Origin of the sequence: Adhaeribacter rhizoryzae (assembly GCF_008629685.1) — a bacterium.
In the GTDB taxonomy this organism is placed as follows: domain Bacteria; phylum Bacteroidota; class Bacteroidia; order Cytophagales; family Hymenobacteraceae; genus Adhaeribacter; species Adhaeribacter rhizoryzae.
The window spans coordinates 173,014-230,684 of the sequence record NZ_VWSF01000005.1 but is presented as its reverse complement, the minus strand read 5'-3'; the positions used below and the strand labels follow the sequence as shown (position 1 = coordinate 230,684).

Here is a 57,671-nt window from a genome sequence, read left to right as displayed (position 1 = left end):
TGGCCTACTCGCCGGGCGTAGCCGAACCCTGTAAAGAAATAGCCTTAAATGCTGAAAATGCCTATAAATATACCTCTAAAGGCAATTTAGTTGGGGTAATTTCGAACGGCACCGCAGTACTGGGCCTGGGTAATATTGGGCCGGATGCTTCTAAGCCCGTAATGGAAGGCAAAGGCGTTTTGTTTAAGAAATTTGCCGGCATCGATGTTTTTGATATTGAAATTAACTGCACCGACCCCGATGAATTTATCCGGATTGTAAAATCGCTGGAACCCACCTTTGGCGGCATTAACCTGGAAGATATTAAGGCGCCGGAGTGTTTTAAGATAGAAAATGCCCTGCGCCAGCAAATGAATATTCCGCTGATGCACGACGATCAGCACGGCACCGCTATTATTTCCAGTGCGGCCCTGCTGAATGCGCTGGAAATAGTAAACAAAGATATTAGCCAGATAAAAATGGTGGTAAACGGCGCGGGCGCGGCAGCTATATCGTGTATAAAATTATATTTATGCCTGGGTCTGAGTCTGGATAATTTAGTAGTTTTTGACAAAGACGGCATTATTAATGCGCACCGGAACGATCTGGATATTTATCGTTCGCAATTAATTACCCTCCGCAATATTAATACCCTGGAAGAAGCCATGACCAATGCCGATGTATTTATCGGGCTTTCGGCCGGTAATGTATTATCGCCTGAGTACGTAAAATTAATGGCTCCCGATCCGATAATATTTGCGCTGGCTAACCCCGACCCGGAAATTAGTTATGATTTGGCTATGTCGGTGCGCGAAGATTTAATTATGGCCACCGGCCGTTCCGACCATCCGAACCAGGTAAACAATGTACTGGGCTTTCCTTATATTTTTAGAGGCGCTTTGGATGTGCGGGCCACCGAAATAAACGAAGCCATGAAACTAGCCGCCGTTAAAGCCCTGGCCGAACTGGCGAAAGAACCGGTACCGGAGATTGTAAATAAAGCTTACGGCGATAACACCATTGCTTTTGGCCGGGAATATTTAATTCCTAAACCTTTAGATCCGCGCCTGATTACCAGCATTAGCCCGGCGGTAGCCAAAGCGGCTATGGAATCGGGTATTGCCCGAAACCCGATTACGAACTGGGAAAAATACGACCAGGAACTACAGGAACGGATTGGTATTGACCAGAAATTGATGAGCCGCATTATTGCCCAAGCCAAAACCAATCCCAAAACTGTCGTTTTTGCTGAAGCCGATCATTTCAAAATTCTGAAGGCTGCTCAATTAGTAATCGACCAGAATATTGCCAAGCCTATTTTGCTAGGTAACCAGGAACGCATTTTGGCCATTTCGGCCGAACACAACCTGGACCTAGACGATGCCGAAATAATTGACCCGACCAAGGATTTAACTTACCGGGAGGAGTTTGCCCAAATTTTGTATAACAAGCGGAAACGCAAAGGCATGACTTTATTTGATGCCCGGCAGCTCATGCTATCGCGGAATTATTTTGGCAGTATGCTCGTAGAAACCAACCGGGCCGATGCCTTGATTTCGGGCTTAACCAAAGATTATTCCAAAACTATTTTGCCGGCGCTGCACGTAATTGGGGTAGAAGAAGGCGTAAATAAGGTAGCCGGCATGTATATTATTCAGAACCGCAAAGAACCTTATTTCTTGGCCGATACCACTGTAAACGTAGACCCTACCGCCGAGGAACTGGCCGATATTATTGGTTTAACGGCCCGGGCAGTACGCTTTTTTAACCACGAACCACGCATGGCCGTTCTCTCCTACTCTAACTTTGGTTCTAACCGCGGACCTATTCCGGCTAAAGCGCTTAAAGCGGTAGAACTAGCTAAAAAACGTAATCCTAACCTGATAATAGACGGTGAAATGCAGGCCAATACGGCCGTTAATAAAAACCTGCTGCAAGAGCATTATCCGTTTAGCGAATTAGCCGACAAAGGCGCCAATACCTTAATATTTCCGGACCTGAACTCCGGTAATATTGCCTACAAACTGCTGCAGGAAATTGGCGGGGCCGAAACCATAGGTCCGTTGCTGATGGGCATGCGCAAACCGGTGCATATTTTACAATTAGGTTCATCTACCCGCGAAATTGTAAACATGGTGGCTATTGCCGTAGTAGATGCCCAGAACTACCGCCAGGAGTTTTAATATTCTTAAATCAGACAAAGGTCAGGCATTTTCATGTCTGGCCTTTGTTTTTTAATTAATAATTTTAATCTTATACAGGCTTCCGGCTAAAGCGCCTGTACCGCTAATATTTTTAACGGGCAGAAAATCTCTTTTATCGGGCAAATAATCTGCTTTACCGGATTATTACTATTTTGAAGATAAGTTTGCAGCAGGCTTGTATTTCGTAAATAAAAATTGTATTTTTACAACCCAATACCTCCAAACTAAGGTTTCTAATATAATTATTATAACATATTTATGATAGCCTATATTGATGGCAAACTAACCCATAAAGACCCGACCTATGTCATTATTGATGTAAACGGAGTGGGGTATCAAATAAAAATTTCGCTGAATACTTACGCTAAACTAACCGAAGGGGAACGTTGCAAATTGCACACGTACCTGCATATAAAAGAAGATGCGCATACGCTTTATGGCTTTAGTGAGCCATCTGAAAAAAATGTATTCCTGCACCTGATTTCTATTTCGGGGGTTGGGCCGGGCACGGGGCTCATGATTGTTTCTTCTTTAACCGTTTCGGAAATTGCCCAGGCTATTGCCCGCGAAGACGTACGTACCATTCAGAATGTGAAAGGCATTGGGGCCAAAACCGCCCAGCGCATTATACTGGAACTGAAAGATAAATTTAAAAAAGAAGCCATTACCGACATTACTAATAATACGCCGGCTGCTCACAATACCAACCGCGACGAAGCGTTATCTGCATTAATAACCCTTGGGTTTGCCCGCAACGTGGCCGAAAAAACCCTGGACTCCATAATCAAGCGAGATGGCAGCCATCTCACCGTGGAAGCCCTCATCAAATTAGCTTTGAAAACATCGTAAGATAAAAAATTGGTACGCTTAAGCAAACGCAATTATAGTTTTGTCCTTTCTTCAGTTGCTATTGTATCTTTTCTGGTTTGGGCCACTAACTCCGGCACAGCGGGTAATACCAGACGTAAGAACTTATACAACTGGGGTAAATTTTTACTGGAAGATACGACAATAACCGATACGGCTTACGTAAAATCCAGAAGGCCTACCTATAAGCCAAAAGACCGGCGGAGCGATCCTTTTTCGAACCGGAACGATGAATCGCCGTTGTTGCTGGGCCCACCGGCAAATATTAAAGTAGATGTAACCCTGGACGATAGCCTGAAGCGGTTCAACATCCAGGAGCGGATTGGCGATATAGATTACCGCAATCCTACTACCATGACTTTCGAAGAATATTCGCGGTACCAGCAGCAGCAATCTATTCGCAACTATTGGCGGGCTAAGTCGGAAGGTGGTATTGCCGGCGAAGCCGGTGGTGCGGCCAGTAAGCGTTTAATTCCTAAAATTAGTGTGGTTAGCCCCTTGTTTGATCGGATATTTGGCGGCAGCACCGTTGATATTCAAACAAATGGCAACGTGGGCCTGAAATTTGGAGCCCGCTTTAACCGGAACTTCAACCAATCGTTACCGTTGCGGCAACAGCGCATCGGCGATTTCGATTTCGACCAAAACCTGGCCTTGAACGTAGTGGGTAAAATTGGCGACAAGATGAAGATAAACTTCAACTGGGATACCAAAGCCAATTTTGAGTTCGAGAACAACATGAAGCTGGATTATACCGGCTACGAAGAAGAAATAATCCGGAAGGTAGAAGCGGGTAACGTTAGTTTGCCTTTAAACAACAGCTTAATTACCGGCGGCCAGAATTTATTCGGGATTAAAGCGCAATTGCAGTTTGGCCGGCTGGCAGTTACGGCTATTGCCTCTAACGTACGCGGCCGTACCGATGAAGTAAATATTCAAAATGGCTCCCAAAATCGTAATTTTGAAATACGGGCGAGCCAATACGAACGCGACCGGCACTTTTTCCTTTCGCATTTTTTCCGCGATCGCTATAACCGGGCCTTGCAAAACTTGCCGCTCGTAAACTCGGGTATTACCATCCGCCGCCTCGAAGTATATATTACCAACGATAACCGGGCTACCGAGAACCTCCGCAATATAGTAGCTACCATAGATTTGGGCGAGGCCAACCCAACCAATATTCACCGGCCCGATCGGTTAAACAATGGCTCGGCTCCTACCCGACCCACCGATAATAAATCTAACCGGATGTACAGTATTTTAACCGGCGCTTCCCGCGATAACGACCGGATAGATGAAACACTGGACCAGGATGTTTTTGAAAAGACCATTGATTACGAACACGTACGCGCCCGTCGCCTCGATCCGCGCGAATACACGTTTAACCCCCAGTTAGGCTATCTTTCTTTAAATACCCAGTTGCTGCCCGAACAAGTACTGGGTGTAGCTTACGAATATACCTTTAACGGCCAAACTTACCAGGTAGGCGAGTTGCAGGAAGATTACCAGAACGTGCGCGAAAACGAGGTAATTTTCATGAAAATGCTGCGCTCTACCAACCCGGCGCCGGTGCAATTGCCTGTCTGGGATTTAATGATGAAGAATATTTACCCGCTGAATGCCAACCAGGTTACGCGGGAAAATTTCCAGTTGCGCCTGATTTACAAAGACGACGAAACCGGGGTAGATATTCCGACTTTAAAAGAAGGCGAACGCGTAAAGGATTTGCCACTGGTAGAAGTTTTTAACCTCGATAACGTAAATACCAACAACGACCGGCCGCGCGACGGCAACTTCGACTTTTTGCCCGGCATAACCATCGATCCGGAAAACGGCCGCATTATTTTTCCGGTAGTAGAGCCTTTTGGGTCTTTCCTGAACGAGAAATTTACCGATCAGGAACAAGCGCTGCGTGAGAAATACGTGTACCAGGAACTTTACGAACTTACCCAAACCGATGCCCAGCAGTTTACCAACAAAGACAAGTTTTTCCTGAAAGGCCGTTACCAAGCCAGCTCTTCCGACGAAATAGCTTTACCCGGCATTCAAATTGCCGAAGGTTCGGTAACCGTATATTCGGGCGGTACTCGCCTGACTGAAGGCGTAGATTACCAGGTTGATTATAACCTGGCCCGCGTAAAAATATTAAACCCCAGCTACCTGAGTTCGGCCAGCAACTTAAAAGTAAACTTTGAACGCGCCGAACTAATAAATCCGCAACCCCGAGCTATGGTGGGTGTGCGCCTGGATTATCGCGTAAACAACGATATTAGCTTTGGTGGTACCATGCTCCACCTCGGCGAAACACCTTATAACAACAACCGCGTGAGTTTGGGCGATGAACCCAGCAACAATACCATTTACGGCGTAGATATTAACTTGCGGCGCAATTCCCGGTTCCTGACCAAACTAACCGATATGTTACCGCTGGTGCAAACCAAGGAGCTATCTACCATTACCTTTAACGCTGAATTTGCCCAGCTTTTACCCGCCAAAGCCAAGTTACAAGGCGAAGACGGCGTTTCGTATATCGATGATTTTGAAAGTTCGGAAGCGGCTTTCTCGCTGGCCAGCTCTTACAACAGCAATAACTGGCGCCTGGCATCTACCCCGGCCCCACTTACCAACGGCACCGGCCTGGCTTATGCCTTTAACCGGGCTAAACTGGCCTGGTACACCATCGATCAGGGCGTTTATTACCGCAACGGTCCGCGCCGGCCCAATAATATTACCGAAAGCGTACTCCGAAACCATTATACCCGGCCCGTAGATCGCAAAGAAGTATTCCGGAACCGCGACCTGGATGCTATAAATAATTCTGAGTACACGTTCGATTTGGCTTATTTCCCGAACGAACGCGGCCAGTATAACTATAACCCCAACATTAGCGCTGATGGGCGGTTTTTGAACCCGAATAATCAGGCTTTAAATATTAACAACTACGGTGGTATTAGCCGCGAAATCACCTTCGATAACGACTTTGACAACGCCAATATTGAGTACCTGGAGTTCTGGCTCATGGACCCGTTTATCCGCAGCAACAGCGGCCTGGCCAATATTACCGACGACGAAGGCAATGACAAACCCAATACTACCGGCGGTGAATTAATTTTGAACCTGGGTAATATTTCGGAAGATTTATTGAAGAACCAGAACCGTTACGAGTTTGAAAACGGCTTGCCCACAGCGGCCACAACCATAGATGTAGCTACCGGCCGCAAACCCGATACCGAGCGCACGGCCTGGGGTTTTGTTTCCAAATTACCGTTCCTGACCGATGCTTTCGATAATAATTCGGGAACCCGGCAGCACCAGGATATTGGTTTGGAAGGCTTAAACGACAGCGAAGAACGGCAATTTTTCCAGGGCATTTACCAGAACTTACCCGACCCTTCGGGCGATAACTTTAAACACCACCTGAATGGCGATTACGACAGCCGGAATGTAAGAATATTAGGCCGTTACAAAAACTACAACGGCATGGAAGGCAACTCCACCGAAAACAGCGAAGAATCGGCTTATCCGTACCCCGATAAAGAAGACCTGAATAAAGATAACGTGGTGAGTGATGTGGAACGTTACCACGAGTACCGCATGGTGTTAAAACCCGGTCAGTTAAATGTAGGCGAGAATTACATTGTAGATAAGGTTGTTACGCCAAAACATGGCGATGATGTTACCTGGTACCAGTTTCGGATTCCGGTGCGCCAGCCTACCGGCAACGTGGGTAATATTAACGGGTTTAAATCTATCCGGTTTATGCGGATGTACATGACCCAGTTTCAGGAGCCGGTTGTCATGCGGATGTTAGGGTTGCAGTTTGTATCGAACCAGTGGCGCCGCTACCTGGGTTCTATTTCGGATACCGGCGCGCCCTGTGTAGGCGATTGCGATTTTGATGCGCAAAATTTTTCGGTATCAACGGTAAATATTGAAGAAAACGGCGCGCAGGAAACAAGTGTAATTCCGTATGTGGTACCACCCGGCGTGGTGCGGTTACGCGATAATTCCTCTACGTTGCAGAACCGCCGCCAGAACGAGCAATCGCTGCAGCTTTGTGTAGACGGCCTGAAAGATTCTTTTGGTAAGGCGGTTTACAAAAACGTAACCATGGACATGCTCATTTACAAACGGCTGAAGTTGTTCCTGCACGCGCAAAGCCCTAACAACAACACCCGCAACGACGAAGTAAGAGCTTTTATCCGGATTGGTACTGACTACACCCAAAACTATTACGAATATTCTATCCCGTTAAAAATTACGCCTAATTCTGCTACCACTGCTTCGGAAATCTGGATTCCGGAAAACTTTGTAGATCTGGCTTTCCAGGATTTAATTGATACCAAAGCCGACCGGAACCGCAACAGCGGCAGCAATATTTTTCAGCCCTGGACCCGGACTTTACCTAATAATGCTACTATTACCGTAGTGGGTAACCCCGATTTAAGTGCAATCCAAGGCATTATGCTGGGAGTTCTGAACCCGCGCAGCCCCGACCGCTCCGATAAATCGGTTTGTATCTGGGCCGACGAATTACGGGTAGCTGACTTTGACAAAACCGCCGGCTGGGCCGCCAACGCCCGCATGAACGCCAAATTAGCAGATTTTGCCACCATTTCGGCCAGCGGTAGTTATACCACCGTGGGCTTTGGTTCGCTGCAGCAAAAAGTAGCCCAGCGGGCCCGCGAAAATACCATGCAGTTCGACCTGAACTCCAATATTGCCGCCGATAAGTTCTTCCCCGAAAAATTAGGGGTACGCATTCCGGTATCGGTGCAATACGGTACGGCTATGCAAGAACCGCGTTACGACCCGTTGGACCCAGATACCGAGTTGCGCCAATCGCTGCAAAAGTTTGATGATCCGGCTATGCGGGCGGCTTACCGCAAAGAGGTAGTGAGCCAGGTAACCACCAAGAGCATTAACCTGTTAAACGTCCGGAAAGAGAAAACCAATCCGGAGGCTAAATCCAAACCTTACGACCTGGAGAATTTATCTTTATCGTATGCTTACACCGAACAACTGCGCACCGATATTGTAACCGACCGGGATTTTACCAAAAGCTATACGGGTGGTTTGGCTTATACTTACAACAATACGCCTAAAAACTATACCCCACTGGCGAAGGCCAAAGTTTTTCAATCGCCGTACCTCAAGTTATTGCAGGAGTTAAATATTACGCCTTTACCGAGCCGGATTGCGTTCCGCGCCGATTTAGACCGCCGGTACAACGAAATATTTTTGCAGCGCCGGTTAAGCTTTAACGATATGCCTACCACCAGCGGCATTGTACCAACGTTCCAGAAATATTTTTTCTTTAACCGGATTTACGACTTAAAGTGGGATTTAACCAAGAGTATTTCTTTTGACTACACGGCTACCAACCGGGCTGTAGTAGACGAACCTGACGGGCAGATAGATAAGGAAAACCCGGATTTACGCTATAAAAACGAAGTAATCTGGAAGAACCTGCGCAATTGGGGCCGTACCACCAACTTCGACCAATTAGCCGCCCTTACCTACCGGCTGCCGCTGGATAAGTTTCCGCTCACCGACTGGATTAGCGCCGATGCCCGCTATGCCGCCGGCTACACCTGGACTTCGGGCTCTACGGCCTTAATCAGCGACACCTTGCAGTTAGGTAATACTATTCAGAATAATTCCGAAATAAGTGTTACGGGTAAGGTAGATTTAACCCGCCTCTACAACAAGGTTAAATTTTTAAAAGCCATAAACGAACAGGCGCCTAAAACCGCCGGTGGTGCTGCTGCGCCGCCCACCCGTAACCCGAACGCACCGGTTCCGGCCGATACCGCTAAAAAAGCACCCGAGCTAAAAGCCCTGAAAGCCGTGCTCCGGTCGCTGATGACGGCCCGCTCGCTTAACTTTACGGCCGCGCAAAACCAGGGTACGCTGTTACCGGGTTACTTGCCGCGCACCCGGGTGTTTGGCTTAGACGAAGGCTTTGATGCGCCGGGGGTACCGTTTATTTTGGGTAAGCAGTACGAGCTGGAAAGTTTATTCCGGCTGGCCCAAGCGAGTGGTTGGTACACCGATAGCAGCCAATATTTAAATACGCCGCTGAGTAACTTAAAAACGCAAAACTTTAATCTCCGGACGGTGTTAGAGCCTTTCCGCAACTTTAATATTCAGTTAGATGCCAAACAAGATCGCTCCGAAATAAACGAGGTATTTTACCGGTTGCCAATAGACGAAACTACCGGTAATATTGGTCCTGATCCGGTGCGGCAGAATCCGCTGAATACCGGCTCGTTCTCGTCTTCGTTTATTGCGCTGCAAACCTTATTCGAATCTAACCAGGATAACGCCTCGGCGGCGTTCGATAACTTTGTCCGGAACCGGTCGGTAGTGTTGGAGCGGCTGCGGGCAGCTAACCAGGGCGGCGGCGAATTTGCCATCAACTCCCAGGATGTACTCATGCCATCGTTCTTGGCCGCTTACCAGGGCAAAAGCATCGATAGTTACAAGGCGCGTCCTTCGCGGCCGTTTGGCGTATTTCCGTTGCCTAACTGGCGCGTTGATTACAATGGCTTGGCCGAATTGCCGTTTGTGCAGCAATATTTCAGCAGCATAACCTTATCGCACGTGTATAATGCCAGCTACAATATTTCAAACTTTACTACTTCGCTGGAGTACCAGAACCAGCCCGGTAAAAACGAATTACCCACCCAAGTAAACGAGCAGGGCGAATACGTGCCGTATTACGTTATCAGCCAGGTATTAATTTCCGAAAGATTGGCGCCTTTCCTTGGTGTAAATTTCCGTACCAAAAACAATATTTCGGGCCGACTGGAGTATCGCCGCGAACGTAACCTGGCCCTGAATATGACTAATGCCCAGATTACACAGAATGGCATTAAGGATATTGTGTTGGGAATTGGCTATACCACAAATAAATTTAGGGTGCCGTTTAAAATTAACGGCGAGTACAAAACCCTGAAAAATGATTTAAATGCCCGTTTGGATTTAACTTTCCGCGACAACGAAACCATTCAGCGGACCATTGTGGTAGAAGATGCCCTGGAAAAAACCCGGAGTGTAGTTACCAACGGTACCTTACAAGTGCAGATAAAACCAACCATTGATTATACTTTAAATCAGCGGCTGAATTTACAGTTTTATTTTACCCGGGTTATTTCGGACCCGAAAGTGGCCAATGCGTTTAAAAATACGGTTTCGGAAGGCGGAATTCAGCTGAGATATAGTTTATCGGAATAAGTTTTAAACTATTTCTGAAAAAAGGATGTAAATTTAAACCGCCAAAACTCACAAACAACTTATTTAATTAAGAAATGAATTTACCGAAGGACCTGAAATACACCAAAGACCACGAATGGGTACGCATTGAAGGCGATGTGGCTTACATTGGTATAACCGATTTTGCCCAAAGTGAATTGGGTGACATTGTTTACGTTGATATTGACACCCTGGACAAAAAAGTAAACCGCGAAGAAGTTTTTGGTACGGTAGAAGCCGTAAAAACCGTTTCGGATTTATTTAGCCCGGTTACCGGCACCGTATTGGAGCTGAACCCCAAATTAGATGCTAACCCCGAGAATGTAAACTCCGATCCTTACGGCGACGGCTGGATGATTAAAATGTCGATTGATGATACAGCCGAGCTGGAAGCGTTACTCAGCGCCGAGGATTACGCCCAACTAGTGGGTGCTTAATTTTCGGCCGCCGAAACATTTTCATGTTTTTGAAATATCATATACCTACCCTGGCGTGGGCAACAGTAATTTTGTTTTTAACGCTGTTGCCCACCGCCAATATGCCCCCGGTACCACAATGGGAGCTTATTTCCTTCATGACCGCTTCGCACGCGGTGGTATTTTTTATTCTCACCTTTTTAATGCGCCGGGGCTTTTACCTGCAAAAAGCCAATAATAGCTTACGCCGGCACAGCGGGTTGTATGCCGTTATTCTTTCCATAATATTTGGGTCTATTATTGAATATTTGCAAAGTACCTTGGGTTGGGGCCGGCAAGGCGATATCATGGATATTGTGAGCAACAGCATTGGTACCCTGCTGGCTATTCCGGCCTTTAACCTGGTGTTGCGCCACCGCCTATTGGGCAACTTTTTGTAATTTTTCTTTGCTGGCAATGGGAGCGCTTTCCTTTTGCCAATTGAATATTTGAAGCAAAGAAAAAACGTGCATAGCCAAAGCTACTGGTACTAAAAACCCCGGCAACCAGATAAAAGGCGCTACAGTTACAAAAGTATTAGCCGGTTCGTTCAAAAACACTCTAAACGGGGTTGGGGTAGATAATATGGCAACGGTAACAATATTTAGAAGCAACGCCAAGCCAAAAATATTCCAGAGCAAGCCCCACCGAAAATTTAATTTTTCCTGGAAGAAGAAATAACCCGCCAAAGGCGCGGTTAAGCCTACCAGAATATCAAAGTTACGGCCTTCAAAGGTCATTTGCACCGGGCATACGCCTGCCACTAAGGCCATCCAAAGGCCAATTTCTACTACAACCCGAAAGCTCTGCAAATATACCGGCCAGGCGGGCGGCACCAGGCTTAATAAATAACGAAAAGATTTTCTGCTGGCTAACCAGGCTATAACTATCCAGGGAGGGGCAATGGCCAGCACAAACCGGGGTGGCATTGTGCTGAAATCAGAAAAGAAATTTTGGTTGGCCAGCAAGGCCAATAATGCTAACCAGGCCACCAACCCGGCGGTCGAGGTCCAGAATGCATTTTTCTTTTTTCTCTCGGGCCAGTCAGTTTTGGCTAAAGCGTAATGCAAAGCCAAAATAATTAAAGCTGCAACTATAACGGTTAAAAAAGTAAACAGGATGGCGGCGCTTTGGTAAATAGGGGTTTCCATAGTACAAGAGGTTTTAGGTTAGTTAACTGTACCAAAGTTATAGGCACCCACAAATATTTAGTTAACCAAAATTGCTAATTTGAGAGCACCTGCTGCAAACGGTAATTGCCCGCACTGGTGGCAGCTTTTTGGGCAAATAACCGGCTTAAAGAACTTACGTGCTGCAAACCCACTTCCAGGGCAATATCGGTAACCTGCATATCGGAATATTTGAGTAAGGCTTTGGCTTTGGCCAGACGAACGGCCATTAAATATTGGTGCGGCGTTTGCCCGAAGCAAGCCCGAAAGGAACGGAGATAATGAAACTTAGACAAACAAGCTATTTGGGCCAGTTCTTCCAGGGTAATTTCGCAATTATAATGAGCTTGCAAATAATCTATAGAATAACAAAGCCGCTTGTATATTTCTAACTGGGTGGCGCGTTTGGTGGCGGGTAATTTAGCGGTTTCGGTTAAAGCAGCACGGTGCACCTGTAGCAGGTAAATTAATAAATTTATTAGGCCTTCTTCCAGGAGCAGGTTACTCGCAACCCCGGTTTGGGCTTGCGCATAAAGCTGGTTTAATAATTTATTTAAAGTAGCATCTTTGGGGTAAAGCCGGTTAAAGAAATATATGGGGCTGCTTTGCACGGTAAAAGGATCGGCGAGCAACTTATCTTCCGGCAGCACCAACCCATCGTAAACCTGCTCTAAAAACTGCTCCCCCACATGTATGTTAAAAGTTTCGGTAATGCTTTTTTCCGGAATTTGTAAAGTATATGCTTCGCTGGGGTTGGTAATAAAATAATGGGTTTCGGGAATATTAACACTGTGCTGCGCTACCCCACAGTGGCTCTGCCCTTTTATATTCATAAACAGCGACAAAGGCCCGGCTATATTGGGTCGGTAGCAACCCGTAGATTTTACATTTAATACCACATTGGGCCAGCCCTGTTTTTTATCGAAGCGCAGGGCTACCTGGTTCTGCAGCCAGGTTAAATCCGGAAATTCGTGGCGTATCATAGGTGCGCGGCTGATTAACTAAATATACAAAATCTATTTAGCCTTATCAATAGCCACCGTTGCACCTGCCTGTTTATAAAATATTGTTTAGCTGTTCTTTAATTTTCTCCAGTTCTTCTTTCATTTCTACTACCAGGTGCTGAATGGTGGCATCGTTGGCTTTAGAACCAATGGTATTAATTTCGCGGCCAATTTCCTGCGAGATAAAGGCCAGTTTTTTACCGGTAGGTTCGGGCAAATAAACGGTTTCGGTAAAATAATGCAGGTGATTAATTAAACGCACTTTTTCTTCGGCAATATCCAGCTTCTCAATAAAATAAATCATTTCCTGTTCAAAGCGGTTTTGGTTAAACTGCTCCGAATTACTTATTTCGGCCAGGTGCGTGCGGATACGCTCGCGGATATATTCCAGCCGAACCGGGTCGTATTTATCAACTTCGGCCAGTAAAATCCGAATCCGGTCAACATAAGCCATTATTTCGGAGGTCAGGGCTTTGCCTTCGTCGCTCCGGAAACGGTTTAGGTTAGCAATAGCTTCCTGCAACAACTCGGTTATAATTTCCCAGGGCACTGGCATTTGGGCATCTTCTTCCTCGGTGCGCGGCGCTTGCTGAATTACCTCCGGCATTTGCAAAGCCAACCGAAACAAATCGTTTTTACTAGCCCCTACTAAATCGGCGGCGTTTTCGAGTTCGGTATAATAATGCTGCAACAGCTCCTGGTTAATAGAATTGGCTGTTCTGGCCGCCTTAGTGGTGCCCGAATAATCTACGCTAAGCGAAACTTTACCCCGAACCAGGCTTTTACCCAAAATAGTACGGATTTCGTGCTCTTTATCGGCCAGAAACCGCGGCAGCCGCAAGCTTAAATCCAAGCCTTTAGAATTGAGCGAGCGAATATCAATGGTAATGCTGTACTGGTCGCCATCCTGGCGGGCCGTGCCAAAGCCGGTCATGGATTGTAACATAGTTCTGGTTGGTTAAGGTTAAGTTCTGTATAAAGGTACTGGTATTACGGCTTTCGCGTTATAAAAAATAATATAGTTACGGCCTTTTATAGCCAAAATAAGTAAGTATAGCCTATTAAAATTAGAAGAAGTGCCTATTCAGGATAAGTATTTATTCTTTATGCCCGAATCCATTAGCATTAATTTTATTATTTATTCCTTTCTCTTACCCTAAAGTATTATCTTTACCCCATGAAATTTGGCGTTGTTATTTTCCCAGGGTCTAATTGCGACCAGGATGTTATTCAGGTTTTAGAGCGGGTTTCGAATAAGCCGGTAGCCCGGCTGTGGCACAAAGACCACGACCTGCAAAGTTGTGATTTTATTGTTTTGCCCGGCGGATTCTCTTACGGCGATTATTTGCGTTCCGGCGCCATTGCTCGCTTTTCGCCGATTATGCAAGAAGTAATTGGCCACGCCAACAAAGGCGGTTATGTAATGGGTATTTGCAATGGTTTCCAGATTTTAACCGAAGCCGGCTTATTGCCCGGCGCGCTGCTGCGTAATACCGAACAGAAATTTATTTGCCGCAACGTACATATTCGTCCTGAAACCACCGATTTATTGCCTACTCGCCGTTTAGAAAAAGGCAAAGCTTACCAGGTGCCCATTGCCCATGGCGAGGGCCGTTTCTACGCCGATGCCGATACCTTGCAGCGCATAAAAGACCAGGATCAGGTAATGTTCCGGTACTGCAACTCGCACGCCGCTATTGCCCCCGATACTAACTGCAACGGTAGCATCGAGAGTATTGCGGGTATCAGCAACGAAGGCCGCAACGTTTTTGGCATGATGCCCCACCCCGAACGCGCCGCCGACCCGGATTTAGGCAACATGGATGGCCTTTTAATATTTGAATCGCTGCTGGAAGCTGTTCCGGCTTAACATTCAGGATAAAGTTTGTAATTAATATTTTTCGAAAAATATTAAAAGCTCTGGTTGGGTAATCCGGCCAGAGCTTTTGTTTTATCAGGAATGCTATTATAAACTTAATATTTTCCAATCAGTTTTGCGGCACGCTTGCTTTCTTACTTTGTTCCCCTACTAATAAAAATTTAATTACCGGTAATATTAAGGATGGCTTGGTTTGGAAAGAATATTCAGCTACTACCCTGATTATTTACCACGGCTTGTACTGATTATTTTAACCGCTTCCTTTATTTCTCTTGCATAATATTCATCGTACATGTGGGCTCTATTTAATAAAAGCATTGCTACGCCAATACAAACTGCTGCAAATAGATAGAGCAATCTTTTTTTAGAGCCTTGTTTAATAAAGTAAATGCTTAAGATTAGAAAGCTAAAGGAAAGGTTATACGAAAAGGTTTTAAGCGCATTCCACCTTTCAATAATCGAAAAACTTTCCGGTGATACAAAATGAATCCTGGTTCTGTATTCCAGGGAGAATTCTTCAATTTTGTATACAGCATAACTCCTTAATACCGGGCCTAAATAGGTATATAACCGATAGCTTATATTATCGGCAACAAAGCCGATAACATAGGCCAGAATTACAAAAAATATTATTTGAGAAGATGAAATATTCTTTAAAGCCGCTGTAATAGAAGTTATTGACTTTACATTAAAAATTAAAAGTAAAGAAATTAATATCAGGCCACCCGGAATTACAAATCCAAAAATATCGAATAAGGTTAAGTTTAAACTTTCCATTTCAGGTAGAAGATAACACTAAAAACCTGTTTCAATCCTTTATGCCAATATTATTTACTTCTTTTTACTACCACTTTTATCAAGTTTAGCCAGTCCCGGAAACATCTTTAAGGCATTCTTGTGGTAAATTTTATTTATGGTAGTTTTGGGTAAGTGCAGGCTTTTAAACTCGCCGTTTACGTTCGGGTTAGTCATGGTATCGGCGGTTACCAAAAAGCGCCAGTCGCGGAGCCAGGTCGCATGGGCGCGCTCTTTTACTTTGGCCGGTGCTTCTTTTGTATCTACGGCAATATCGGTAGCATAAACCAGGCGGTCCTGGTATTTTATTATAAAATTGCGCACCTTTTGCCAATCGGTTTGGGCCTGGTATTGCAGGTGGGCCATCCGGGCGCTTATGTCCACGGCCAGGTTCGGGTATTTATCCAGACGTTTGGCTAACTCATCTACGCTCCATTCCAGGCTGCCCAGGTGGGCGCCCGTAAAAGGCAAACGCGGGTGCATGGCCAGTACCTGGTCGCGGGCCCGGATGTGTTCTTCGTAAGAAGGCGCTTCCGGATGCAGATACATGTGGTACCGGGGGTTTTGGGCGTAATAATTCCGGTTGTTGTTCACGGTCATTTCGGCTAAGGGCAGCCAGCAATTTTTGGGCTCACCTAAATGGCCGATTACCGGAATTTTGTTTTGTTCTAAATAATCTAATATTGGTTTAAACCGCGGGTCATTAATCATTACGAACGCGCCGTTTTCGTCTTTCAACTCCATGCCTATATTTTTCCAGATTTTTACCCCTATTGCTCCCTGGGCAAGTGCGCTTTTCAGGTAAGCTAAGCTTTCTTCTGCCCAATGCGCAGCGCCCCAATTTTGCACCGAAAAGGTAGTAGCGTAAGCCAGCCTATCCGAGAAATTTTTACGGTGCTGCAGCGCCAGCTCTTGTTGCTGGGTAATGGTGGGGTAATGCGGGGCGTTAACATTAATAGTCAGGAGCCGAAAATTATCCCTTTGGGCTTGTTCCAGCAAACTCGGATCGGTTGTATTTAGGTGCACGTGCGTATCAAACTTCGGCACCGAGCTAAAATCATCCAGGGTATAATATTTTTCCTGGTTAGCTGGTGGCCCAGGGGTTGCGCAACCCGCCAAGGTTAAAAGCCCCGCCATTATAACAACATAGAGCAATGTGTTGCCGGCTTTAACTAAATAAAAGCGCATCCAAGCAAATTTAGATTTATAAATATTACCTGCTGTTACCAAAATAGGCTAAGGTTTAGCGCACCGAAAACTTGTATATAGTAGTACTCTGGTAGGTTTCGCCGGGCCGCAGGGTGGTACTGGGAAAGTTGGGGTGATTGGGCGCATCGGGGAAATGCTGGGTTTCGAGGCACACCCCATAACGGCGGGTAAACGCTACACCTTCTTTGCCCCGCAAGGTTCCGTTTAAATGGTTGGCGGTATAAACCTGTACACTGGGCTCCGTTGTGAACATTTCCAGAAAACGGCCGCTTTTAGGCTCGTAAACAGTAGCACCGCGTTTCAATTTATTTGATTTATCGGTAAATACCCAGCAATGGTCGTAGCCGGAGCCGTACCGGATTTGGGTATGGGTGGTATCGTTGATGCGGGCGCCAATAGCCGTAGGTTTGGTAAAATCGAAAGGCGTACCAGCTACCGGTTTTATTTCTCCGGTTGGTATCTGCGCTTGGTCGGTGGGCAAGTAAGAAGCGGCATTTACCATTAGTTCGTGGTTCAGAATATTACCTTTCATGCCGCTTAAATTAAAATAAGTATGGTTGGTAAGATTCACGACCGTTGGTTTATTCGTAGTGGCTTTGTAATTAATGCGTAGCGCGTTGTCTTTTTGCAGGGTGTAAATAACTTCTACGGCCAATGTTCCGGGATAGCCTTCTTCGCCATCCGGCGAGGTGTATTGCAGTTTCAGGGCCGGCTCGTTGCCGTTAACCGGGGTGGCTGCCCATAATTTCTTATCGAAACCTACCCTACCGCCGTGAATGTGATTCCCCCGGGCATTGGGCGTTAAGGTATATTCATTGCCATCCAGCACCAATTTGCCTTTGGCAATGCGGTTGCCGTAGCGGCCAATTATGGGTCCGAACGATGGAGTACCTTTTAAATAATCGGCAAAAGTGGGCACGCCTAAGGTAATATTTTCTTGTTTGCCGTTTTTGTCCGGAGCCGTCCAGGAAACAATGTAGCCACCGTAGTTGGTAATTTCAACTTCCATGCCCGCCGCATTGCGCAAGGTAAAAAGGTGTGCTTCCCGGCCATCCGGCAAAGCGCCAAACACCTCTTTGGTAATGCCCGCTTTCCCTTTCTCTTGTACAGCATAGCTTGTACTAAACAGCAGGCTTATAGGAATAAAAAAGACTACTAATATATATTTCATAGGCGTAATTAAGATTGGGTAAGTTAATGATTATTCCAGAGTAAGCTAAAAATATTGCCCGGGCTGCTCCTGGTAAAATTTGCAGCAGCCGCCGAATGCTAAAGCCGGACAGGTTGTTCCGGCCTGGGTGCGTTCAAGCTTATTATACTGGTTCCGGTTCAACAATTATATATAAAAAACCATGCACAATCCGGACAACGTTTAAACTTTAATTTACAACTGCTTCGTGCCAGCTAAATATTATGTTATTCAACTTAATATCAGCACTTTTCATTAACCTTTACCCTAAATAGGGCGTTTTAAGAAATCTAATATTAAATATAAACTTAAAATGTAAAACCTATGATTTTAAAAATGGATCGGCTGCCTATTGAGCTGCCAACCCCTAAAAATCCCTCGGCCAACGATGCCGCAGCCGTACAGGAATTGCTCGGCGGTAAATTCGGCGAAATGTCTACGCTGATGAACTACACGTTTCAGTCATTTAATTTTAGAGGCCGGAATCGGTTACGCCCTTTTTACGATGTAATTGGCAGTATTGCCGGCGAAGAGTACGGCCATATTGAGGCCGTTTCTTATGCCATTAATTTATTGCTGACGGGCACTACCAAGCGGGGCTTCGATCCGGAACCCGGCCCTTTAAAAAATGCTACTGATTTTCGCCATTCCCGGCCGTTTGTAGCCTCCGGGCAATCGGCTTTGCCCATGGATTCGATGGGCGATTGGTGGACTGGCCAGAACGTATTTAGCAGCGGCAACTTAAGATTAGATTTACTCCATAACTTTTTTCTGGAATGCGGCGCCCGGGCAAACAAAATGCGGGTTTACGAAATGGTAACTGAGCCCACTGCTCGCGAAATGGTGGGGTATTTGCTGGTGCGCGGCGGTGTACACGTTGTGGCGTATGCCAGGGCGCTGGAACACCTAACCGGCGTAGAAGTAACCAAACTGGTACCGGTACCCGATTTAAGTAATAAAGCTTTTCCTGAAACCCGCAAATACGAAGCGGTAGGTTTACACCGCACCCTCTATACTTTTAGTCCGCAGGACTACCAAAAAGCTGGTCTGGTATTTAACGGTCCGCACCCCGAAGACGGACAGCCACTGGAAGTAATATTTGGTGCACCGGAAGGCGTACCGGCACCGGATTTAGAGGAAGAACCATAACTGAATTCGCCCGGAGCCGATGATATTGATCCGGAAATGTTTAAAGATATTGCGAAAAAGCTAGGCATTAAGCTGTAATTACAACCGCGTTTTACTACCAGTCTTTTCAAATTAGGTTTAATATTTTTTAGAGCAGTTGAAACAAACTAGTTTAATAGTACTATTCCCGCAATTCCGGAAGAATCTTCTGATTTGGTAAAGCATAAGATTCTTCCGGAATTACGGTGCTGTGTGCGTATATATTGGAAATATTAATAGTTAATTATATCAAATAGTAATTACCACCTTTTATAATGATGTAAAAATATCCTGTTTGTCATGCTGAAGAATTCATGGAATTCCAGAAGCATCTATTGGTTAGAATGAAAAAGAAGTAATTTACGCTCTACTATCTTTTACCTGTAAGACCTTTTATGCAATAGATCTTTCCAAGATGACAAATAGCAGGAAATATTATGGTAGGTAAAAAATACGATTCGGTATTAGTTAATTTGCATTATTAATTTGTATAAGCTGCTTTAATAATTAAAAATATTAAGCTGCTTATTTGGCCCGACCCATTTTTACTTTCTTATTTTTCAGCTTTTCGTTTCCTAATTTTTGTACCAATGCATCGGCCTTGGCCCGGCTAACCGCCGCAAAGGTTACATAATCCTGCACATCAATTAAACCCAGTTCGGTTTTTTGCAAATAGCCTTTCTGCAGCAGGAAACCCACCACATCGCCTTTGCTTATTTTATCTTTTTTTCCGGCACTCAAATACAAGGTTTCCCAGGGGCTGGGCGGCGGTAAAACCGGGCGCACCGGCAACGTTTCGGTGGGCAGCGACGGTGGCAGGTAATCGGGCCGCTCATTGGGTTGCAGCAATACATAAGCTGTACCTTTGGCTTGCATGCGGGCCGTGCGCCCGTTGCGGTGCAGGTAAGTTTCGGCGGTAGTTAGTTCGTAGTGAATTACATTTTCTATTTCGGGAATATCCAAGCCACGAGCGGCTAAATCGGTGCTGAGCAACAAATGGTAAGTACCGTTCCGGAATTTAAGCAAAGCCCGTTCCCGATCGGGTTGCTCTAGGCCACCGTGAAAAATGCCATGTACCAACCGCTTGTGTGTTAAATAATTGCTAAGTTCTTCTACGGCATCGCGCTGGTTACAGAAAACCAGCGTGGGCGTATTACCCAGTTTACACAGCAGCCGGAACAAGGTTGCTGCTTTATCGTTGTCTGCTACCGAAACTACTTTTATCTCTAAATCCGGGGCACTGGGTATATCCTGCAAAAAGTTAACGGTAACCGGATTTTGCAGCCTGGTAAAAGCGGGTATTTGCTGCATGGCCGTAGCCGATGTTAATAGCCTCCGCTGTACGTTGGGTAACTGCCGAATAATATATTCCATATCGGCTTCAAAACCAAACTCCAGCGATTTATCAAATTCATCTAATACAAGGGTATGGATGGTGCTGCCCGAAATATTGCCTTCGCGCAAATGAAACGCAATACGGCCGGGCGTGCCTATTAGTACCGCCGGCAAATTTGTTAAACTGCTGCGCTCGGTGCGGGTAGCGTGGCCGCCATAAAAGCATTTCACCCCGAAGCCGGTACCCATTTGCCGGAACACCTGCGCTACCTGCAAAGCCAGTTCGCGGGCCGGCACCAGCACCAGCGCCTGCATGCCGGGCTCATTGGCTTGCAGCCGGGCCAGCAAAGGCAGTAAAAAGCCCAAAGTTTTACCCGAGCCAGTTGGCGCCAGCAATACCATATCCTGCTGGGCGGCGGCATCTATTGCCGCTTCCTGCATGGGGTTTAATTCTGTAATATTCAGTTTTTCCAGCGCCTGTTTCAGCATCTTCTTGGGTTTGTTATGGGGCAAAGGTACGGGAAATAAAGTTATCCGGGTTTAGTTAGCGAAGTAACGCTGTTCTGGTGAAACAAGGTTATGTACTTTAGGCGCTTTCCCAAATTTGCCTGATTATACATATAAAAGACTTAAGTGCAATAGTTATAACCTTAAGACTTCTAGCCTGATTTTTCGTAATTTGCTGCCTTAAAAAGTAACTTACCGTGCTGGAGATTATTTATGAAGATGCGCAATATGTGGCCATCAACAAACCCAATGGCTTGCTGGTGCACCGCACCCGCATAGCCGAAGAAAAAAAAGAATTTGCCTTGCAGTTGCTGCGCGACCAGTTGGGTTACCGGTTGCACGCCGTACATCGCCTGGACCGGGGAACCTCCGGCGTACTACTTTTCGCCAAAACGCCCGAAGCAACTGCCCCACTGGTAAAAGCTTTTAGCCTGCAACAGCCCGATAAAATTTATTTTGCTATTGTGCGCGGCTACGCGCCAGAGGCCGGCACCATCAACAACCCTATTCGCCCGGACAAGGATCACCAGCACAAAGAAGCGCAAGACGCCATTACCCATTTTACCCGGCTCGCCACCGTAGAATTGCCTATTCCGGTAGGCCCTTACCAGACTGCCCGTTATAGTTTATTAAAAATAAAACCCGAAACAGGCCGCATGCACCAAATTCGGAAGCATTTTGCGCACCTGCGGCATTATATTATCGGCGATAAAAAACACGGCGACTGGCGCCACAACCGCATGTTTCTGGAACAACTGAACAGTCCTTTTTTATTGCTGCACGCGGCCTCGCTAAAGTTTGAACACCCGTTTACCCAGGAAATTATTCATATAGAAGCGCAGTTACCAGAGAACATGCGCCGGCTTTGTCAGCAATTTTCGTGGCTGCCAGTGCTGGCAACGCAAGAAGCACTACCGCAGCCAATACCCAAAATTACAAAATAAACAGCTAAAGCGAACAATCCAGGCAGTTTGGTAGAACCATGTTGTAGGTAGAATTAGCGCCGCACATATCCCGCTTTCCTTGATTCTGCTACCTGGCTGCTACAACTACGCAGGCTTAATTTATTACCTAATAAATGTAAATAAATACTTAGAATTATTCTTTATAGTAACTTACCGCACAGTCAACAAGGAGCTTAGTTTTATAAATGCTTTATAAATAGATTTAAAATGAAGGTAGAGCAAATTAATAATGGCAAAAAAGGCTTTTTTAAGGCAACTGATAACAATGCGGAAGCCGGGATGATGGTGTATACCTGGGCAGGCGACACTAAAATAATAATTGAACACACCGAAGTAAATCCGGCCTTTAAAGGTAAAGGGGTAGGCCAAGAGATGTTGCTGTCAGCCGTAAAATATGCCCGGGAAAATCATATTAAAATACTTCCTCTTTGTCCATTTGCCAGAAGTGTTTTCGAAAAGAACGAGGAACTGCAGGATGTTCTTTTCTAAGTCAAGTTTAGGTAATATTTTTTAAATCTATAAACCATTAACGCATTGGTGCAAAATTAACTAACAAGCACGAAATTGGTTCTACTAAAAGCCATCATCCTTAATGGTAAAACGGTTAGGTAAACTATTCCTGGTGGGTAAAGTTAAATCCCGTTCTTTGCCCTTGTAAAATAGCTGCCTTACGTTTGGTGCTTTTGTTTGGGTCGGGTAACTTAGGCCGCTATCGTTATTAAATAATTATGTCTAAAACAGTACACGTTGGATTAATTGGCTATGGTATGGCCGGCCAAGTTTTTCATGCTCCCATTATTACCAGTGTGCCGGGGCTGCACCTAACTAAAATCCGGGAAACCAAACCCGCCAATATTAAACTGGCCAAGCAGCGCTACCCCTTAGCCGAGATAGTAGCCGATACCAATGCTATTTTGGAAGATGAAACCATTCAGGTAGTAGTTGTTGCTACCCCCAACCACACCCATTATGCGCTGGCCGAAGCGGCTTTACTAGCCCGCAAACACGTGGTCGTAGATAAGCCTTTTACCGTTACTGCTTCGGAAGCGAATACCTTAATTACCCTGGCTGCCCGCCAGAATTGCTTACTAACGGTACACCACAACCGCCGCTGGGACAGTAATGCCAAAACGCTCCGCCAAGTTATTGACAGCCAATTGCTGGGCCGGCTGGTAGAGTTGGAAATTCACTTCGACCGTTTCCGGAATTTCTTTCGGCCGGGTGCCTGGCGGGAAGAAAATATTCCGGGTTCGGGCATCTTCTACGATTTAGGGCCTCACCTGATAGACGAAGCCCAGTGTTTATTTGGCTTGCCCCAAGCCATAACCGCCGACGAACGGATACAACGCACCGGCGGCAAAACCATTGACAATTTTACGGTAGTGCTGGATTACGACACAATAAAAGTAACCTTAAAAGGCGGCATGCTGGTCCGGGAACCCGGACCCACCTACCAACTGCTGGGTGAGCAGGGCAGTTACGTAAAATACGGCACCGATGTGCAGGAAGAAGCCCTCAAAGCCGGCTTAACGCCCACTAATACGCCTGACTGGGGCATTGAACCGGAAACCCGCTGGGGTAAAATAAACACCGAGTACCAGGGGCAACACCTGGTGGGTACTATCCAAAGTGAGCCCGGCGACTACCGGGCGTTTTACGCCAATGTTTATGCCGCCATACTGGGGCAGGAACCATTAGCGGTTACCCCGGAGCAAGCCCGTAACACCATCCGGATTATAGAACTGGCCCGGCAGAGCAGCGCCGAAAAAAGAACTATCCCGTGGAGTTATTCTTAAAACTAAGGGTTTAAAACTAAGGGTGATATTTTAAAATGGCGGTTACGCGGTTATGCTCAGCTTCCTCAACGCGCACCAGTGTAAAACCTGTTCCCTCCCTAATTGCGCTGTTATGCGGAGAGTTAGCGCAGCGCTCTACGCATTCTACGGATAGCCAATCTCCTGATTGGCGTAATAAAAAAACTATTCAGTCAATAAAAGTTATCGGTACCAACCCCGGCAAGCCGCTGTAATCGCGGGCGCTGCTGTACAGGTAATGGTATGCTTCTTCCACCCAACCTTCCTGCAATGGGTTCTGGTGAATATACTGGAGCTTTTGGTACGTGAAATTATTAGTCAGTAATTCCTCGGCGTGATTATTCTGCTGCCAAAATTGGTACTGGGTATTGCGGCTATTCTTCCCCGCCGCAAACCGAAACTTATCCAACAGCCATTCCTGCCGGCTTTCCGGACCAGCTTCTATTTCCTTAATAATTTGCGCGGCGGTAAACTTTTTCAAATCCCGGATAATGTCCGATAAGTTTGCCTTTTTGGGTCGCTGCGCCGAAATAATCAAATGGGCATGGCTGCTCATCAGACACCAGGCATGTAAGCTTAAACCTTTGTGGGTAATGCAATATTTCAGGCTTTGCACAAATACCTCTTTATACCGGGCCCGCACAAACACATCAAGCCAGAACACCACCGTAAACGTGACAAAATAAACACCTTCCGGATTATTTAAACCGTAAGGCCTTGGTGTTAGGTGCATAGGAGTTAGCAGCTAGTTATGCTATATTACTACGCCAATCAGAGATTGGCTTTCCAGAGAATGCGTAGAGCGCTGCGCTAACTCTACACATAACAAAGGGCATAACAAAGTAACAAAGCATAATAAATGTTGCGTTCTGCTATAGTTCTACTCAAAACGCTGGTTAAACTGATTGAAAATATTCAAAAAGACGACCATAATTAAACCTCGGATTTGTTTATCTCATCCGGCGCATCATTATTTTTACGGGAATTGCGGTTAGCTTTTTTTGCTGCCAAAAGGCGCTCCCGGTGTTCTTTTTTCTCCTTAAATTCTTTTTGGCGCTGCTTCTTTTGTTGATCTCCTGATCTGGTGCTGGTTCCCATTGCCTAATTAAATTTTTGTCTTATTTAAATATTTTGTTTACCCTTTCGCAATATTCGAAGTTGCTAAACGTAACAAACATTTTGCCATAAGAATATTCGTACGCTTTTGTTGTACATAGTATACTATCCCCGTTGTGCGTAGAGTTAGCGTAGCGCTCTCCGCACTTTATGGAAAGCCAATCTCTGATTGGCGTAGCTAAAGAATAAAAATATTAAGCCCAGCCCCTTTCAGCAGTGGTAAACGTGGCAAAATATTACCTGCTCCAATTTAAACAGCCACACCTTGCGTTTTCCGGCCAAAGTGTAAAGTACGCCAGCAATTAATAGAACAGAATAAATAGTAAATTTTATAATAAGCCAATCAGAGATTTATTTCCAAGAAATGCGTAGAGCGCTTCTCTAACTCTCCGCATAACAAGAGTAATTAATTAATTTATAATAGTGCTAATATAGAATGTTTAAATTCCTTTATATTTAAGAACAATCATAAACAGGTACATGAAAAAACTTTTACTAATATTATTAACGCTTACGCCTATTTTATTCTTTTCAAGCTGTAAAAAGGAAGTTGAAGATGTTAAAGTAGAAGAGGAGAAGGAAACTTTGCTCCAGATGCAGACAAGACTACTTAAAGGAAAGTGGCAGTTCAAAGAAGCACTTAACAATTATTTTGATCAAAACGGCAAGCCTATTGAAGCTAAAAAGTCATATCCTTTTATTGGTGATAAAACCACGTATAGTTTTGATGGAAAACTATATACCATTGATTATGACCCCTTCTATAACAGAATACCTGACGTTTATCCTTATACCGTAACCCAAGAAGCTGATCAACAAATTTATTTAAACTTAGAAGGATTTATTTTAAGATCAGGCAAGGTTCACTCCAGGCAAATTTCTGTCATATTCGATGAACTGGATGAACGATTGGAAATTCATTATGACGACGGCAGAATGGACATTATATTTAGAAAATACATTAGAATGCCTTAACAGCAGTTTGCATAGAGTGCTGCACTAACGCTACGAACAACAGAGGGAGTTAGCGCAGCGATCTCCGAACTCTTCGGAAAGCCAATCTCTGATTAGTGTAGCTAAAGAATAAAAATATCAAGCATAGCCCCTAGTAGCTGTTGTAAACGGGGCAAAATATTACCTGCTCCCATTTAAACAGCTGGACTTAGTGTTTTCCTGCCCAAGCGTTTGGTATGCCAGCCATTAACAGAACAGAATAGATTATATATTTCATATTACGTCAATCAGAGATTGGATTTCCTAAAAATGCGAAGAGCGCTGTGCTAACGCTACACATAACAGGTGCGGCCCCAATTTAATAAAACAGCAATGCGTTTATACCTGGTAGAAAACTTTTAGTTGACGAAGACGTTTTTTAACCAGTTTATTCTTCATTGGCTTAAACCGAATTATCTCGTCATTATTCTTTCTAACTGTAACATAAAAAGGCTGATCCATTTTCTTTGTAAGATGATAGATGCTGGCCAACTCGGCAATGTCTTCAAACCAGCTGGCCATTCCATATAAAGAGGTAAATGGAGTTTTACTGAGCTTTTTGTAAATAGCAGGCGCTAAGGTTAAAGACACTTTTTTACCACTCCGGAAGCGGGTTTGCTCCAGTAATGAATCAGTAGCATCTTTACTAGGCACGTTCATTTTGTCCCAAATATTTTTAGTAAATAAGGTAGGTTTCACCAGCGCTTCTCTATCTGGGGGGTGGGGGGTAAAATCCAAAACGGCATCTACCACGTGCGTAGCCTCGTGCAATAAAACATATACAAAAGCATCCAGTTCACCTGCCTCAATTCTGATTTCGTATTCCGGATTGGCCGACTGCTCATAACAGGTATATTCTTTCTGGGTAGCCCATTCCGAAATAGTTTCCTTAAACATTCCGGCCCGAAAAGTAATATTATACATTTTAACAGAATCGGGGGTATTTACCGGTGAGGTGAGCGCCGTATTGGGCATGTTATCCAGGAAGCTGATGCTATGTAAATGCCCTTTCAGGATTTTCTGATGCAGGGGCGGTAAAGCCGCAAAAGCTTTTTCTACCTGGGCCTGCTCCACGGCGGTTATTGCATAGTTGGTTGGGTTGATACCAGCCTCCTTAAACATTTTAAAAACACTTTCGGGAGCCGCTATAATGCGTTCGGTTAAGTTAGGATTAAGCGGTAGGGTCTGCGCGCAAATATTAAAAGATAAAATTAAACTAAGAGCTGTAATAAAATATATCTTAGGCATAACTTTTTAAAATAAACATTCCAAAGTTAGAATATTATTTATATTACCGGGCTGCGCCAAAGTGAAAATTGGGCGGCTGCGATGCTTCTAAACGCCCCGTTATGCGTAGAGTGCTGCACTAACACCTGTTATGCGTAGAGTTAGCACAGCGCTCTAAGCATTCTACGGAAAGCCAATCTCTGATTGGCGTAACAGATAAAAACTATTCAGCTAATAAAAGTGATAGGTACCAACCCCGGCAAGCCGCTGTAATCGCGGGCACTGCTATATAAATAATGGTGTGCTTCTTCTACCCACCCTTCCTGCACCGGATTCTGGTGAATATCCTGGAGCTTTTGGTCGGTAAAATGATTCGTCAGTAATTCCTCGGCGTGGTTATTTTGCTGCCAGAACTGGTATTGCGTGTTACGGCTATTCTTGCCCGCCGCAAACCTAAATTTATCCAACAGCCATTCCTGCCGGCTTTCCGGACTAGCTTCTATTTCCTTAATAATTTGCGAGGCGGTAAACTTTTTCAAATCCCGGATAATGTCCGATAAGTTTGCCTTTTTGGGTTGCTGCGCCGATATAATTAAATGCGCGTGGCTGCTCATGAGGCACCAGGCATGCACTTGTAATCCTTTGTTTTTAATACAGAAATTTAGGCTATCTACAAATATGGTTTTATAACGCAGCCGAACAAACACATCTAGCCAGAACACCACCGTAAACGTCACAAAATAAATACCTTCCGGATTGTTAAAACTGTAGGGTCTGGGCGTTAGTTGCATGGGAAATGTTCGGCAAATGGTATGTTTGTAGTACGGATTATGCCAATCAGAGATTGGCTCTCCTAAAAATGTGTAGAGTGCTGCGCTAACTCTCCGCATAACAGAGTCAAGCCCCTATCAGCGAGTACGCCTTCTGGCTGAAACGTATCCGGTAATGCTGCCACCTCACAACCTATCTATATCATTATTTCAGGAGGATACTAAACAAGTTAGAGATTTGTATTTCTACACTTGGGAAGGAGTATAATTATACGATAAACTGCTAAAGCAGGGCCAATATCTTCTTAGTGCGGTAAGGTAGGCACTTATATTTTATGTGGCAGCATGCATAAAAACCAATATTATAATATGGTGTGTTCGAACACACTATTTTAATAAATGCTTGAATATTTAAAATTAAACATTTAGTTTTAAGCAACTATTGGGGTGGTAAATATTAGCAGATACCGGATTAGCTGTTTTGTTATTACTGGCTGATTGGCAGAATTATTAATGCTAAAACTTCTCTTACAGCCTCCCCATTTTTCAAGCAATATAATTTGAGTAAAAAGCTATATTTTAATTTATTCCTTTTCTTCCTACTGGCGAGAAGGAGTGGTTCTTACAGCGAAACACTTATGCTGCCAGCAAGAAAGGCAATGTCTTAGGTGTCGTTCAAGATAAATACAAAAAGTGAAATGACATCATCAAATAAATTCCACCTGGTAATTAGATCTGTTATGAATAAATTGTTCTTTTTATTTTGTACGTTATACACCACTATTTCATTTGCTCAAACCCCCTACCAGGAGTTGCCCGACCCTAAACCGGTGAATGAAGAATTGTGGAAGCAGGTGAAAACCGGAACCTATGTCAGTTTTGCTTCTCCTGATAACCGTTATGCTAAAAGCAATGTTCCAGCCGTTTCGCCCGTCTTAACTAATTGGCAAACCAAAGCCTGGAAAGGAGAAAAAGTACATACGCAGATTCTAATATGGACAACCAAACCACTTAAAAATACCAGCTTGCTTGTTAGTGATTTGAAGGGTTCTAAGCAAAATAAAATACCTGCTGCAAAGATTAAAGCAAGCTTTTTGCGCTACGTTATGGTAGACGGATTAAATGAAAAAGGTACTGGCTGCGGAATCCCGTCTAATCTTGAGCCAAGTTTGGAGGCAGATGTGATAGATAACGCGAAAGCTTCCCCTATTGCAGCTAATACCACGCAGCCGGTATGGTTGAGTATTTCTATTCCCGCTGATGCTCCTGCTGGGGTGTATAAAGGCTCTGTTAAGGTAATAGAGGGGAAAAACGAAATTCTGGGTAATTTAAATTATTCAGTAGAAGTTATTAATCGTACTTTACCAGCGCCAAAGGAATGGCAATACCACCTTGATCTTTGGCAAAACCCGGATGCTATCGCCCGGATGCACCAGGTTGAAAAATGGTCAGACGACCATCTGAAAGTGATGAAGCCTTACATGGAATCGCTGGCCAATGCCGGACAAAAAGTAATTACCACCACGCTTATTCATGACCCCTGGAATAGCCAGACTTATGATGTTTATAGCTCCATGATTAAGTGGACTAGGTAGAAGAATGGTTCCTGGAGCTATGATTATACCATATTCGATAAGTGGGTTTCTTATATGATGGCTTTAGGGATAGACCGGGTGATTGAATGCTATAGCATGATCCCTTGGAATCTTAAGTTTTACTACTATGATGAAGCATTAGGCAAAGAAACTGTCTTGGTTGCAGAGCCGGGCACGCCGGAATATAAGGCCCATTGGCAGCCCATGCTGGCTGATTTTGCTAAGCATCTTAAGAAAAAAGGGTGGTTTAATAAAACTACGATTGCCATGGATGAGCGTCCGATGGAGGCTATGCAAAAAGCGATTGCGGTCATAAAAGGTGCTGACAAAGATTTTAAAATATCACTTGCCGGAAATTATCATCCTGAAATTGAGAAAGATCTTTTTGATTATTGTGTTGCCTCCAATCAAAAAATAGATAAAAAAACGATGCAGGCCAGGAAAAACGCCGGTTCAATAACAACTTTTTATACCTGTTGTGCGGAGGGCTTTCCTAATACCTTTACTTTTTCACCGCTTGCGGAATCTGCGTGGCTGGCCTGGCATGCCGCCAACAAAGGCTATGACGGCTATTTGCGGTGGGCGTTCAACAGTTGGCCCCAAAACCCATTGCAAGACAGTCGTTTTGGGAAGTGGTCTTCCGGAGATACGTATTTTGTATATCCGCAGAACAGATCTTCCATTCGCTTCGAAAGGTTGATAGAAGGGATTGAGGACTTTGAAAAGATCAGAATCCTGAAAGAAGAATTCAAGCGGAAAGATCAACCTAAGAAGCTTCAACAGCTCGATGCTATCTTAGCAGGATTTGAAATAGATGTCTTAAAAACCAAACCCGCCGGGCCGATGCTTACCCAAGCGCAGCAGGTTCTGAATAATCTATAATGTAAGGAAAGCAGCCATTTGGCCGGAAAACCTTATTCCGGACAAATAGGCTGCTCCTGTTGTGCATAGAGTTGGCGTAGCGCTCTACGCTCTTTCCGGATAGCCAATCTCTGATCGGCGTAATAAAAAATCGCTTCAGTCAATAAAAGTAATAGGTACCAACCCCTGCAAACCGCTGTAATCGCGGGCGCTGCTGTATAGGTAATGCTGCGCTTGTTCCACCCAACCTTCCTGCACCGGATTCTGGTGAATATATTGGAGCTTTTGGTCGGTAAAATGATTTGTCAGTAATTCCTCGGCGTGGTTGTTTTGCTGCCAGAACTGGTACTGCGTATTGCGGCTGTTTTTACCCGCCGCAAACCGAAATTTATCCAGTAACCATTCTTGCCGGCTTTCCGGACCAGCTTCTATTTCCCGGATAATTTGGGCAGCCGTAAACTTTTTCAAATCCCGGATAATATCGGATAAATTTATTTTCTGCGGATTAGCGGCTGAAATAATTAAATGCGCATGGCTACTCATGAGGCACCAGGCGTGCACCCGTAAACCTTTGTTTATAATACAGAAATTTAGACTCTCTACAAATATAGTTTTATACCGCAGCCGCACGAAAACATCCAGCCAGAACACAGATTGGCTTTCCAAGCAATGCGTAGAACCCTACGTTAGCCATCTGCATACCAGAAGCATTTTGTTTAAGTAAAATACTGATTTTTCAGTATTTTATATACCTGCTATTTTCCTCTTATTGCAATGCTAAGTTGGCTTTATTAAGTGCTATCAAACCTGAAAAAACCATACCTTTAAAGAAAGTAAAAATGAATTATTTAAAAAACCTCTTTTTTTATTTACATTTTACTAGGATTTTTTATCACAACTTCTTGTGTCAACCTTGCAAGAAGATTTAAATCCTATGATTTATCTTGGGTTCGTTTTGACGAAGCGGAAGATTTTGTTTCTATTCAGACGGAAACATTCAAAATATTTGAAGCGCCAAAAGCTTCTACATCGCCTAAAAATATTCTTGGAGTACTAACTACCCTTTCTGCTGAGGGACAGGCAGAATTATTAAAATCAATTAGTTTAAAAACGGGAACAGTAAATGATTTGGAAACTGGTTTAGCAAAAAAACTTACCTCGACCGAAACATCTGCACCAAAGGTTAAAATGTTTCCTCTTTCTATTAATAAATCGATTGTTTTCTCAGTGGATAGAAAATGGGCCTCTGAAGGTTCAACAAATGAAAAAAGAGTTTTTAATCGTATTGGGGATAGATTAACAAATCTGGAGATTTCGCTAACTCTAGATGGAACACATCCGATTGAATTTAATTCATGGGATAAATTTGTTTCAGATTGGGTAACAGTAGACTTGGGAAAAGTAACATCCTCCCAACAATGGTCAGCTACTGCTAATATAAGTGCTACAGCAGGTAGTAAAAAGACAGATTCGGATAAAAATACTATTACTAATGCAATTGCTACAAAAACTGGAAAAGCAGATATAAATCAAACGGAAAATAATAATTCCTCAGGAACTGGAGCGGAAAATGTAAATGGCAATGAATTCTCATCTTCCATTGGTCCAAGTGCTAATCTTAACTTTATTGATAAGTATGAATCAAGTTTAAATTTATTAATGTCCAGAATGAAGTTTTCAGGAACATTAGGCAGACGAGATATGGTACTTAGGCAGGAGGGTGGCTTTGGAATAGATTTAAGTGGAAATACTTCTGTTTCAGTTGAGTTAAATTATACTGGTGGATATGCATCTCCAATTTATGTTTTTAAAGTTCAGGACTACTATAATGCCGCTGGAAACCCAAACTTATTAAGCGCTTTAAAGAAAGAAATAATATTATGGTATTTTCCTGATATAAAGAATACTCTCAGTGGATTTTTGCGCTTTAAGTATTTATATAGACACGTTAAGCCAGGCAGTCCTAAGCATATTCCTGAAGCTAGGCAATCGGTGCTATATAAATATGGAGAAGTTGGATACGATCCTAAATATAGCTCACCTCAACTTGTTGAATTAATTAGACCTGAAGATTTTAAGCCAATTACATATAGGATTAGATTTTTGCACACAGGGAATATGGTAGAATTACAATGGAATAATAAAATTATTAATTTTGAAAAAGCAGAAGAGGCGGCAGCTTTTATAGAATACCTCATAAGTCTTGGAAGTACAGCCGCACCAAATTATAGCTCTTTAACGCCAAGCCCAAGCGGAGTTAATCTCAAAGATTTTCAAATAATAAAAATACAAAATTAACTTATTTGAAATGTGCTTGTAAGCATTTGTTCCTGATGCAATAATATAAGTTCTGTACAAATAACTCTTTTTGACGGGCCACTCTGTTGTGCGTAGAGTTACCGCAGCACTCTAAGCATAACAGAAAGATTGGCTTTCCGGAAAATGCGTAGAGCGTTGCGCTAACACTATGCATAGCAAGTGCTCTCCCTAACCCTTTTTAAAACTAAGCATGAGCTAACTCTTCGCATAACAAAGAAAATATTAAAAATTATTATTGTTGTTTTTATAAATAAAATTATAAATAATTCTAGTCATATTTTTGGATTCTTCTGTCAATTCATCCCAATTATTCAGATTTTTAACAGCATTATGTGCAAAATCTAATTTATTATAAATTTTCTTAATTTCACTTTTAGAACCTACTGAAACAATCTGTTTTATCTGTTTTTCTCCTGAAATTCTCGAAATGAATTCTCCAATGGGTTGCATTTTATAATCTTCATATTTAAAATCATTAAAAACAACCTTTTCAACACCTTTTAATCTATACTCGGTCAAGGTTTTTTTTAACACCTCCGGAGATAATAAGTTTTCGATTTCTAATACCTCTAATTTAAAATAATTTTCCCTTAGCTGCCTTTTAAGAAGTTCGTGCCTTTTGTCTTTACCTGTATCTAAATCGTGAATTAGAAAGATTCTATTCGAAATTTTTGTAGCATTTATCTGTTCCTCATTATCATATTCGATATTTTCCGAAAAATTGAAATGTGTGATATTATTGCCATTAAATTCAATAAAACTAAAGTGAAAGTCTTCTTTAAAGAATGGGAAATGTGTTTTTTTATCAGGATTCCCTAATTGATATAATTCAAGATATTTTCTTATGTAAATCCTGTCTGAAACTCCTTCTACCCAAATAGAGCAGTTTGATAAAAATACAGATGAATTTCTTACTCCAAGTAAGTTCAAAATCGATACGGAAGGAGAGGCAAGATTCTCAATCTTGAAAATTTTTTCACCAACCTCATTGTCCTCTTTTTTCAGAGAAAAAATTGATACATCGTTTGGAAAATCTAATGATGTATCTAAGAAATGATTAGAGTGGGTGGCTATAAAGCATTGAACATTATCAAAGCTTTTGATTGTTTCAATAAATACCCTTTGTATTCCTGGGTGCAAATACAATTCAGGTTCCTCATAAAAAATAAAATGTTTAGTATTCTTATAATAAAAAAGAGGAAATGTTAAAATTATTATTGATTGGATTCCGTCTCCTAAATTAAAAATTGGCAATTCTTTATTATCTCCAATCTTAACATATATATCTTTGATATCTTGGTCTTCAATTGAATGAAGAGAAACATTTAAAGAATTAAAAAAACTTTTGCTTAAAAAAGATTCAAAATCAGTTAAAACCTTTCTTTTTTCTTCAGGAGAATTTCTAAGATCTTTAATGAGTTCATATAAGTTCTCACCAGTAAATATATTATTTTTTGAAATTAGTTGCTTATAATAGTAATTCTTATTGTTGTGCTCTGATTCATACTCTTTTTTAGAAAAGTAATCTACCATTACTCTTGAAGAAATAATGGAATTATCTATTTGCTCATAATCAGTTATTTTATATCGATCGCTTTCGTAATGAGTTGCTTCCGTTGTTTTTCTTGTTAGAAATCTCCTTAATGTTCTAATTGCTGGAATATAGGTAACTTTATTGTTTTTAAGTTCAATGGGAATTTTATTTCTAATTAAAGATAAAGCTTCCTTACTTAACTGCTCTATCTCTTTTTTTCTTTGTGATTCCTTACTATTTTCATCAAGAAGCTTTGTTTTAGAACCAGCGAATTCATCATTAATTAACTTCTTTAAGTTTGATTGAAAATTTACATAAAAACTATATAATTCTTTATCATAAATTGTTTTTTTCTCCGCTTTAAAAAAATCATACAAAGGTTTACAAAAGCTTGGATTATTGCATAATGTTAGGATTTTATCATATACAGGTGAAAGAGAATTTAAAAGTTCTTCTTTATTTACATTTATTAGACCAAATTTTGTTTCGTCTGATTTAAACAGTGGAATACTATTGTACTGATCATTGGGATCATAAATATTATAATTTCTTAAATCTTTAAATAATTCTCTTAAGAGGCGGCTTTTACCTGAATTATTTATACCAACAAAAAAATTTATTTTGCTTAATGGTGTTAAGTTTATAATTTCATCGCCTTCAAATTTATAATTATTATAACATTCTAGAGTTCTATTAATTCTGAATTGTTTTATCATTTTTAAAAAACTAAATTGTATTTACAATATAATACCTTTTCCTGAATTTTAGCTGAACAACCCTAACAACTCCTTCTTCGACAGCGATTTCAAAACCGCATTGTCCGTTTCAACCATCTCTTTCACCAACTCTTTTTTACTTTCCTGCAACTTCTGAATTTTTTCTTCCACGGTGTTGGGGCAAATGAGGCGGATGGCTACTACGTGTTTTTCCTGCCCAATGCGGTACACCCGGTCGATGGCCTGGTTTTCGACGGCGGGATTCCACCAGGGTTCTACGAGGTACACGTAATCGGCGCGGGTTAAATTTAGGCCGGTGCCGCCGGCTTTTAAACTGATTAAGAATACCCGTACGTTAGCGTCGTCCTGGAACTGGTTAACCGCTGCGGCCCGGTCGCGGGTTTGGCCGGTAAGCAGGGCAAAGGGTATGCCGCGGGCGCTTAGTTCTTTTTTAATCAGCTCCAGCATGGTTACAAACTGCGAGAACACCAGTATTTTGTGGTGCGGCGCTTTGCTCTGGATTTGCTCCAGCAAAGTTTCTATTTTGGCCGAGGTAGCCAGGCTATAGTCGCCGCCCGTGAGCAAGGCCGGGGAGTTGCAGATTTGCCGCAGTTGGGTAAGGCCGGTGAGCACGTGCATGCTGTTTTTGAGAATTTCGCCGTCGCCCTGCGCCGAAATAAAATCGCGGATTTCCCGCTCGGCCGCATCGTACACCCGGCGCTGCTCCGCGCCCATTTCGCAGTAAATAACCATTTCAGTTTTGTCGGGCAGTTCGGGGGCTACCTGTTCTTTCGTGCGCCGCAAAATAAAAGGGCTTACCTTTTGCTGCAGTTCGGCGGCCCGGCGGCTGTCTTTAAACTTATCGATGGGCGTGGAATAATGGTCGCGGAAAAACCGCTTGCTGCCCAGCAAACCGGGGCAGGCAAACGACAACTGACCGTATAAATCAAAAGTATTGTTCTCGATGGGCGTGCCCGTTAGCACCAGTTTATTCCTGGATTGCAGCAAGCGCACCGCCCGGTACCGCTCGGTTTCCGGGTTTTTAATATTCTGCGATTCGTCGAGGATAATGTAATTAAACGGATATTCCTTCACCACCCGGATATCCGAGAGCAGCGTGCCGTAAGAGGTCAGCACGATTTCGTATTGGTTTAGCTCGGCGATATTTTTTATGCGGGTGGCGCCGTAAACGGTTAATATTTTCAGCGAAGGCGCAAACCTGGCTACTTCGTCCTGCCAGTTAAACAGCAAAGAAGTAGGCACCACCACCAGGTTGGTATTTTGTTTTACCCGCCCGCGCTGCGCCAATAAAAAGGCCAATATTTGGATGGTTTTGCCCAAACCCATATCGTCGGCGAGGCAGCCGCCAAAGTTAAATTCATCGAGGAAAGTAAGCCAGTTGAGGCCTTGTTTCTGGTAACCGCGCAAAGTGGCGTGCAAGCCGGCGGGCACTTCGGCTTCGGGCAAGGCTTTATAATTAGCCAGCTTCTGGCGGTACTGTATTAGTTCGGTTTGCACTTCCTGGCTCAGCACTTCGTCTTCGTACAGCTCCGTTATAACCGAGTAGTTTATTTTGGGTGTCCGGATGTGTTCGCCGGCTACTTCGCCCACCGCCAAATAACGGGCAAATTTTTCCAGCCATTCCTGGGGCAACAAACCCTGGGTGCCGTCGCCGAGCTGCACAAACTTACTTTTGTTCCGGATGGCCTGGTGCAAATATTTGAGCGAGGCCTGCTGTTGCCCAAACTTTACCTTAACCGTGGTATCGAACCAGTTAATGCCGCTGGTTACCTGGATGCTAATTTTGGCTTTGTGCGGGTTGAGGCGGTTATTTTTGAGTTCTTTAAAACCCAGCACGGTAATACCAGCCTGCTGCCAGGCTTCAAAAGCATCCAGAAACCAACCGTCTTCTAAAAAGCGGTCGCGGTGCAGGTAAAAGCAATCCTGGTGGAGTTGTTCGTAAAAAAACGGGTGCTGCTTTAGAATATCGGCTACCAGGTTATGTTCCGCTTCTTCGTCGCGGGCCAGCGTAAACGCCTGGCCGCGGGCATCGGTGCCGTATAGCTGCTTGTGCGTAAGCACCGGTATTTCCAGGGGGCCGTACTTCATTACCGGTGTCAGCAAAATAAAATCCTCCGACTCCGATAAATAAATAATTTGTTCGCGGGTTTCGGCCAGGCCAAATTCTTCTATTTGCTTCGGGGTAGCCGGTTTTATATAAGCGTAATTAACCTTTATCTTGCTTTCGAGGCTGGCCAGCACCGTTTCCCGGAACTCCGCAAATTTCGATTCGTGGATTAATATTTTGTGGTTGTGCTTTTTGAAAAACCGGATAATCCGGAGCAAATCGGGATTATCGAGCAAATACAGGTTTTTCTTAACCTGAATAAAATATTCGTGCTGCACCGCCAGGTGTTGCAAATCGTAGGGCTGGTCCAGGAGGGTGATGGTGCCGGTAATCTCGTAAAAATTGTCTTTCACCACTACATCCAGCACCAGGTTTACCGGCAAACTTTGCACCGCTACCGGCACCAGCGAACTGGCCGTAATATTGCCCGAAGCCCGGTTATTATTAAGGTTGTGCTGGTAAAATTTAAAACCCAGCGGATTCCTCACCAGGGCCTTTAAAGCCGCCAAATCGGCCTCGCCCGGTTCGGCCTCGTAGCTCCGCTGAAACTTAGTTATAGCCGTAAAGAATTTAAGTTCTTCCGGGTTTTCGGTGAGCCAAATCAGGTCGGCGGGGTTAATTTGCTGTAAAGGATTTTTTAGTTTTCCGCTGGCCGTAATGGCCGCCCGGTACAGTTCCAGGTACAAATGCTTGTAATATTTATGCTCCGCAATAACCACAATATACGCTTTGTCAGGGGTAGTTGCCACGGACTGCGGCAGCATTGGTGGTTTGAGTTTGGGCAATAATTGTTCCTGTAAAATGGCCTGGGTAGCCGGATTTACCGGCAACAACTCTTTTAACTTGGGCTTAACCGTAATATTTTTGTTTGCGTATTCCAGGTCGAAATATTTATCCAGGTTTTCTTCGGCGGCCAGGCCGTAATCCTGGGCCACAGGTAATATTTTGTTCCGGCGCAGTTTGGCATCAAAAAATACCCGGAATTCGGGGCGGGTAATGAGGGCCTGTAGTACCTGCGCCTGGTGTTCGCATAAGTGGGTTTTGGATCGGGTGCAGGCACACGAAAACCACAAACCGGCCGAAAACTGCACCACTTTTACCGCGGGCATCCGGCTGCCGGTTACCCCATTAAATATACCTTCGTTTACACCTATTACGTCCGGCTGCATTTCGTACGACGAGCCAATCAAGGGTACCGCTTCGGCGGCAGTGTGTTTTAAAATAAAAGCATGGTTCACGGTAGCCACCGAAGCTACTGCCAATAGGTAATCGGTGGCATGGGCGTTGCTGCTCGTAAAATTTCGGGGGTCAGGTTCCTTCTCCGGCATTGTTCTGGGTTTCGCAGCCGAAGTTAACCAGAAAGTTTTTGCTTTGCCTGCTATTTTAGCCGGGAATTTACCCCGCACCCAAACGCCCCTTTATTAACCTTTAAAGCCAGGCTGCCCGATTGCCCCCCGAAACTTATGCCACAATAAGGCGGGTAATAAACGCCGGGCTAACCCGCATAAACCCCTGCGGCAACCCGTACAACCCGCGAATTTACGCTGAAATATTGCCTGCAGAAGCGTTTTACTCAAAGGGAGATTTCCTGTATTCAAAGCCCGAAAAGGTTTACTTATATAATTTAAGTTGCAGCTCCCCTACCCCGGATAGTACCTTAATCATATTAATAATTTTTGGTAAATATTTATATATCAGTATTTTAATTATTAAAACTATGAAAAACGCCACGCGCTCTAACCTCCTGCATAAAGGAATATTTGCCACTTTGCTGCTATGGGTAAGCCTGCTGCTGCCCGCTTGTATTGAAGAAGACCCGGAACCTACGCCCAGCTCCGAAGTACCCACCGAATTGGCCCGTAAATGGCTGGCCGGAGAATTTTCGATGGGTGAATTCTGGGATTATAACGGCTCGTATACAGGCAATGCGTTTGAAGCCGGCCTGGCTTTCGATTTTAAACCCGATGGTAAATGTGAGTTTTACCTGGTAGCCGGCGGCACTTCTTACAGTTGCCGCACCGAAACTTTTGTTTACAAAAAAGGAACTGTGCAGTTTAACGAAGCTGAGCAGTCGTTTACTTTTTACCCCACCGAAGGGCGGGCCCGGGGCTTTTACAAAGGTTGTGCTTCATCTTACCAGAACTACGATAATAAAACCGAGAAGAAAGACCTCAAACCCGAAACCTATTATTACACGTTGCAACCAGACAATGCGGGCAAAAACCAACTCATTATCCGGTTCGAGCCCCAGGCAACGGCTTATACTACTTTCCGGCCCGCTAACTGGTAAATAATAATTGTTCTGGCGTAAACCGGGAAAAATAAATCAACACGAATTTTCAGAAAAAACAGAAAAGCGCTCCAGGATTATTCTTGCGGCGCTTTTTGCAAACAAATCTGGATTGTAAAGACCCTTCCGCCCTCCGGGCACCTTCCCTGAACCAGGGAAGGAGTTCGGCCGAACCAGCTCATCATGGAATAGCTTTGTTGCGGAGGCTTATTAATTGATAATTGAACCTAGAATGGCAGTAACTACAGGCAACTGACAGCAGTTTGGACAGCGAGGGCCTTTCAGCTTTCCGGTGCGCAGCATTGCGAGGTACGAGCAAAGGAAAGATGAGCAGCCCGAGCGGCCAAACGGGGCCCGCCGGCCGGGAGGCAACTTAGGAATATGCTACCAGTTAGCACTTACACATTGAAAGATGAAATCTTTCAAAAGATAAACAGCCACTTTATAAAATTCTTTCCGTTTCCGCCAATCTTAACTTTGCTTAATCCCGGCTTTATTTTAGCCTAACCCACACTTTAGCAGTAATTACCGCTGGAATCCAGATAAAATTTTGAAAGAATCCCCAGATGGTTATCTTGCAGCAATAATATTCACCCTGCCTAAAGCTGTTCACCAACTAATAAAGTAAAATCAAAACTATTCCGACATGATGCGTGTACGTACCCTCTTGTTACTCTGGCTTAGTATTATTTGTATTAACCTGGCCGGAGCCCAAACCACCACAGCACCCGAAAGCAATATTTCAATTATTCCGCAGCCGGTTAGTTTAAAACTTTTACCGGGCAATTTTCAGCTTACGGCTAAAACTAAAATTTACATTACGCCTCAGGATCAGGAGCTTAAATTATTGGCCGGCATGCTCGCCGACCAGCTAAAAAGTACTACCGGTCACGAACTAACCGTAATCGAAAAGGCCAATGCGCTAAAAGCTAAAAATGCCATTATTTTAAGCAAACAGCCAACCGACACTACGCTGGGGAAAGAAGGATATGCATTAACTGTGCGGCCGGAGAATATTGTGGTGCGGGCCACCCACGGGCACGGCATATTTTACGGATTGCAAACCATTTACCAGTTATTACCGGCTGGCCCCGAAGCGGTAGCCGGTAAAGCCGCCGTTGCTATTCCGGCCGTGGATATTCAGGATAAGCCGCGCTATAGCTGGCGGGGCCTGATGCTGGATGTGGGCCGCTATTTTTACCCGGTCGAGTTTATCAAAAAATACCTCGATTACATGGCCATGCACAAACTCAATACGTTTCACTGGCACTTAACCGAAGACCACGGCTGGCGCATCGAAATAAAAAAATATCCCCGTTTAACCCAAATTGGTGCTAATCGCGAAGGCACCCAGGTTGGTAACCGCGATCAGATTGATTACCGCCCCCACAGTGGTTATTATACCCAGGAGCAGATTAAAGACGTTGTGGCTTACGCCAGCGCCCGCTACATAAACGTAGTGCCCGAAGTAGAAATGCCCGGCCATACGCTGGCGGTTTTGGCAGCTTACCCGGAGCTTTCGTGTACGGGCGGGCCACACAAAATGCCGCTGCAATGGGGCATTCAGAAAGATATTTACTGCGCCGGCAACGACCAAACGTTTACTTTTCTGGAAGATGTTTTAACCGAAGTAGCCGCCTTGTTTCCGAGCCCCATTATTCATATTGGCGGCGACGAAGCACCCAAAGACCGGTGGAAAGCTTGCGCTAAGTGTCAGGCCCGCATTAAAGCCGAAAATTTAAAAGATGAACACGAACTGCAGAGTTATTTTATTAAACGCATTGAAAAATTCCTGCTGACGAAAAATAAAAATATTATTGGCTGGGACGAAATATTAGAAGGTGGCCTGGCTCCCAATGCTTCGGTTATGTCGTGGCGCGGCATTAAAGGCGGTATTGCGGCGGCCAAAGAACACCACAATGTGGTTATGACACCCTCTTCGCACCTATATTTAGATTATTACCAGGGCGACCGGGCGTTGGAACCCAAAGCAATTGGGGGCATGCTGTTGCTGGAAAAAGTATATTCCTATGAACCTACGCCCGCCGAGTTAACACCCGCAGAAGCTAAATATATAATTGGTACCCAGGGCAATGTGTGGGCCGAATATATTCATACTCCAGAAAAAGCCGAATATTATGCTTTTCCGAGGGCAGCGGCTTTGGCCGAAGTAGCCTGGACCCCGGCCAATCTGAAAAACTGGGATAACTTTAAGAAAAGAATGGAAACACAATACAAACGTTACGATGCGATTGGCTTGAACTATGCCAAAAGTGCTTACAACGTTTTCATGGAAGTTACGCCCGATACGGAAGCAAAAAATATTACAGTATCTTTAAAAACCGGCAGCCACGGCACCCGCATATTTTACACCCTGGACGGTACCGAGCCCACTTTGGAATCTTTGCAGTATACCATGCCCTTTAAAATAATTAACCCGACTGTTGTAAAAGCAACTGCTTTTCAGGCTAATCAGCAAGTAGGCAAGGTAACCACCCGCACCATCAGCGAACAGGATTTAACCGGTAAAAAAGAATAAACTTGCTTTAATGTTTTAATATTATTAGAAAACAGGAAATTATTTACCATTCCAAACCTTCTAGTTATGCGTAGAGTTAGCAACGCGCTCTACGCATTTCCAGGATAGCCAATCTTCTGATTGGCGAATTACGTTATTACATGTGCCTAGCAAAAGCTTATGCCTCCGCATCTTCCGTCAGGTCTATAATTTCTATATCCGCTTCAAAGGCTTCGGCCGTATTGTCGTATAAAGCCGGGGTATTTTCTTCTTTCAAAATAATGGCATTTTCATCCATTATTTCGTCTTCTTTACGGGGTGAGTTTTCTGCTTCCTGTTCCATCTGGTGCTAATGATAATAAGTGCAAAGTTGCTTTTTGGTATTAACGCAAAAGGTTAAAAGAAGCTCACAAAAAATTATTTATCAGCTAGCCAGATTAGGTGCAGGCGTTTTAAATCCAGAATTATTCTTTGCTCTTTATCCGAAAACCACTGGCTAAATCTTTTCCGCGTAATTCCAGGCCTTTAACCAAGTGGTAAGTGCACGGAATGGGAGCATCCCAACAAACCAATTCTTTAACCGGCCGCCAGACGTTTACATGAGATACTTTTACTGGTGCTAAAGCAGGTACAGGATGATACTCCTGATACATTAAACGAGCTTGTATTACGGCTGGTTGAAAGCGCAAAAAGTGAACAAGGTCGCGTAACTGATTTAGGCCCAAACCCAGTATTATGGTTATACCAAGCACATACACAAAAGCGCTGTACTTGCTAATGGTGCCTTGCAAAACAAAAATAATGGGTATTAACAGGCTTAAATAAATAAACGTAACCCCAAACCTAATACTGGGCACAAAATACAGCCAGAATAGAAATCCTGCGTAATAAATAAACCACAGGGCCAGTAATTTTTTATAAAGATTTGTAAAACCTGGCGCTTCGCGTTTTAGGTAACCCAAAATAACCATGAACAAAGGCGATAGGGCAGCTCCGGCAAGTATAAATTTATAGTAAGTTGATTGATAACTGTACCAGGATTTAACCCAAACCCAGAAAGAAGTTTGCAAAACACGTTGCCAGTCGTTGGCCCCTTCTTTGGCAAAAGATTTTATCATATTCATTTCATCCAGCACAATTGGCATAGGTACTTTCCAGTCAACCGTAAAAATATCAAGGTACGGAAAAGGATAAACTAAATACCCGGTTTGAATAATATTGCGGATAAACCAAGGGCCAAAAATAAACAGGCCAGACGCAGCTACCAGCATAACCCATTGTTTACTTAGCTTAACCTGTTCGGTAAAAATTAAATACAGTAAAACGCCCGCAATGGGAGCAACCGATATTTTAATTGTAAAGGCGGTTAACACCAGCAACACCAAAGTCAGGGTTTCAAACGCATTTATTTCTTTCCCTGATTTACCCAGCTGATAAATTTGAATGGTAAAAATAAAAGCCAGTATTACCGTTAACGCAATATCCGGCGTAGGCGACGCAATGGCTCTATCGAAAATTATCGGGATTAAGCCGCATAAAATAACCGGAAAAATACTGTAGGCCATTTTGCTTTTGTCTTTTGTAAAAGCTGCCCGAAAAAGGGTTAGTCCGGTTACGGTTAATAATAATACCAGATAACTGTTAAGGGCATAAATTGGCTGGCTGGTTAACGATACCCCACTAAAAAAAGCCGACCATAAAAAGAAACTGGAATTATAACCTATTTGGGATAATAAATTGCCAATGCCCGGCACAACCGGGTAATATTGCGGCCATTTAATGGCTTGAATGTGATACAGCCCACTATCGGTATGTAAAACAGGTAATGTATTCAGGTATAATAAATTAAGAACTATAATTAAAACCGGTAATAGCAAAAACAAAAATTCAGTTTTTGAAAAACTGAGGCGGGGTTGCAAAAACAGTTTAAATACCGCCTTTCGTTTAACAGCATAAAAGGCCAATGGTATAATTAAAGTTAAGTGGGTAATTACATTTATAGGAGCAAAAAGCGAATAAATGGCCAGGTAACCGGTTAAAAAGCACAAACCAAATAAACTCAGCAGGTAGGCCGGTACTTTCGTAAATTTCCAGCCGAAAATATTGCTGAGCAGGTTGTAAAGCATTAATCCTAGACTGCAATTAAAGCAGTGAATGTATGCCCACATTACTAAGGTAAGTACCATTATTAAACTTTAAAGAATGACCAGAATAATAGCGTAAATTTAAGCAAAGCCGCCGCATTACCGGTTAGGATAAATTAATTGTGATTACTTTTTAAAAGCAGGTGTTCATATCTAATACCATTATAAAATGAAACCTGCGCTTAAACGTACATTGCTGGTCATCCTGAGCTTGTCGAAGGACCTATAACGGCATTGTAAAGTAATTAATAGCTATTTCGACAGGCTCAATAGGACGCCTGTAGATTGCGCATTATCCACTTGACATAGGTATAATAATGCGAATAGTGGCCTAATAAAATAAAACCCCACCGGACAGTGGGGTTCTATGTTTAAAAGATAAAGCCAAAAGTTCTATTGCCCCATTACCAACCTGGTTTGCGCGGTAGCAGTACCGGCATCCTGTAGCTGAATACTTAGCGAACCTTTCGGACGTACCTGGCGGTCAATAGCCAGTGTAATCTGGTGGATGCCCTGAGGAAGTTCGGCCACCGCTCCCTGCTCAGCTAATTTCAAAGGTTTTTGGCCGGCCCAGGCAGTAATGCCGGCAGTTGCGTTAAAGGCTAAGTTTATGTTCCCCTTATTCAGTACTTCTACCTCAAACCGAACTACACTGTAGGGTTTATTGGCATTTGTGCCGACAACGGGCAATTCTTCGAGGGGTAAATCGCCGGCAACTTTACTATAAACTGGCATTACCGGCATTTTACTATTTTCTTTAATCAGGTAGCCCAAGCCTTCGCCGGTAAGCTTTTTAGAAACTTCTTTACTGGCCGGCAAGGCTTCCCAGCGGCGCACAAACCGGGACGTAGGCACCCGGTATTTACCCGATTCACCCAACTTCGATAGGAAAGCAACCAAATTATTAAATTCTTCTTTTTCTAAACCGGCGGTTAAACCGGGTGGCATTAAGGAACCGGGTATTTTCTGAATAGAATTTACCTGGCTTTTAGGGATGGCTACGCCCTTACCCGCCGCATCGCGCATTATAATCTCCGAAGCACCGTTACTTACCAGGTAACCCATCATTTCGGAGCCGTCTTTTCTAGCTACCCGTTGCAGTTCGTAGCCTTCCTTTATAGAGTTAGACGGATAGAGAATAGAATTAATAATGGTTTCTACCGGTGAGCTGGTGCCCAAACTGCTTAAATCCGGACCATTCAGGCCACCGGCGCCGCCAATAGCATGGCAGGTAGTACAATGGGTTTTCCGGAATACAGCCTCGCCCAAGTCGGGATTGGCGCCGCCTCTTATTTCTACAGCTAACTTGTTAATATCCTGGCTGCTGAGCTGCTGCGGCATGCGCTCGGTGGGCAGGAACCCACCGGATGCTTCCAGGGCTTTAATCATCAATAGCACTTCTTCGTTTTTTTGCTTACCCCACGGAATCTGTCGTTGAAAGGCCGGGCGGATGGCTTTAGCCGTATTTGCCGGTATTTTTTTCGCCATAATGGCTTCGGCCAATAATTGCGTGCCCTGCTTATGCGCAAAAAAGGCCTGGAACAAGTCAGCAGCATCGGTTTTTTCGGGCATTGTGCGCAATAATTCTGCCCCAATCCGTGAAGCTTCCGTTACATTTAAAGGTACCAGTTGGGCCGTTGCTAAAATTTTTAAATCTGCCGGATTTTTGCCGCGGGCCAGCTCCGTTAATAATTTTTCGCCTTTACTTTTATCTAAGCTAACCAGCGCGGCCAAGGCCGCTTTCTTAATATTTTTATCTTGGTGCAGAATGAGCTTGGTTAATTGCGGCCGCATTTCTGTTAGCTGCCAATAGCCCATTAAACGCACCGCATTTAGCACAATGGCCTCATCAGGACTGGCGGTAAAGCTGGCAATCCGATTTAAGTTTTTGTCCGGTTTTACGCCCCGCTGCCGGGCGGCCTCCGCCAAAGCACCCAATTGGGCCGCTACATTTTTATTCTGGGCGCCATAACCCTGAACCGCCATATCCAACAAAATATTTAAATCAGCTAGCTTCCCCCGTTTGGCCACCGCGTTTAGTACATCTGCCTGGTACGCTTCGGGCACTACATTTTTCTGATACAACTGCACGAGCGGGGTAACGGCCTCCGGATTATTTACCGATTTAAGCACAAAAGCAGTTTTCTGGGCACTGCCTAAGAATTCCGGTTCCGTTTTTAAGCGGGCCATTAAGGCTGGTTCCAGTTCGCGGGTGGTTTGCCAAAGGGCATAATCTAAAAATTCATCCATCGGCTGGTCTAATACCGCTAAAGCTGTACGGGCCGCTTCGGCCGTTTTTACTTTCCGGAGAGCAATTACGGCTTCTAACCGCACCTGCGGATGCTTATCCTGCACGGCTTTGGTAAGCAAGGCGGGCACATTCGCTATCTTGTTATGCCAGAGTTGCAAGGCCCGCAATCCGGCCGCGCGGGCCTGGTGGTTTTGGGCATTTATTAAGTTCAGGAGCAGCGGCTCGTTTACCACATCCAACGATTGGTACACCCACAAGGCCTCTAACAACTGATGTTCGTAATCCGCATCTTTTTTATCCAGGTTGCTGATCCATTTTTGCAATGCCGGAATTACTTCTTTTTCGCCGCGGGATTTTAGTACTAATTTGGCCTGCGAACGGGTCCAGTCTTCGGGTAATTTTAAAGCCTCTAATAATTCCGGCACCGAAGCTTTTGTTAGTTGCTGCGTTTTTACCAAAGGCCGGTTCTTCGCCACAATCCGCCAAATACGGCCGTGCTGCTGGTCGCGGCGCGGATCATGAAAATCTACTTCACCGTGCTGAATAATGGGGTTGTACCAATCGGCTACGTAAATAGCGCCATCCGGGCCCACCGAAATATCTACCGGCCGGAAAGCCACGTGATCGGTCCATAATAAATCTTCTACCTGCTTGGAAGCATAGCCACTACCCTGCTCTTCCAGCCGGAAACGGTTTATGCGGTTGGCCCGGAAATCGTTGGTAATAACGCTATTTTGCCATGATTCCGGCAAGTGCCGACCCGAAATAACTTCCAGGCCGCTGTGTTTGGGCTGGCCCGGATTTAAACCCCTAATAATTCTTTCGGCCCCTGGCGAGGTTACAAAAGTTGCGCCCGGAAAAGCGTAATTTATGCCTTCGTTACCCGCGCCATCCGTCAAGAAAGATTGGCCCCAGCGGTTAAACTGCAAGCCCCACGGATTAATTAAACCCTTGGCATAAACATCTAACTCTAAATTTTTAGGTCTTAATTGCCACACGCCGCCGCCTTCGAGGCGCTTAACTCCGGCAGGCGTTTCTACGTGGCTGTAGATATAAATAGATTGGTTAAAGTAAAGACTGCCTTCGGGGCCCCAGCGGAAAGTATGAATCAGGTGGTGGGTGTCGGCGGTGCCAAAACCGGTTAATATTACCCGCCTCTGATCAGCTTTACCATCGTTATCGGTGTCGGCAAAGTGTAATATTTCGGTGGAGTTGGCTACGTAAACGCCGCCGTCGCCGGGTAATATTCCGGTGGGTGTAAGTAAACCTTCCGCGAATATGGTGGATTTATCGGCCCGGCCATCGCCGTTGGTATCTTCCAGTACAAATATTTTATCGTTGGCTTCTTCGCCGGTTTTCAGGTGCGGATAAGCCGTACTACTAACCACCCACAACCGGCCGTCGGCATCCCAGTTCATCTGAATAGGTTTAATTACCAGGGGCTCTGCCGCAAAAAGTGTTACCTCAAAACCATCCGCAATCTTAAACGAAGCCAGTTCATCTTTCGGGTCCGGATTTTCCTGATCGTCTTTTTGGTTTACCATGGCCGTAAACAGCAGCACCATTGGTACTAATGCCAAAGCTCCCCATACTTTTGCCTGCTTACCCGACGAGAATATATTTTTTAATAAATTACCAAAGGAGGACTTAGCAGTATAGTTATTTTGTTTTGTCACTTTCATGTTATTTAAGAGGGGTAAGCTGATACACGATTGCTTTGGGATGGCGATTTAAAGCGATTTGGCCTTCGAGGTAAGAAATTATAATATTCAGGTCTTCCAGGCCCCGGGCGTGCCGGCCTTGTTCGTGCGCGCGGAAACCCAGAATATAAGTCCGGTTTTGCGGCCGGTATTGCTGAAAAAACAACTGGTTCTTTTTAAATATTAAATCGCGCACTTGCGCTGCCTGGCTAAACGAAGCTCCGCGCCGGATGGCTACGCCTTCTTTCCATTGCGCAGCCGAAGCAGTTATTACCGGCGTATCGTCAGCGGTAAGGGTATAAACGCCTTTTTTCAAACCAGCTATTTTTATTACTTGGGCTTTATCGGCGGTTCCTTCAACTAGTGCGGGTAAGGGTAAAGGCAAATATTCCTCCTCCAAGGTGAATTTTACGGTGTTTTTCTGCCGGCCGGCATCTAATATTTTTACAGGATTGGTTTGCTCAGTCGCGTTTTTATCAATATTTATGGAAACCAATTCCTGGCGGGGCGTTAAACCCAATTCTTTTTCTAAGGTGGTAGCCAAGTAATAATAACCGGTTTCGTTCAGGTGTATTCCATTATCCGATAGGTTTACTTTTTTGCTTAGCTCCAGCATTGGCTTATAAATATTAATATATTGCTGGCCGCGCTCCGCAGCCGTTTTGGCAATAGTTGCCGCGTACAATTCCAGCATGGCATTCCGTTGCGCACCATTGGTAGTTGCTTGATTATCCATTGCCGGTATCGGCGACAACAGAATGGCTTTGGCTCCCAGTTGCGCTATTTTATCGAGTAACTTATTTAAACCTTGGTTAAAACGGGCCACCCCTTCTTCCCCTTCCTGCGCCTCAATGGCACCGTATGCAATAAATACAACGGTGGGTTGCGTTTTGGTTAATTGCTCTATTAATAAATCGTAAGCGCTGGGCGAAGAAATATAGCTGCGGGCTTCGCCCCAAACGTTATCTCCCGTCCAAGCAATGTTGCGGAAAGTAATATTTTGGTTGGCCCAGCGGGTGGTTAGGGCAAACTCCAGATAATTGTAGGGCAAGTCATTTTCAAACAAAGAATTTCCCAGAAAAACTACCCGGTCGCCGCTTTTTAGATCAAAGTTGGCGTTGGTCTGCGAAGCCTTCGGGGCAATATTTTGCGCCATTACCTTTCCGTAATACAAGGTAAAAAGCCATAAAATAAGAAAACTAAGTGTGGTGGATAGTTTTTTCATGCAATATTATATTAAGCAATATTTTTCCGGTAGCGGTAACCCGGCTAAACGCGTTTAACTAAGCTGCCGCGCTTGAACGAGAAATATAATCATATTATCTGCTTACCAGATTTAATTAAATAATTTTTTTATAAATATTCAGAAACTTTAACTAAAAAGATAGGAATGTAATAGCTAAATAAGCACAACCTTAACTACCCGGTATAAAGAAGTTTTAAAGTAGAACCTAAGCGTAAAGGTAAATTGGCCAGTTCTGAAGTTACAAATGTAGCCGGTTGGGTTAGTTACCAGTTAGAAGCAGCTTGTAGCTGGTGTGTACCAAGAGAGGAAATTTCCAACTTCCGGCCAGTTGAAAACTGGCCATTATTAATAGGCACAAGTTATGCTTCGCAAAACTTGCGCCAGCTAAGGAGATAAATTCTCCTAGGCCTGAGGGCTATGGTGTTATCACTGCCAATTCTAAAGCTTCTGGCAGATTACTTGCTGGTGCCGCCGCCGCAAGGGCAGCGGGTTTCTCCAATTATCCAAATGCTAAACAGCTTCTTCTAATAATATTTAAGAGCCTGATTCTAAGCACAAGCATATTTGCAGGTAACACTACTCCACCACCATATTGCCGGCAGACCAATAGAGTAAAGTTTTAGCTTTCGCGTACTTTGTCCGGAGGGAATAAAGCTTTTGTTGCGACTCCAACAGTTTGGCTTCCCGGGAATTTACCAGAAACAAAGAACTCTCGCCGTTTTGAAAACGAATAACTTCCCCGTTCCGGAGCTTATTTGCATTTTCTACCATTTGCTCCTGCAATTTTATTTGCGAAGCCAGCGCTTCCCAATCGTTAAAAGCGGCTAATAAACTATTTTCTATTTCACGGGTAGTTTGCTGGAGTTCCAGGTTGTTGGCTTGCTGCTTGGCTTTGGTAAGCTGAAGTTTGCCCCGTTCTTCCCGCAAAAATAATGGCACATTAAAACTCATCCCTAATTTGTAGTTGGCCCCCAGGTACTGCCGCTCGAAGGCATCGGGGCGTAGATAAAAATCTTTTTGGAGTACATTATATTCTACATTCAGTTTTGGCTTTAACTTCTCGGTAGCCAGGCGTTGTTCTACCTGTAATTGCTGGCCTTTCAGGTTAATTTTGCGCAAATCCGGGTGGTTAGTTTTGGCTATTTCCAGCAATTGCTGCATCGAGTCCTGGGGTAGCGTAGTAAGTTCACTGCCGGTTAAAGCCGGTATGGTTCGTTCCTGTAACTCCAAAGGGACCGCGTTTTCTGCCCAGAGGTGCGTGGCTACCGTTAGCCGGGCATTATTATAGGAAAGTTGCGCCTGCTGCACCAGCACCTGCCGGTTTTGTACTTCGGTTAAAGCTTCTATGGTATCAATAGCGGCCAGGTCGCCTTCCCGCACGCGTATCCGGACGGATTTCAGCCGGAAATCGGCTAATTCCAGGGCTTCGCGGTAAAGCTGCATTTCGCGGTAGTACAATAGCCAGTCCCAATAATCTTTCGTAGCCTGCAACAAAAGCTTGTTTATGAGTTTTACCCGCTCGGCTTCGGCAATATCCTGCAGCAAAACAGCTTGCTTAATGGTAGCCCGGCGCTGGTCGATGAACAAGCCCTGGCCCAGTGGTACCGAAACGCCGGCAAAGCTTAAGCCGCCGGCCGGCGTGTTGTTTTCGGGGTTTAAATATTGGCCGCGGGTTTGGTCGTAACCCGCTTTTAAATCGAAGCCGAACCACGTAGGAATTTCCAGGGTATTATTCCAGAGATGATAATATTCTTTCCCGTTGTATTCTTTGCGGTAAATTTTAGAACTGATAACCGGATCGAGCGAGCCGCGGGCCATTCGTAATTCTTGCCGGGCTTGTTCAGTTAGCAAAGCCGCCTGCGAAGCAACCGGGTGGTTTTGCAAAACAAGCCGGTGAAAATCCTGTAAGGTAAGTACCTGCACCGAATCCGGGGTTTGTGCTTTTGCCGAAGATAAACCCAGCACCAGCAAACCAAGGACCAACACAAGTTGTAGCATATAAAGCTGAATATTTTTCATGATGCCTTAATATTCTTCTTTAGCTTGGTCCGTATTGGCTTTAGCGGTTTTCTTATCCTGGGTGCCGGCTTCTTTGCCCCCGGTGTAATCGGCCGGGAAGTTGTTTAACTGTCTCCAGATTTCGTACCACATGGGTACGGTATTGAGCATGGCCCACCCGTAAACCCCTGAACCAACCCGCAAAGCACTGGGCCATGTTTCCTGTTTTGGGTCGGGCACCACCAATAAACGGTACTGGCCGTTGGTGCCGGTGTTATCAATAACCGCTACCTGCCCCCCAAAGGTACCAAAACTAGCACCGGGCCAACCCGAGAATACCAGGGCCGGCCATCCTTCAAACTGCAACCGGACCTTATCGCCGCGCTTAATTAAAGGCAAATCCAAAGCATTAACGTAAAGCTCAGAGGCTAACTGCGGGTTTGCCGGCATAATAGTAGCTACCGGTTCGCCTTCTTTTATGGTTTCTCCTAAGCCGGCTTTCAACGTCCGGACTAAGTAACCATCTTGCGGGGCCAGAATGTGATAATACTGGCTCCGGATCTGGGTATTACTGTATTCATTTTGCAGTTTCGAAAGCTCGGCTTGGGTGCCATAGATGTACGAGCGGGTGGCGTTTAATTCCGCATCAGCCTTAGCTATTTTATCGGCGTATTCGGCCTGCAAAGAGTTTAACTCGGTGCGGACATTCTGCAACTCGGCCCGGGAGGCATCATATTTATTCTTTACCGAAAGTAGTTTGGCCTGGGCTTCCTGCAGTTTCAGGCGACGGGATTCCAGTTCGGTCAGGGATTTTAAACCCTGGTTGTAGAGGCTTTCCTGGCGGGCAAACTGCGATTCGGCAATGGTTAAGTCGGTGCGTTGCGCTACCACGTCCATGCTGTCGCTTTGCAGTTTCAGGCGCGTTTGCTGTACTTTGTTACGGGCTTTCTGCAAACTAAAAGTTAAACCCTGGCGCAGGGCTTGTATTTGCTCCTGCATGGCCTGGGCTTTGGCTTCGGTAGCGTTGGCGGCGCCTTGTTTGGCTTCTACCTGCTCACCCAAGCGAGCCAGTAACTGCGGGTCCAGGTATTTTTCTTTTACTTCGGTAATGCTCACAATGGTATCACCTTTTTTTACCAAAGCGCCTTCCATTACATGCCAGGCCTGAATCCGGCCGGCAATAACGGCTTCTATGGTTTGGGGCCGGTCTTGCGGCGTTAAGGCCGTAAGGCTGCCGGTAGAACGAATATTCTGGGTCCAGGGTAAAAACAGGCAAAGGATTAATACCAAGAAAATCCCGCCCAACCAATAAGTAAGCAGCCGGCCCAAACGCGGGGTTTGCACCTGCTGCATCGATTTCAGGTGCATCAGGTCCGGGCTGTTTATATCTTTAACTATTTTAGGCATACTTTAAGCAGGTATTTCGGTTAACTCTCTTAATAATTCGTGCTGGCTTATTTCGGCATAAGTGCCGGAGGCTACCAGTTTCCCATCCTGCAGCAACAAAGTGCGGTCGCAAAGCGCCATTACATCTGGTTCGTTCGAAACAATAATCATGGTCCAATCGAATTGCTTCCCAGTGAGTACGCGCATCAGGTTCATTTTTTCTTTTCTACTCATGCCCACCCAGAAATCATCAATAATCAGGAGTTTGGGATGCTGCACTAAGCTGCGGGCCATAATTATTTTGCGGGCGATGCTGCTGGGCAAGCGCTGGCTACCACCTACCAGGTAAGATTGCAGTCCGCCGGGTAATTCGTGCACAAACTGGTTCAGGCCTACCAACTCGGTTGCCCAAAGTACGTCCTGCATGGGCAGGTCCCGTCCTAAAGTTAAGTTCTCCAGCAAGGTGCCGTCAAATACTTGTTCTTTCGATAAATTATCGCCAATTAAGCTGCGCAGGCTACCAATGTGCAAATCGCGGAGCGAAACGCCATTGTATACAATGCTGCCTTCATAAGCTGAATACAGCCCCAATAGCAAGCTAACCAAGGTACTCTTACCCGAATTATTGTGCCCGGCCAAACAAATGCGTTCCGAAGGCTTAATAGTGAAGTTAATATTCTCCAGGGAAGCTCTAAAGGTATTCGGATACTTATAGCGCAGGTTATTAACTTGTATACCCAGCCCACCCTGCAAGGGCATATCATCTAGTCTAATCCCTTTTATTTCTTCAATCGGTAAATCGGTAACGTGGCCCAATTTGTCGAGGCTGGTTAAAACATCGTACACGGTATCGAGCTTTACAATAATTTTTTCTACCGCCGTCATTATTAAAATAATTATAATTTCGGAAGCGACAAATTGCCCAATGTTAATTTCCCGTTGCACTACCAAAATACAACCCAGTACCAGCAATCCCCCGGTTATAACCGTTTTAAACCCCACAAAGCTTAAATATTGGGTCATTAATACCCCAAAATGTTCTTTCCTAACTTTCAGGTAGCTGCTTACATAAGAATCGGTGCGCGAAGTAGGCAGGTTGGTATGCTCCACAAATTTAAAGGTACTCATGGAGCGGGCTAACTCTTCTAACCAAGCCACCAGTTTGTACTTATACTTCGACTCCATAATGCTGGTTTCTACACCCTTTCTGCCGGTACTCCAGATAATAAAAATTAAAACCGTTACCAGAATAATGCCCAGGAAAATAAAGTACGGGTGGTACAAGGAAAGCAAAATCAGGCCAAATATTATTTGAATAACCGCTGTGGAAAAATCGAGCAATATTTTAGCGAGGCCTTTCTGCAGCGATACCACATCGAAGAAGCGGTTCATGAGTTCCGGCGGGTAATATTTACTTAAGGCTTCGGCCTGAAAACGCGGTATCCGGTAAGCAAAATCGAAGGCGGTTTTAGCAAAAATGCGTTGCTGCAAATATTCTACCAACCACAACTGCATAACCTGCAGGCCACCCACAATAAGCAAAGCCAGCACAATTACCCCAATCAGTACCACCACCGATACCGGAATTTGCCCGCTCGATACAAAACCAATAATACTCTGGATGCCCAGCGGCAACGCCAAACTAATAATACCGGCTGCTACCGCGTAAATATACAGGTATATAATCTCCTGTTTCTCCGAAGCCAGCAGGCGCATAAACCGCTGCATGGGTGTTATATGTTTTGTATTTACCGTTTTTGCCATTGCTTTCTTCGCTTTTCCATTATTTTGAATTATCAATTGCCGAATAGACCAAATGTTTCAGAAATTGAATAGTTTCTTCAACCGCATGTTGTGAATACTTTATTTCGGTTAGGGATGGAAGGTGGCTGGCAAAATATAATTGCTGGTGGGCGGCTTCCATAGCGGTACTAACGAGCGCATGCGGATAAGGATAATCCGGATTTACCGCTAATACCAATTGAGCCAGGTGCCGGCAGAATTTTTTAATCTCCAGAAAATATCCTTCCTTATTTTCGGCATCTACTTCTTTGGTCAGGTAAACCTTCGAAGATTCGGCCACTACAATCCGGTACAGAATACGCTCATCAATATAGGCTACGTTCGGGTCGTCTTCTTGCCCGGCATTAACCAGCACTTCCAAAGCCTTATTCAGACGTTGCCGCGGATCTGGCAAATTATGCGTTTGAAAAGTAACGGTATAATCTACCCAGGCCCAGTACCACGATATCAGGTAAACCAAAAGCTTATGTTTGTTTTCGAAGTACCGGTAAACAGAGGCTTCCGTAGACCCGATCTCCGCCGCCAGTTTCTTAAAGGTGAACTGCTCAAAGCCTAAAGCATCAATTATTTTAATGCTCTCACTAATAATTTTCCGGCCAAGTTCGGTGCTCTCGGGTTCCCGCAGGTAAGATTTATGCTTTAAACTGATATGGATGCTTGCTGCCATTTTTTATGAAAAGCTTTTTTTATTGCCCAACCCAGACGGGCGGCTAATAGTTAATTACCGCTTTGCTGATGTAGCTTCAGAAACAAAAATAATAAAGCTTTTAATTACAATAGTAATACTATCATAAATGATAACAATTCCTTAACATACAAACCGGGTAATCGCTGTGCTACAGAGTTGGCTTAACCCTAAATTATTTCTGAACGCAACAATGGAAAGCCTCTAAAGAATCCTGAAACTAAATAATTGAAAGAAAAATTATTGGGGAAGGAATAAAAGAGATAATCTTTGTAACAGCTTCTTACTATTTCTTTTTATACTCGAAAATATCAGTTGCTTTCCGCCGGTTCAATTCTAATAACACTTTCGGAATTAATGCAGTAGCGCAGGCCGCTGGGCGCGGGGCCATCGGGAAAAACGTGGCCCAGGTGGCCATCACAAACATTGCATTGCACTTCTATGCGGTGCAGGTGGTGGGTGTCGTCGGAGAGGTATTTAATGGCGGCTTTGGTAATGGGTTGGCTAAAGCTGGGCCAACCCGAAATAGCATGATATTTTGCGGTGGCGTTAAACAGCAAACTACCGCAACCTACGCAAGCATAAACCCCGGGCTCATACGTGCGGCAATAAGCGTTGCGGTAAGGCGGCTCGGTGCCTTTTTGCCGCAAAATATTAAACTGCGCTGGGGTTAGTTGGGCTTGCCATACTGCCTCCGTTTTCTCAACCCGGTGGTAAGGCTCCGGATTGCTGTACTTCGCAAATATTAAAACATCAATCCAGCGTAACATGCAACTCCAACTTTAATATTGCTACTTCTTTGGCAAAAATAGGCAGTAAAATATTAGGTTTTTAATTACCGATAAATCAATAGCAATCTTACTAAATTACTTTCAGCATCTGCACATGGTCAATGCCATCTTCATCGTAAATTGGGCCATCGGGTACAAAACCAAACCTTTGGTAAAAGGCGGTCGCGTATAGTTGCGCACCAATCCGGATGGGACCTTTGCCGAATAATTTATACGTTTGGTCTATAGCGTGCGTCATTAAAATACGGCCAACCCCGGAACCCCTTACTTGCGCGCTGGTAACAATCCGGCCGATGGATATTTCGGAATAGGCCAAACCGGCTGGTACTAACCGGGCATACGCAATTAATGTTTCGGCCTGAAAAAGCATTAAATGATGGCAGCCCTGGTCTTTGTTATCGGCATCCTGAAAAACGCAATTTTGCTCCACCACAAATATTTCGTTGCGCAGGCGTAAAACAGCGTATAGTTCGTACGGCGTTAATTGGCTAAAAGGCTTGGCAACAGCAATTATTTCCATCAGCTTAAAAATTTTTACCTTAAATATTTGGGGTGGCAAGTATACGCGAATACCCGCCGCTACACAACTAACCTGCCTTTGGTTTGGTTAAAATAATTATAGCGGCTTACCTTTGGTGTACTACGTTTTACCTAAACCAAAAATGCGCGCCAATATGTTATGCTGGTTTATCATACTAAAAACTAACTAGCAGCGGCCGCAACAAATACTAAATCAACCTAAATGAATATTACAGGCGACATTCTTCAGATAAAAAACAAACGCGATAGTAAGCACCAGGATATTATTATCCAAATAGACAAAATTGCGTATATAACCCACAAAAAAGACGGCCGGTATTTTCAGCCTTTTGAACTGATTGCAGACCTGGAAAAACCGCTCGTAATTACCGGCGACTTATTGGCGCGCACCGATAATAAATACCTGGATGAAGGCGAACACGAATTTAACGTGTACGATAAAGTAGCTGACAGCTACGTACTTAACCCAGATAAACACCTGCTAATAACACTGGCGTATGATTTTGATATTGCCGAAGCTATTTTAACAGCAATAGAATATTCTGAAACAGTAAGTACCGAAAAGTTTAAGCAGCTACAAAACCGAAAACCGCCTGCAAAAGCATTACCTAAAGGCCGACAGAAAAAGTAAACCGGTTGCGGCCGCCCAAAGCATGAGCCAATATTTACCTAACTGAAGACGTATGGCTGCCTTTACCTTAACACCCGTTTACGAAGACGGCGCTTTCCAAATCCGGCTCGACAAGGCATTGGCGGTATTAGAGTTAACTTTTCTGATACACCCGGATAAGGAGCATTTCCGGAATGGCTACCGCCTGGCTTTTGATGCCGCGGCCAGTAAAAATATTAAATATTGGCTAACCGATGCTACCCAGATAAAAGCCATGGAGCGCGAAAACCAGGTGTGGCTGCTGGAAAGAATGACACCTTTGCTTAAAGCTAATATTATTCGCCGCTTTGCTATTGTAATGGCGCCGGAGTGTTTTGTAATGACTAACCCCAACCAGGTTTACGAAAAAAAAGAAGCGGAACCCCAATCAGCGGGGTTAATAAAAGTACATTTTGATAAAGATGCAGCTTACAACTGGCTTTCCAGCCATATAACAACTACAGTTATTTAGAATTGGCAAAATATTAGGCTTAAATATTAATAACCAACCATTTGCGCCTTTACACTAACTTACACCTTTAACTTTCATTATCTGTATAAAATAAATATTCTTCTTAAAAATGCCTGCGCGCTTTGCAAACGCTATGCATCTTTA

40 protein-coding genes and 1 pseudogene (1 of these 41 running past the window's edge) are annotated in these 57,671 nt (G+C 44.3%); 17 read left to right on the top strand and 24 right to left on the bottom strand.

Features of this window, described 5'->3' with window-relative positions:
- The 5 genes from F0145_RS09480 to F0145_RS09460 form a co-directional block, all read left to right on the top strand.
- Positions 1–2,162, top strand: the 3' portion of a protein-coding gene (locus F0145_RS09480) for an NADP-dependent malic enzyme (protein WP_150088158.1). Its footprint begins 109 nt before the window's first position; only the last 2,162 of its 2,271 coding nucleotides appear in the window; its start codon lies off the left edge, out of view; its stop codon occupies positions 2,160–2,162.
- A 279-nt stretch (positions 2,163–2,441) separates the two neighbouring features.
- Entirely contained in the window at positions 2,442–3,032 is a 591-nt protein-coding gene (ruvA, locus tag F0145_RS09475; protein ID WP_150088157.1) for a Holliday junction branch migration protein RuvA, read from the top strand.
- A 9-nt stretch (positions 3,033–3,041) separates the two neighbouring features.
- Complete coding sequence (gene sov, locus F0145_RS09470; RefSeq protein WP_223815931.1) at positions 3,042–10,289, top strand: T9SS outer membrane translocon Sov/SprA; 7,248 nt, start codon at positions 3,042–3,044, stop codon at positions 10,287–10,289.
- A gap of 74 nt (positions 10,290–10,363) precedes the next feature.
- Positions 10,364–10,744 (top strand): glycine cleavage system protein GcvH, encoded by a 381-nt coding sequence (gene gcvH, locus F0145_RS09465; RefSeq protein WP_150088156.1) that lies wholly within the window; start codon positions 10,364–10,366, stop codon positions 10,742–10,744.
- Between the two features lie 23 nt (positions 10,745–10,767).
- Entirely contained in the window at positions 10,768–11,163 is a 396-nt protein-coding gene (locus tag F0145_RS09460) for a VanZ family protein (RefSeq protein WP_150088155.1), read from the top strand.
- Here F0145_RS09460 and F0145_RS09455 read toward each other — a convergent pair.
- The 3 genes from F0145_RS09455 to F0145_RS09445 form a co-directional block, all read right to left on the bottom strand.
- Entirely contained in the window at positions 11,143–11,913 is a 771-nt protein-coding gene (locus tag F0145_RS09455) for a hypothetical protein (RefSeq protein ID WP_150088154.1), read from the bottom strand. The genes F0145_RS09460 and F0145_RS09455 overlap by 21 nt on opposite strands.
- A gap of 74 nt (positions 11,914–11,987) precedes the next feature.
- Entirely contained in the window at positions 11,988–12,914 is a 927-nt protein-coding gene (locus tag F0145_RS09450; RefSeq protein WP_150088153.1) for a helix-turn-helix domain-containing protein, read from the bottom strand.
- A 73-nt stretch (positions 12,915–12,987) separates the two neighbouring features.
- Entirely contained in the window at positions 12,988–13,881 is an 894-nt protein-coding gene (locus tag F0145_RS09445; protein ID WP_150088152.1) for a YicC/YloC family endoribonuclease, read from the bottom strand.
- A gap of 231 nt (positions 13,882–14,112) precedes the next feature.
- On the opposite strand from F0145_RS09445, the gene purQ reads away from it, so the two are divergent.
- A complete protein-coding gene (gene purQ / locus F0145_RS09440) occupies positions 14,113–14,805 on the top strand; it encodes a phosphoribosylformylglycinamidine synthase subunit PurQ (RefSeq protein ID WP_150088151.1) in 693 nt (230 codons plus the stop codon).
- A 231-nt stretch (positions 14,806–15,036) separates the two neighbouring features.
- On the opposite strand, the gene F0145_RS09435 is transcribed toward purQ, so the two are convergent.
- From F0145_RS09435 to F0145_RS09425, 3 genes are read right to left on the bottom strand one after another with little or no spacing between them, the layout of a single operon-like run.
- On the bottom strand, positions 15,037–15,591 hold the full coding sequence (locus F0145_RS09435) for a hypothetical protein (RefSeq protein WP_150088150.1): 555 nt from the start codon (positions 15,589–15,591) through the stop codon (positions 15,037–15,039).
- A gap of 54 nt (positions 15,592–15,645) precedes the next feature.
- On the bottom strand, positions 15,646–16,797 hold the full coding sequence (locus tag F0145_RS09430; protein WP_223815929.1) for an amidohydrolase family protein: 1,152 nt from the start codon (positions 16,795–16,797) through the stop codon (positions 15,646–15,648).
- Positions 16,798–16,852: 55 nt separating this feature from the next.
- Positions 16,853–17,989, bottom strand: coding sequence for an aldose epimerase family protein (locus F0145_RS09425; RefSeq protein ID WP_150088149.1), 1,137 nt, complete (start codon positions 17,987–17,989; stop codon positions 16,853–16,855).
- Positions 17,990–18,331: 342 nt separating this feature from the next.
- Between F0145_RS09425 and F0145_RS09420 the strand changes: the two genes are divergently transcribed.
- The gene (locus tag F0145_RS09420; protein WP_223815928.1) at positions 18,332–19,156 is read left to right on the top strand and encodes a manganese catalase family protein; all 825 of its coding nucleotides are present in this window, start codon (positions 18,332–18,334) and stop codon (positions 19,154–19,156) included.
- A 543-nt stretch (positions 19,157–19,699) separates the two neighbouring features.
- Here the strand turns inward: F0145_RS09420 and F0145_RS09415 are convergent.
- Positions 19,700–20,998 (bottom strand): DEAD/DEAH box helicase, encoded by a 1,299-nt coding sequence (locus F0145_RS09415; protein WP_150088148.1) that lies wholly within the window; start codon positions 20,996–20,998, stop codon positions 19,700–19,702.
- A gap of 215 nt (positions 20,999–21,213) precedes the next feature.
- Here F0145_RS09415 and F0145_RS09410 point away from each other — a divergent pair, with 215 nt between their 5' ends.
- The 3 genes from F0145_RS09410 (at position 21,214) to F0145_RS09400 (ending at position 23,777) form a co-directional block, all read left to right on the top strand.
- Positions 21,214–21,960, top strand: a complete 747-nt coding sequence (locus tag F0145_RS09410; protein WP_150088147.1) for a pseudouridine synthase — start codon at positions 21,214–21,216, stop codon at positions 21,958–21,960.
- Between the two features lie 213 nt (positions 21,961–22,173).
- Positions 22,174–22,470 (top strand): GNAT family N-acetyltransferase, encoded by a 297-nt coding sequence (locus F0145_RS09405; RefSeq protein ID WP_394349580.1) that lies wholly within the window; start codon positions 22,174–22,176, stop codon positions 22,468–22,470.
- 239 nt (positions 22,471–22,709) lie between these two features.
- Positions 22,710–23,777 (top strand): oxidoreductase, encoded by a 1,068-nt coding sequence (locus F0145_RS09400; RefSeq protein WP_150088145.1) that lies wholly within the window; start codon positions 22,710–22,712, stop codon positions 23,775–23,777.
- 187 nt (positions 23,778–23,964) lie between these two features.
- On the opposite strand, the gene F0145_RS09395 is transcribed toward F0145_RS09400, so the two are convergent.
- Positions 23,965–24,528 (bottom strand): REP-associated tyrosine transposase, encoded by a 564-nt coding sequence (locus F0145_RS09395; protein ID WP_150088144.1) that lies wholly within the window; start codon positions 24,526–24,528, stop codon positions 23,965–23,967.
- Positions 24,529–24,728: 200 nt separating this feature from the next.
- Positions 24,729–24,893 (bottom strand): hypothetical protein, encoded by a 165-nt coding sequence (locus F0145_RS26170; RefSeq protein ID WP_190277514.1) that lies wholly within the window; start codon positions 24,891–24,893, stop codon positions 24,729–24,731.
- A 498-nt stretch (positions 24,894–25,391) separates the two neighbouring features.
- Between F0145_RS26170 and F0145_RS09390 the strand changes: the two genes are divergently transcribed.
- The gene (locus F0145_RS09390; RefSeq protein ID WP_150088143.1) at positions 25,392–25,886 is read left to right on the top strand and encodes a hypothetical protein; all 495 of its coding nucleotides are present in this window, start codon (positions 25,392–25,394) and stop codon (positions 25,884–25,886) included.
- A gap of 357 nt (positions 25,887–26,243) precedes the next feature.
- Here the strand turns inward: F0145_RS09390 and F0145_RS09385 are convergent, their stop codons facing one another.
- Both F0145_RS09385 and F0145_RS09380 read right to left on the bottom strand, forming a co-directional pair.
- Positions 26,244–27,152 carry a hypothetical protein gene (locus F0145_RS09385; RefSeq protein ID WP_223815927.1) on the bottom strand — a complete coding sequence of 303 codons (909 nt, stop codon included), beginning with the start codon at positions 27,150–27,152 and terminating at the stop codon, positions 26,244–26,246.
- 206 nt (positions 27,153–27,358) lie between these two features.
- Positions 27,359–27,922 (bottom strand): REP-associated tyrosine transposase, encoded by a 564-nt coding sequence (locus F0145_RS09380; RefSeq protein WP_150088218.1) that lies wholly within the window; start codon positions 27,920–27,922, stop codon positions 27,359–27,361.
- 677 nt (positions 27,923–28,599) lie between these two features.
- On the opposite strand from F0145_RS09380, the pseudogene F0145_RS26985 reads away from it, so the two are divergent.
- Positions 28,600–30,378: pseudogene (locus tag F0145_RS26985) on the top strand (glycoside hydrolase domain-containing protein).
- A 135-nt stretch (positions 30,379–30,513) separates the two neighbouring features.
- Here F0145_RS26985 and F0145_RS09365 read toward each other — a convergent pair.
- Entirely contained in the window at positions 30,514–31,023 is a 510-nt protein-coding gene (locus F0145_RS09365; protein WP_150088140.1) for a transposase, read from the bottom strand.
- A gap of 462 nt (positions 31,024–31,485) precedes the next feature.
- On the opposite strand from F0145_RS09365, the gene F0145_RS09360 reads away from it, so the two are divergent.
- Positions 31,486–32,655: a hypothetical protein gene (locus F0145_RS09360; protein WP_150088139.1), complete on the top strand. Its 1,170-nt coding sequence runs from the start codon at positions 31,486–31,488 to the stop codon at positions 32,653–32,655.
- 243 nt (positions 32,656–32,898) lie between these two features.
- Here the strand turns inward: F0145_RS09360 and F0145_RS09355 are convergent, their stop codons facing one another.
- Both F0145_RS09355 and F0145_RS09350 read right to left on the bottom strand, forming a co-directional pair.
- The gene (locus F0145_RS09355; RefSeq protein ID WP_150088138.1) at positions 32,899–34,926 is read right to left on the bottom strand and encodes an AAA family ATPase; all 2,028 of its coding nucleotides are present in this window, start codon (positions 34,924–34,926) and stop codon (positions 32,899–32,901) included.
- Positions 34,927–34,974: 48 nt separating this feature from the next.
- On the bottom strand, positions 34,975–38,382 hold the full coding sequence (locus F0145_RS09350) for a DEAD/DEAH box helicase (RefSeq protein ID WP_150088137.1): 3,408 nt from the start codon (positions 38,380–38,382) through the stop codon (positions 34,975–34,977).
- Positions 38,383–38,771: 389 nt separating this feature from the next.
- Here F0145_RS09350 and F0145_RS09345 point away from each other — a divergent pair, with 389 nt between their 5' ends.
- Positions 38,772–39,344: a hypothetical protein gene (locus F0145_RS09345; RefSeq protein WP_150088136.1), complete on the top strand. Its 573-nt coding sequence runs from the start codon at positions 38,772–38,774 to the stop codon at positions 39,342–39,344.
- Positions 39,345–39,990: 646 nt separating this feature from the next.
- Complete coding sequence (locus F0145_RS09340; protein ID WP_223815926.1) at positions 39,991–41,883, top strand: beta-N-acetylhexosaminidase; 1,893 nt, start codon at positions 39,991–39,993, stop codon at positions 41,881–41,883.
- 157 nt (positions 41,884–42,040) lie between these two features.
- Here F0145_RS09340 and F0145_RS26165 read toward each other — a convergent pair whose 3' ends face one another.
- The 10 genes from F0145_RS26165 to F0145_RS09295 all read right to left on the bottom strand — a co-directional run bounded on the left by F0145_RS26165 (position 42,041) and on the right by F0145_RS09295 (position 56,386).
- A complete protein-coding gene (locus tag F0145_RS26165; protein WP_190277512.1) occupies positions 42,041–42,205 on the bottom strand; it encodes a hypothetical protein in 165 nt (54 codons plus the stop codon).
- A gap of 121 nt (positions 42,206–42,326) precedes the next feature.
- Positions 42,327–44,048, bottom strand: a complete 1,722-nt coding sequence (locus F0145_RS09335; protein ID WP_190277511.1) for an LIC_10190 family membrane protein — start codon at positions 44,046–44,048, stop codon at positions 42,327–42,329.
- A 351-nt stretch (positions 44,049–44,399) separates the two neighbouring features.
- Positions 44,400–47,822 (bottom strand): PVC-type heme-binding CxxCH protein, encoded by a 3,423-nt coding sequence (locus F0145_RS09330; protein ID WP_150088216.1) that lies wholly within the window; start codon positions 47,820–47,822, stop codon positions 44,400–44,402.
- 118 nt (positions 47,823–47,940) lie between these two features.
- Positions 47,941–49,182: a GDSL-type esterase/lipase family protein gene (locus F0145_RS09325; protein WP_150088134.1), complete on the bottom strand. Its 1,242-nt coding sequence runs from the start codon at positions 49,180–49,182 to the stop codon at positions 47,941–47,943.
- 597 nt (positions 49,183–49,779) lie between these two features.
- Positions 49,780–51,222 carry a TolC family protein gene (locus F0145_RS09320; protein ID WP_150088133.1) on the bottom strand — a complete coding sequence of 481 codons (1,443 nt, stop codon included), beginning with the start codon at positions 51,220–51,222 and terminating at the stop codon, positions 49,780–49,782.
- A gap of 6 nt (positions 51,223–51,228) precedes the next feature.
- Positions 51,229–52,608 carry an HlyD family secretion protein gene (locus F0145_RS09315; RefSeq protein WP_150088132.1) on the bottom strand — a complete coding sequence of 460 codons (1,380 nt, stop codon included), beginning with the start codon at positions 52,606–52,608 and terminating at the stop codon, positions 51,229–51,231.
- A gap of 3 nt (positions 52,609–52,611) precedes the next feature.
- Complete coding sequence (locus F0145_RS09310; protein WP_223815923.1) at positions 52,612–54,351, bottom strand: peptidase domain-containing ABC transporter; 1,740 nt, start codon at positions 54,349–54,351, stop codon at positions 52,612–52,614.
- Positions 54,352–54,370: 19 nt separating this feature from the next.
- On the bottom strand, positions 54,371–55,057 hold the full coding sequence (locus F0145_RS09305) for a TetR/AcrR family transcriptional regulator (RefSeq protein ID WP_150088131.1): 687 nt from the start codon (positions 55,055–55,057) through the stop codon (positions 54,371–54,373).
- Positions 55,058–55,386: 329 nt separating this feature from the next.
- The gene (gene msrB / locus F0145_RS09300; RefSeq protein ID WP_150088130.1) at positions 55,387–55,845 is read right to left on the bottom strand and encodes a peptide-methionine (R)-S-oxide reductase MsrB; all 459 of its coding nucleotides are present in this window, start codon (positions 55,843–55,845) and stop codon (positions 55,387–55,389) included.
- Positions 55,846–55,936: 91 nt separating this feature from the next.
- Positions 55,937–56,386 (bottom strand): GNAT family N-acetyltransferase, encoded by a 450-nt coding sequence (locus F0145_RS09295; protein ID WP_150088129.1) that lies wholly within the window; start codon positions 56,384–56,386, stop codon positions 55,937–55,939.
- 222 nt (positions 56,387–56,608) lie between these two features.
- On the opposite strand from F0145_RS09295, the gene F0145_RS09290 reads away from it, so the two are divergent.
- Both F0145_RS09290 and F0145_RS09285 read left to right on the top strand, forming a co-directional pair.
- A complete protein-coding gene (locus F0145_RS09290) occupies positions 56,609–57,037 on the top strand; it encodes a hypothetical protein (protein ID WP_150088128.1) in 429 nt (142 codons plus the stop codon).
- A 52-nt stretch (positions 57,038–57,089) separates the two neighbouring features.
- Entirely contained in the window at positions 57,090–57,527 is a 438-nt protein-coding gene (locus tag F0145_RS09285; RefSeq protein WP_150088127.1) for a hypothetical protein, read from the top strand.
- Positions 57,528–57,671 lie beyond the last annotated feature (144 nt).

What these genes read in the sequence shown, in the direction of transcription:
- F0145_RS09345 (WP_150088136.1), top strand. Translation starts at nt 38,772, where the DNA reads ATGAAAAACGCCACGCGCTCTAACCTCCTGCATAAAGGAATATTTGCC.
- F0145_RS26165 (WP_190277512.1), bottom strand. Translation starts at nt 42,205, where the DNA reads ATGGAACAGGAAGCAGAAAACTCACCCCGTAAAGAAGACGAAATAATG.
- F0145_RS09305 (WP_150088131.1), bottom strand. Translation starts at nt 55,057, where the DNA reads ATGGCAGCAAGCATCCATATCAGTTTAAAGCATAAATCTTACCTGCGG.
- F0145_RS09380 (WP_150088218.1), bottom strand. Translation starts at nt 27,922, where the DNA reads ATGCAACTAACGCCCAGACCCTACAGTTTTAACAATCCGGAAGGTATT.
- purQ (WP_150088151.1), top strand. Translation starts at nt 14,113, where the DNA reads ATGAAATTTGGCGTTGTTATTTTCCCAGGGTCTAATTGCGACCAGGAT.
- gcvH (WP_150088156.1), top strand. Translation starts at nt 10,364, where the DNA reads ATGAATTTACCGAAGGACCTGAAATACACCAAAGACCACGAATGGGTA.
- F0145_RS09295 (WP_150088129.1), bottom strand. Translation starts at nt 56,386, where the DNA reads ATGGAAATAATTGCTGTTGCCAAGCCTTTTAGCCAATTAACGCCGTAC.
- F0145_RS09350 (WP_150088137.1), bottom strand. Translation starts at nt 38,382, where the DNA reads ATGCCGGAGAAGGAACCTGACCCCCGAAATTTTACGAGCAGCAACGCC.
- F0145_RS09355 (WP_150088138.1), bottom strand. Translation starts at nt 34,926, where the DNA reads ATGATAAAACAATTCAGAATTAATAGAACTCTAGAATGTTATAATAAT.
- F0145_RS09310 (WP_223815923.1), bottom strand. Translation starts at nt 54,351, where the DNA reads ATGGCAAAAACGGTAAATACAAAACATATAACACCCATGCAGCGGTTT.
- F0145_RS09315 (WP_150088132.1), bottom strand. Translation starts at nt 52,608, where the DNA reads ATGCCTAAAATAGTTAAAGATATAAACAGCCCGGACCTGATGCACCTG.
- F0145_RS09340 (WP_223815926.1), top strand. Translation starts at nt 39,991, where the DNA reads ATGATGCGTGTACGTACCCTCTTGTTACTCTGGCTTAGTATTATTTGT.
- F0145_RS09455 (WP_150088154.1), bottom strand. Translation starts at nt 11,913, where the DNA reads ATGGAAACCCCTATTTACCAAAGCGCCGCCATCCTGTTTACTTTTTTA.
- F0145_RS09335 (WP_190277511.1), bottom strand. Translation starts at nt 44,048, where the DNA reads ATGGTACTTACCTTAGTAATGTGGGCATACATTCACTGCTTTAATTGC.
- F0145_RS09385 (WP_223815927.1), bottom strand. Translation starts at nt 27,152, where the DNA reads ATGCCTAAGATATATTTTATTACAGCTCTTAGTTTAATTTTATCTTTT.
- F0145_RS09390 (WP_150088143.1), top strand. Translation starts at nt 25,392, where the DNA reads ATGAAAAAACTTTTACTAATATTATTAACGCTTACGCCTATTTTATTC.
- F0145_RS26170 (WP_190277514.1), bottom strand. Translation starts at nt 24,893, where the DNA reads ATGGGAACCAGCACCAGATCAGGAGATCAACAAAAGAAGCAGCGCCAA.
- ruvA (WP_150088157.1), top strand. Translation starts at nt 2,442, where the DNA reads ATGATAGCCTATATTGATGGCAAACTAACCCATAAAGACCCGACCTAT.
- F0145_RS09415 (WP_150088148.1), bottom strand. Translation starts at nt 20,998, where the DNA reads ATGCTGAAACAGGCGCTGGAAAAACTGAATATTACAGAATTAAACCCC.
- F0145_RS09420 (WP_223815928.1), top strand. Translation starts at nt 18,332, where the DNA reads ATGATTTTAAAAATGGATCGGCTGCCTATTGAGCTGCCAACCCCTAAA.
- F0145_RS09325 (WP_150088134.1), bottom strand. Translation starts at nt 49,182, where the DNA reads ATGAAAAAACTATCCACCACACTTAGTTTTCTTATTTTATGGCTTTTT.
- F0145_RS09285 (WP_150088127.1), top strand. Translation starts at nt 57,090, where the DNA reads ATGGCTGCCTTTACCTTAACACCCGTTTACGAAGACGGCGCTTTCCAA.
- F0145_RS09435 (WP_150088150.1), bottom strand. Translation starts at nt 15,591, where the DNA reads ATGGAAAGTTTAAACTTAACCTTATTCGATATTTTTGGATTTGTAATT.
- F0145_RS09450 (WP_150088153.1), bottom strand. Translation starts at nt 12,914, where the DNA reads ATGATACGCCACGAATTTCCGGATTTAACCTGGCTGCAGAACCAGGTA.
- msrB (WP_150088130.1), bottom strand. Translation starts at nt 55,845, where the DNA reads ATGTTACGCTGGATTGATGTTTTAATATTTGCGAAGTACAGCAATCCG.
- F0145_RS09460 (WP_150088155.1), top strand. Translation starts at nt 10,768, where the DNA reads ATGTTTTTGAAATATCATATACCTACCCTGGCGTGGGCAACAGTAATT.
- F0145_RS09290 (WP_150088128.1), top strand. Translation starts at nt 56,609, where the DNA reads ATGAATATTACAGGCGACATTCTTCAGATAAAAAACAAACGCGATAGT.
- F0145_RS09425 (WP_150088149.1), bottom strand. Translation starts at nt 17,989, where the DNA reads ATGAAATATATATTAGTAGTCTTTTTTATTCCTATAAGCCTGCTGTTT.
- F0145_RS09395 (WP_150088144.1), bottom strand. Translation starts at nt 24,528, where the DNA reads ATGCACCTAACACCAAGGCCTTACGGTTTAAATAATCCGGAAGGTGTT.
- F0145_RS09320 (WP_150088133.1), bottom strand. Translation starts at nt 51,222, where the DNA reads ATGAAAAATATTCAGCTTTATATGCTACAACTTGTGTTGGTCCTTGGT.
- F0145_RS09400 (WP_150088145.1), top strand. Translation starts at nt 22,710, where the DNA reads ATGTCTAAAACAGTACACGTTGGATTAATTGGCTATGGTATGGCCGGC.
- F0145_RS09330 (WP_150088216.1), bottom strand. Translation starts at nt 47,822, where the DNA reads ATGGTGCTGCTGTTTACGGCCATGGTAAACCAAAAAGACGATCAGGAA.
- F0145_RS09430 (WP_223815929.1), bottom strand. Translation starts at nt 16,797, where the DNA reads ATGCGCTTTTATTTAGTTAAAGCCGGCAACACATTGCTCTATGTTGTT.
- F0145_RS09445 (WP_150088152.1), bottom strand. Translation starts at nt 13,881, where the DNA reads ATGTTACAATCCATGACCGGCTTTGGCACGGCCCGCCAGGATGGCGAC.